Raw genomic sequence first — 57,671 nt, forward strand, 5'->3', positions numbered from 1 at the left:
TCCGCAACAGGCCGGAAACGGAGATTAACTGTTGCTTAAGGGACTATCGGGTGCTGCAGCGCAAAAACACATACGCAAAATGACGTAGGTGCGGGGGTCAAAGAGGCAGGCCAGAGAAGGAAGGGCATCCCCACAGCAGGGATGCCCTATCTCGATACCGGAAATTATCCGTCGATCGCCAAGGTGACGGATGTCGGGCCATAGGAGAGGCTCGCCTTGTGGCCGGAGACGGTGACCTTGCCGAAGGTGCCGGTCACGGCACCCGCCTTGAGGATTTCGATCTTCGTTCCGGGCGTCGGGACAAAACCGTCGGCAAGCGTTACATCGAGCTCGCCGGCCAGCACCGCCTTACCATGGACGATCAGCGTACCCTCGCCGTTCGCGCCGAGCCTCTGCTTCATCACAGCCGTGGCAAGCTGCTGATAGTCGCCGCCGACGGTCACGGGCTTGTCCTCCGCAAGAACGAGCGAACCGCGGCCAACCGTCAGGTCACCGGTACCAAAGGCCGAGGGCGATAGGGCCACCAGTGCGCCCTCCTCGATCACTGCGCCGCCGGCATAGCTGTTGGCGCCCGAAAGCCCGAGGATGCCTTCGCCGCGCTTGACCAGCCTGCCCTTGCCGGTGATGTCGTTCCGCCAGGTATCGATCGCATTGAAACCGCCCTTTGCCGCGTCCATCGTCACGGTCACGTCCTGTTCGAACGCGCCGTAACCGTCGGCGGCGGCAAAAAGGTTGAGACGGCCGTAACCTTCCGCATCGTCGAGCAGCGGGTAGCCGGAGGCGATCTCCGTCGTCTTCAGCACGTCGCGGCGCTGCTCGCCGTCCAGATAGGGCAGACGCGTTTCGAGAAGCGCTTCGGCGCCCTGCGGCACGCGCGCCGGCTGATCGGTCGCATGGATCGTCGGCAGGCCGTAGCTCAGGCGCTGCAGCACGTAAGCGCGATTGGCGTCATGATCGGCAAAACGGTCTGCGGCCAGCGGTGCCGCATGGGCGGCAACCTCGAGCGCGCCCGCATCCGCAACGCCTGATTTGGCGACGAGCCATGCCTGCGCTTGGGCGTAAGCATCGCTCTTCAGCGCCGCATTGTCGGCCTTGTTCAGATTATAGACGACCGTGGCGGTGCCGAGCATCCGGCCGCCCATCACGTCGAGAGGAGAATGCATGCCGGCGAGGATGCGGTCTTCACCCAGTTCGCTGGCGCGCGTGACCATTTCCTGAAAGCGTTGCGGCACGAGATAGGCCATGGCGAGTGCATCCCGCCAGGCTTCCGCCGTATGCCCGCTGGGGAAACCGCCGTCTTCGACCGGCTTACCGCTCTTGGCGGGCTCCAGCGTCGGGACGACCGATACGTCCTGGCTCCAGCGGTAGGGACGGCCATATTTGAAATAGCGCTTGGCAGGCTCCGTCGAGCCGTCACCGCTTGCGGCAATGATGAAGTCGATTGCAAGGCCCATGTCGGGGTTGGCATCGGTCTTGTTTTCCGTGTCCGGCTTGCTGCCGGCACCGCGATTGTTGCCCTTGTCGTCATATTTGACCGTTGTCGCATCGGCCGCCACCTCGGTGATCGTGGTGGTCTGCTTCGAGCCGGCCTTCCAGGCATCCGTCAGCGGACCGAGGCCATCGACGATGCTGGCATTCTTGCCGCGCCGATCGTCGAGATAGGCGGCGACGGCCTGATCGGCCGTCCGCGCCCGCGTCGCATTGACGACATAGGCGATGTTGGCGTCATGGACGGCCTGGCTGACGATATGGCCGTCGGTCTTGCTCGCGGGAATACCATCCCAATCCGTCTTGGCGACCGCCGGGCAATTGTCCTTGACCGGGGCTTCGACGCCCGCATCGACGAAAGGCGTGCGCGGGGTCCAGATTTCCAGGAAGCCGGAGAGAAGATGAACGGCGGCGTTGGTGTCCGCCGTCGAGAAGCAGGCGTCACCGCGCTTGTTGGTGTTTCCGGCCTCCGCATAAGGCGCTTTCGCCGCCGCGGACTGCTCGGCGCTGGCAAGCGATGGCACGATGGAAAGAAGGCAGACGAGGGCAGCGCTCAGGCGGCAAAGGCTTAAAACAGACATGGTGATACCCGAAATGGTTGAAGGAACGCCGGGAGAGTTAGAGCTCTCATGTGACAGATCAATTGCAAAAATATTGCCATTCTGTGAACCAGCCGGTGCCCGCCTCTTGCCTTTCCCAACCATCCCGCCAAAACTGCCGGAGAGACAATGAGCCCAACCGGAATGCCGGAAAGGAAGACATGGCAGCGCGCCAACGCATCATTCCGGTGAGACGCGAATATAATCGCTGGGTCGCCAACCAGACGCTGGAAGATTACGCGCTGCGCTTCACTGCCAAAAGCGCCCGCCATTTCTCCTCGCAGCGCATCTCGCAGACAGCGATCGGCGCAATCTCCTTCCTGGCGCTGGAGGCGATCGGCGGCGCAATCACCCTCTCCTACGGCACCACCAACGCCTTTTACGCCATCATCGTCGCCTCGGCCGCCATGCTGGCGATCGGCCTGCCGATCAGCCGCTACGCCATCCGCCACGGCGTCGACATCGATCTGCTGACGCGCGGCGCGGGCTTCGGCTATATCGGCTCGACCATCACCTCGCTGATCTATGCGAGCTTCACCTTCATGCTGTTTGCGATCGAGGCATCGATCATGTCCGGGGCGCTGGAGCTCACCCTCGGCATCCCACTCTGGATCGGCTACATCATCAGCGCCCTCATGGTGATCCCGCTGGTGACGCACGGCGTGCGGCTGATCAGCAAGTTCCAGCTGATGACCCAGCCCTTCTGGATCGTGCTGAATATCCTTCCCTTCATCTTCATCGCCCTGTTGGACTGGGAAAAATTCGATCTCTGGCGCGCCTTTGCCGGCATCCGCCATGCCTCCGGTCCGCCCGGCACCATCGCCGAATTCGATCTGGTGGAGTTCGGCGCGGCCTCCGCCGTCATCCTGGCGCTGATGTCGCAGATCGGCGAACAGGCCGACTTCCTGCGCTTCCTGCCGCCGGACCCGCAGCGCAAATGGCGCCACCGCCTGGCGATCTTTCTCGCCGGGCCCGGCTGGGTCATCATCGGCGCGCCGAAGCTGCTTGCCGGCTCCTTCCTGGTCGTACTGACCTTCACCTCGGGCGTCCCCCTCGATCGCGCCGCCGACCCGGCGCAGATGTATCTGACCGCCTTCGGCTACATGGTCCCCTGGCATAATGGCGCGCTGCTGTTGATGGCCGCCTTCGTCGTCGTCTCGCAGCTGAAGATCAATGTGATGAACGCCTATGCCGGTTCGCTCGCCTGGTCGAACTTCTTCTCGCGGCTGACCCACAGCCATCCCGGCCGCGTCATCTGGCTGGTGTTCAACGTCGCAATCGCCCTGCTTTTGATGGAACTCGGCATCTACCGGCTGCTGGAGGAGACGCTCGGCATCTTCTCGATCATCGCCATGGCCTGGCTCTGCACGATCTCCGCCGATCTCTTCATCAACAAGCCGCTCGGGCTGGCTCCCCCCGGCATCGAGTTCAAGCGCGCCCACCTCTACGACATCAACCCGGTCGGCCTTGGCGCCATGACGCTGTCGGCGACGGTGTCGCTGATCGCTCATTTCGGCGCCTTCGGCGAGATCGCCGCCTCGCTCGCGCCCTATATCACCCTCGTCATCGCGCTGGTCGCCTCGCCTGTCATCGCCTGGGCAACGAAAGGCAAATTCTATCTCGCCCGCAAGCCGCGCCAGAGCTGGAAAAACCTGACGAACATCACCTGCTCGGTCTGCGAGCATCCCTTCGAGCCGGAGGACATGGCCTGGTGCCCGGCCTATGCCGCGCCGATCTGCTCGCTCTGCTGCTCGCTCGACAGCCGCTGCCACGACATGTGCAAGCCGGCCGCCCGTTTCAACGCGCAGGTCGGCACCGTCGCCAAGGCGCTGCTGCCGGAAGCCATTCTGGGGAAGCTGACGACGCGCCTTGGCCGCTACGGCATCGCCGTCGTTTTGGCATTGACCGCCATCGGAGCAATCCTGGCGATGATTGCCCATCAGGTCGCCTCCGCCTCGCCCGAGACGGGTGAGGTCGTCAATCGCACCATCCTCATCGTCTTCTTCGTCTTCTCAGTGATCTCAGGCGTCGTCTGCTGGTTCTATGTACTCGCCCATGACAGCCGCGTCGTTGCCGAGGAGGAATCCTCACGCCAGAACACGCTGCTGCTCAAGGAAATCGCCGCCCACAAGAAAACCGACGCCGCCTTGCAGAACGCCAAGGAAACCGCCGAGGCCGCCAACCGCGCCAAGAGCCGCTACGTCGTCGGGCTCAGCCATGAATTACGCACGCCGCTGAACGCCGTACTCGGCTACGCCCAGATCCTCGAACGCGACGAGACCATCCCGGCGCCGCGCCAATCCTCGATCAAGGTCATCCGCCGCAGCGCCGAACACCTCTCCGGGCTGATCGACGGCCTGCTCGATATTTCCAAGATCGAGGCCGGCCGCCTGCAGGTCTATTCCAACGAGATCAACATCCAGGATTTCCTCGACCAGATCGTCGATATGTTCCGCCCGCAGGCGCAGGCAAAGGGGCTTGCCTTCATCCATGAGCGCGCGCCGGCCGTGCCGCAATTCGTCCGCACCGACGAAAAGCGCCTGCGCCAGATCCTGGTCAACCTGCTCTCCAATGCCATCAAGTTCACCGACGAAGGCAGCGTCACCTTCGACGTCGGCTATCGCAGCCAGGTCGCGACCTTCACCGTTGCCGATACCGGCCGAGGCATCACGGAGAAAGACCTGCCCCGTATCTACGAACCCTTCCAGCGCGGTGAGGCCGAAAGCGTGCGGCCGATGCCGGGACTCGGCCTCGGCCTCACCATCACCCGGCTTTTGACCAATACGCTCGGCGGCGAGATCTCGGTTGCAAGCGTGAAGGACGAAGGCTCGACCTTCCGCGTCCGGCTGATGCTGTCCGCCGTCATGCGCGCCGTGGCCGCCGCACCGCAGGAGAAGCGCATTGTCGGTTATGACGGCCCGCGCCGCACGGTCGTCGTCGTCGACGATAACGAGGACCACCGCGAGATGATGCGCGAGATCCTGGCGCCACTCGATTTCATCGTGCTGACGGCGGCAGGCGGCGGCGAATGCCTGACGCTGATCGAGGGCATCATGCCGGACCTTTTCCTCGTCGATATTCTGATGCCCGGCATGAACGGCTGGCAGCTCGTCTCGCGTCTGCGCGAGGCCGGCCAGACGGCGCCGGTGCTGATGCTGTCGGCCAATATCGGTGATGCGGCCGTTCTCAGCGACAGTGACGACAGCCACAATGATGCGATCGGCAAGCCGGTCGACATCCGCCAGCTGCGCGACAAGCTCGCCTTGCATCTTGGCCTGACATGGATCTATGCCGATGCCGCGCCAGCCGTTCCTGTCAAGATCGAAGCGCCGGTGCTGAGCCCAGGTGCTGCCCATGTGCAGGAATTGCTGCGGCTCGGCGAGATCGGCTATATCAGAGGCATCGAAGCCAAGCTTTCGGACCTTGCCAAGGTGGAGGTAAATCAGCCATTCACGGAGGAACTTCGCGCCTATGTCGCCGCCTTCGATCTCGCCGGCTTCATGACCTTCCTGCACGACTTCGACGAAAAGGTGGAATCCATTGGCTGAGCCGGCCCTCCCCCGCGACATCGTTCTGCTCGTCGACGACTCCGCCGAAGCCCTCGGCTTCATGACCGACGCGCTCGAACAATCCGGCTTCTCCGTGCTGATCGCCACATCGGGCACGGCGGCACTTGGTATCGTCGAGCGCATCACGCCCGATCTTATCCTGCTCGACGCGGTGATGCCGGGTATGGATGGCTTCGAGACCTGCCGCCGGCTGAAGGCGAATGCCGCGGTAGCGCAGGTGCCTGTCGTCTTCATGACCGGCCTGACCGAGACCGAGCATGTCGTGCACGCGCTGGAATCCGGCGGCGTCGATTATCTCAGCAAACCGATCAACATCGATGAACTGCGCGCCCGCATCCGCGTCCATCTGCGCAACGCTCGCTCGGCCCAGAGCGCCCGCATCGCCCTGGACGCAGCCGGCCGCCATCTGCTGGCAGTCAAGGGCGACGGCGCCATCCACTGGTCAACCCCGCAAGCGACACGGCTGGTCAATGCCGCCATGGGCAGCGACGACGGCATGGAAATCGTCGTCCGCCATATCGCCGGCTGGATGCGCGACCGCGTCGCCGCGGTGCGCGACGGCATCATCTCGATCGCCCATGCCGGCCAGGCAGCGTTGCAGCTCGCCTTCCTCGGCGCAATCGGCCCTGACGAATATCTCTTCCGCCTCACCGCCGCCAGTCAGCGCAGCGACGACGAGGTGCTGCGCCAGCGCTTCTCGCTCACCCAGCGCGAATCCGAAGTGCTGCTCTGGATCGCCAAGGGCAAGGCCAACCGCGACATCGGCGAAATATTGGGACTGTCGGCGCGGACGGTGAACAAACACCTCGAACAGATTTACGTGAAGCTCGGCGTCGAGAACCGCGCCTCGGCTGCCGTGAAGGCCACGCACGTGCTGTACGAGATGTAAGAGGTGATGGAGGCTGGCTAAGCCACCCGATCTGGCACATCCCTGCCCTCGAAAAACGCCGTCACGTTCTCGACCACCTTCATGCCCATGGCCATCCGCATCTCTTCCGTGGCGCTGCCGAGATGCGGCGGCACCATGACGGTCTCCATCCGTCCCAGCGTACATCAGGTTCCGCCTCGTAGACGTCAAGCCCCGCCCCACACGGATCGTGCCGTTTTCCGGTGCCGAAGTCGGGCGCCGTAACGTGCCGTCTTCGTGGGATCGATCGATGAGCGATTGCGGTACGGTAGCCAGGCCGGAATTGAAACACCCGCCAAAAGAAAGAAGCCCGGTCGGAACCGGGCTTCGATAATCATGTCCCGTAAAGGGAAGCGAGGCTTACATGCTCTGCGGGAAGTAGCTGTACTTGCCGTCCGGACCCTTCTTCCATTCATACATGATGTAGCCAGGAATCTTCGGGTCGCCCTTTTCGTCGAACGAAATGTCGCCGAGAACGGTCGGGAACGGGCCCTTTTCCTTCATGGCCTTGGCAACGGCCTCAGGATCCAGCGAACCGGCAGCCTTGGCGGCCCCAGCGATCGTCTGCATCGCAGCGTAGGAATAGAGCGTGTAGGCTTCCGGATTGAAACCAGCGGCCTTGAACTTTTCGACGAGTTCCTTGTTCGCAGGGTTCGCCGTCGGATCGGGGCCGAAGGTGTTCAGCGTACCGGCGACGGCGTCACCAGCGATCGAGGCCAGTTCGTTCGAAACGATACCATCGCCCGAAACCAGCGTCGCCTTCAGGCCCTGGTCGGCCGCCTGGCGGATGATGAGACCGGCTTCGGTGTGCAGACCACCCCAATAGATGATCGAGACGCCGGCTTCCTTCATCTTGGCGATGAGGGCCGAGAAGTCCTTGTCGCCGACGTTGATGCCTTCGTATATGACCTCCGTGACGCCAGCGGCATTCATAGCCTTCTTGGTTTCGTCGGCAAGGCCCTGACCGTAGGGGGTCTTGTCGTGAACGACAGCGATCTTGGCGTCCTTGAAGTGATCGGCAAGATATTTGCCGGCGATGGCACCCTGCTGGTCGTCACGGCCGCAGGTGCGGAACGTGTTCCAGAGGCCCCGCTCCGTGAAGGTCGGGTTCGTCGCGGCCGGGGTGATTTCGAGGATGCCGTTTTCGGCATAGACTTCCGAAGCCGGGATCGAAACGCCCGAGTTGAAGTGGCCGATGACAAACTTGACGCCGTCAGCAGCGAACTTGTTGGCGACCGAAATGCCCTGCTTCGGGTCGGAGACGTCGTCGCCGAGCTCGATCTTGATCTGCTCGCCGTTGATGCCGCCAGCCGCGTTGATGTCGGCGGCTGCCTGTTCAGCACCCTTCTGGAGCTGAGCGCCGAACGCGGCGTTCGGGCCAGTCAGCGGACCAGCGACAGCGATGAGAACGTCGGCCCACGCGTTGCCGCTGAAGGCGACCATCGCCGTCAGAGCCACTGCCGACAGAAGAGACTTCTTCATATTATTACTCCCAATTTTTGGGCGGGTTCCGGTCCAAGGCCCAGCGCACTACCCACCATTGACTGCGCCAGGAAAGCTGTTCCACTCGGAAGGCAATTCATGCCTAGTTTCAACGGACTGTCAATGTTTGTCCTTCCACGAAAACGCGGAAGTTTTCTCGTACAGCCAGTAATAGTTGTTAACCATCTGATTGGTGCGGCGGTAGCGGAAGCCGGCCGTCGAGAACACCAGCAGCGTCACGAAGTCGAGGATATAGTAGAAGGCGTTGAGCATCGGCCCATTGAACAGGGCATGATGCAGGAACTGCATCGCCCAGGCGAGCAGAAATGTATAGACGATGACCAGCGGATAATCGCTCCAGCCCTCGGCAACCGCTTTGCCGGCGCGCCAGGCCGTCCAGAAGCCTAAGAGCAAGACGATGACACGGATTGCCACAAGGGGGCCGGCATCCGCTTCGAAGAAAAGTCCCTGCATGTCAAACTCTCCTTTCGACCTAGTGTCTTCCGCCTTCGAGATAGGCGGCGCGGACCTCGGGATTGGCAAGAAGCTCCTTGCCGGAACCGCTCATCGTCACCTTGCCGTTCACCATCACGTAGGCGCGGTGAGAAAGCCTGAGGGCGGCGAACGCGTTCTGCTCGACGAGGAAAACGGTCAGCCCCTCCGCCTCGTTGAGCTTCCTGATCGCCTCGAAGATGCCCTTGACGATCAGCGGCGCAAGACCGAGCGAGGGTTCGTCGAGAAGAAGCAGCTTCGGGCGCGCCATCAGCGCGCGGCCGATCGACAGCATCTGCTGCTCGCCGCCCGAAAGTGTTCCACCCCGCTGGGCGTGACGTTCCTTGAGACGCGGGAAGAGCGTGAAGATCTTCTCGACGTCTTCGGCGAAGTGTTTCAGATTGTCGAGGCCAGCGCCCATCTGAAGATTTTCCAGAACCGTCATACGCGGGAAGATGCGGCGGCCTTCCGGCGACTGTGCAATGCGCAGACGGGCGATTTCATGCGTCGGCATGCGGGTGATGTCGCGGCCCTCAAAGACCACCGAACCGGTGCGGGCCTGCGGGCTGCCGCAGATCGTCATCATCAGTGTCGACTTGCCGGCGCCGTTGGCGCCGATCAGGCTGACGATCTCGCCCTTGTTGACGTGGACATCGACCCCAGCCAGCGCCCGGATATTGCCGTAATAGGTTTCGACGCCATTCACCTGAAGGAGCGGTTGACCCGTCATTACTTCATCGCCCATCAGTTTGCGCCTCCTTCGAGCTGCTCGACGGCTGCGATCACCTCTTCCACTTCTTCATCCTCGACACCGAGATAGGCCGCGATGACCCGCGGATCGTTCTTCACGTGATCCGGTGTGCCATCGGAAATCTTCTGACCATATTCGAGGACGACGACGTGGTCGGAGATTTCCATGACCACAGACATGTCGTGCTCGATCAGCAGGATCGACGTCCCGGTTTCGGCGCGAATGCTCTTCAGCAGCGCGTTGAGCGTTGCCGATTCCCGTGGGTTGAGGCCGGCAGCCGGTTCATCCAGGCAAAGCAGCTCCGGGCCGGTGCACATGGCGCGGGCGATTTCGAGACGCCGCTGGGCGCCGTAGGGCAGATCGCCGGCGGGGTCGTCGGCGCGGTCGATCAGGTCGGCCTTCTCAAGCCAGAAACGGGCAAGCTCGATCGCCTCTGCCGCTTCCCGCCTATAGGGGCCGACACCGATAAGGCCGAGGATCGTATAACCCGATGCCTTCATCAGCTTGTTGTGCTGGGCAACCAGCAGGTTTTCGAGAACGGTCAGGCCGGAGAACAGCCGGATGTTCTGGAAGGTACGCGCGACCTTGGCTTCCCTGGTGATGCGAAAGTCCGGCAGGCGCTCCAGCAGGTATTGCTTGCCGCTCTTCTGGTTGAACGTGATCATGCCCATCGTCGGCTTGTAGAAGCCGGTGATGCAGTTGAAGACGGTGGTCTTGCCGGCGCCGTTCGGCCCGATCAGCGCGGTGATATCGCCACGCTTGGCTTCGAAGGAGAAGTCGTTGATGGCCATCAGGCCGCCGAACTTCATCGACAGGTGTTCGACCTTGAGAAGAGTGTCGTCAGACATCGTATTCGTCGTTACGGGGCTCATCAACCATGGCCCTCCTTGATGAAGCTTCCGGATATCGCCTTGCGCTCTCTGAGGAAGGCTGTCGGCTCACGCGAGCCGACGAAGCCGCGCGGCTTGAACAGCATGACGACGACCATAGCGAGGCCGAAGATCAACATGCGGTATAGTTCCGGCGTAAAATCTGGTCCGAAGATGAGTTTTAGGAAGCTCATCTCGCGCAGCAACTCGGTGCCGCCGACCATGACGATGGCGGCGATCGCGATGCCGGTCAACGACCCCATGCCGCCAAGGACAACAATGGCGAGAATGACGGCCGATTCCAGGAAGACGAAGGATTCCGGCGAGACGAAGCCCTGGCGGGCGGCGAAGAACGAGCCGGCAAAACCGGCAAACATCGCGCCCGTCGCAAAGGCGGTGAGCTTGGTCGTCACCGTGTTGATGCCGAGCGAACGGCAGGCGATCTCATCTTCGCGCAAAGCTTCCCAGGCGCGTCCGATCGGCATGCGCCGCAGCCGGATGGTGACATAGGCCGTCAGCATGCAGAGCGCCAGGATCAAATAGAACAGGAAGATCTTGTAATAGGCCGAGGAGATCGGCAGGTTAAAGAGCTTCGCAAAGCCGCCGGCCGTCGCATCGAAGGGAATGCCGAAGAGTGTTGCCTTCGGGATACTTGAGATACCGAAGGTGCCCTTCGTCACTTCAGTCCAGTTGATGAGGACGAGACGAATGATTTCACCGAAGGCAAGCGTCACGATAGCAAGGTAATCGCCGCGCAGGCGCAGCACCGGAAAGCCGAGAATGACGCCCCAGAGTGCGGCGAAGATGCCGGAAAGCGGCAGCAGCACCCAGAAGGACAGACCGAAATAGCTCGAAAGCAGTGCGTAGGAATAAGCGCCGACGGCATAGAAGGCGACATAGCCAAGGTCGAGCAGGCCGGCGAGACCGACGACGATGTTCAGCCCCCAGGCGAGCATCACATAGATCAGGATCTGAATGCCGAAATTGTCGACATATGTCAGCGAGCCCTGAGGGCCTTTGATCGCCACGATCACCATGGGGTAAAGCAGCAGCGCGATCAGCGCGATCTTCAGGAAATGCCGGTGGAAGAAGCTCTTCTCTGTCGAGATGTCGAGCTCGCCCTCGCGCGCCTTGCTGAGCTTGCGGCGGTCGATATTCGGCCTGATGAAAACGACCATGGCGAAGCGGCCGATGGCGGCGACCGCGACGAAGATCGCAAGCAGGCCCCAGCGCTGGACAATGATCAACTCGTTGCTGATGTTCTGGTCGGTCTTGAGGCCGACATAGAGAACGAACATACCGAACGACAGGACGGCGGCGAAAAGAGCTTCGGTAAGGCCTTTGCGGACAAGTCCGGCATCGGGCTTGCCTGCAGAATTTTCGATGTTTGCCATGACGTTATACCTTCTCGACTTCCGGCCGCCCGAGGATGCCGGTCGGCTTGAAGATCAACACGAAAGCCAGGATCGCAAAGGTCGCGACGTCCTTGTAGGCGATGGTGAAGTATGCCGACCACAGCGACTCGATAAGGCCGATAAGGAGGCCGCCGAAGACGGCGCCGGGCAACGAACCGATACCGCCGAGAACGGCTGCCGTGAAGGCCTTCACACCGGGCGTGAAGCCGTCGTTGAATGAGGCAACGCCATAATACATCAGGTACATCGTGCCGGCGACCGCTGCGAGTGCCGCACCCATAACGAAAGTGATGGAGATCGTCTGATCGACGTTGACGCCGAGCAGCGCTGCCATCTTGCGATCCTGCTCAGTGGCGCGCTGGGCGCGGCCGAGTGCCGTACGATTGACGATGTACCAGAAGATCGTCAGCAGCACTGCGGTGATCACGATGATGATGATCTGCTTCAGCGACACCGAGATGTTGCCGAACTGGTAGACCGAGCTCACCATCGGCGGGATCGGCTTGTTGCGTGGGCCCTGCGTCACCTGGATGAAGTTGGACAGCGTGATCGACATGCCGATCGCGGTAATCAGCGGCGCCAGGCGGAAGGACCCGCGCAGGGGCCGGTATGCCACGCGCTCGATCGTCCAATTCCACAAACTCGTCATCAGCATCGCAACGACAAGCATCACCAGCAGCAGAACGGCCACCGGGAGACCTGCGAAGATGGATGTGAGGACGAGGAAGACGATAAGAGCGGCGAAGCCACCGAGCATGAAGATGTCGCCATGGGCGAAATTGATCATGCCGATAATGCCGTAAACCATCGTATAGCCAATAGCCACAAGGCCATAGATGGATCCGAGCGTCAGCCCGTTTAAGAGCTGCTGGACGAAATACTCCATATGTCGTTTTCCCCTGGATGCGAGCGAAACATGCTGCATCTCTTTTTGGTTCTTCGGTTCCCCGTTTCAGGGAACCTCATAGGCCGAATGCATAGCGGTTTCGTCGAAAATGTGAAGACAAAAAGGGGTTACTCCGACAGATTCTTGCGGAAACAGGGTTAACTGGCGCATTTTGAACCAAAATCCACAGAAAAACGGCAGAGCGGGGCCTATTTTTAGCCAGAAACCGCCACTGGGTTAACCATCCGGAGATATCGCCGTCGATTTCCTGCACTGCTTGCTGCGTAAGCTATTCCACAGAATTGGAAGATGGAGCAAATTCAGACCCCAAGGCAGCCCCTTTGACGAATGCCATTTCACCAGCGATGCCGCATCTTCGTCTGACAAGGCTGAAAACTTATGGTAGCATCATCAGGCTGCGTATTGAGGGATGCGGAGCACGACGGGGAACACCATATTAACTTGCGTATCTGGTTGTGACAGGGATGGTTTGCGGACGAGCGACAGCGGGGTGCTCGCCGCGTGGCGAACGGCAAAAGGACAATGCTGAGGACATTTGAAAAGGCGGCGCTCGAAGCCGGCAAGGCCATCATCACGGTCTTGCGCGAAGGCTTCCCTGTCGCCATGAAGGCGGATGCAAGTCCGGTCACGGTCGCCGACGAGGAGGCCGAACGCATTATCCTCGCTCATCTCGCCAGAGATTATCCTGAAATACCCGTCGTGGCGGAAGAATCGGTCGCCGCCGGCAAGGTGCCCGACATTGCCGGCCGAGGCTTCTTCCTGGTCGACCCTCTCGACGGCACCCGTGAATTCGTCGACGGACGACAGGAATTCACCGTCAACATCGCCTATATCGAGAACGGCGCCCCGGTGGCCGGCATCGTCTATGCGCCGGCGCTGGGGCTTGCCTTCTCGGGAGAACGCGGCCACGCCGAAAGGCTCGTCGTCATGGACGATTTCACGGTTGGCGCACGGAGCGCAATCACGGTGCGCGAACAGCCGGACGACAGGCTGGCGCTTGCAAGCCTTCGCCACAACAGCCCGGAGACCGGGAGCTTCCTCGCCGACCACGCGATCTTCAAATGCACCAATATCGGTTCCTCTCTGAAGTTCTGCCTGCTCGCCGAAGGCAAGGCCGACGTCTATCCGCGTTTCACCCGCACGATGGAATGGGACACCGCGGCTGGCGATGCGGTGCTGCGCGCCGCTGGCGGTTCGACTGTGACGCTGGACGGAACGCCGCTGACCTACGGCAAGACAGGAACGGCGGCCGATTTCGACTTCGCCAACCCGAACTTCATCTCCTGGGGTGGCAGGAAACGCGTCCTCGAACCGGCGTAACCACCCGCGGATATCACTGAATACCGACAGGCGACGCAATCCTCTGCCTCGCCGCCACGCGTTGAGGCCTGCCGCGACAATCCGCGATCTCCGACAAGCGCCCCCTGAGCGGGCTGTCTTTGCCCGCCAAATAACCTCCCCCTACGTGTCTGGAAGCGTGTCCATTTCGAGCTGTCGAGTGATTCGCGCGATCGGGTCTCACCAACTGATTCTGGCCGTGAACGCGTCGTCTGCATCTTTTCCAGACGATGTCCCTCCACCAATCCCGCCTTGATTCTGTCACATTTTGACACGGCTTCCAGAATGATCGATATCTTCATCAGAAAAATTTCGCCTCGTGTTCCGTTAAGAAATACGCTCAAGAGACCCGGGTCACGTGCCGAAACGGCGCGTCGCCAGCCCCGGCGAACCCTCGCCAAAGTCCTAAAAACCTTGACGAAATTCCAATTATTAACGAAATATCATGAGCTTGCCTCAACTTAACGCAAATGCGAAAGATTTGCTGCGATGCGATATTTCTCTGGACACCATTACACAATTGTCGCATTTTTCCGTTTTAGTAGGGTTACCAAGACCTAAGTGCAGCCCTGGTGACAGGGTTAACCATTGATCGCCTATTGCCGCCGCGCCCCCTCGAAGACAACAGAGTACGATCCTTGAGCATCACGGAATTAAACAACAGCATTTCGACAGAGTCCTTCCGGCCGAGCCGCCGTCAGCAGCCGAGCCTGAAGATCCAGACCCCTGTTATCCATAGCGATGCGCCGCAGGCGCCGTTGATGGATCTGGTCCTGAAGCGGGCGTTCGACATCGTATCGTCGTTGAGCGCCCTCCTCGTCCTCGCCCCTTTCCTCCTGTTCGTCGCCCTGCTGATCAAGATCGACAGCCCAGGGCCGGTGCTCTTCAAGCAGACCCGCTGGGGCAAGAACTGCAAGGCCATCAAGGTCTATAAGTTCCGTTCCATGCGCACCGACCTCTGCGACGTCTCCGGCGTTGCCCAGACGGTGATGAACGATCCGCGCGTCACTCGCGTCGGCGCCATTCTGCGCCGCACGAATGTCGATGAGTTGCCGCAGCTGCTGAACGTGCTGCTGGGCCACATGTCGGTCGTCGGTCCGCGTTGCCATGCAATCGGCATGCGCGCCGGCGGCGTGCTCTACGAAGAGCTCGTACCGGAATACCATCAGCGCCATGCGATGCGCCCCGGCATGACGGGTCTTGCTCAGATGCGCGGCCTGCGCGGTCCAACCGATCGTCCGGCCAAGGCGCGCGCCCGCATCGCCAGCGATCTCTACTACGTCGGGAATTTTTCGATCTTGATGGACATGCGCATCATTTTCGGAACCGTCGTGTCGGAGCTGACCCGCGGAAAAGGCTTCTAAAGCGCGTCGCGATCTTTCAGATTCGCTCCTCGCGCTTTAGTCTTTGTTTTTGCGCATGTCGCACAAAAAGCGATGCACACTTTGCGCGACAGGCCTCCCAGCTTTAGCTTTGTGAGAAAGGGCCGGCTGCCTCAGAGCAGCCGGTACCGGAATGCTCTGGCGACCGCCTGCATGCGGCTGACCGAATCGAGCTTGCGCATCGCGCTCTTCAGATAACCCACCACCGTATGCGACGAGAGATCGAGAATGATCGCGATCTCGTTGCTGCTCTTGCCGGCCGCCGACTACAGCGCCGCGCGTCTTTTTAGACGCGCAAAGGACGCTGTAGCACTTTGAATTACTGCCTAATCCCTTAAATCGATTCCGATTTAAGGAATCAGGCAGCGTCGCAGGCATTCGATTTCGCGCCGGGTGAGCGTCTCCAACGGACCATCCTCCACGCCGCTGCTACGCGAAACCTTGTCCAGAAGCTCCACGGAGCGGTAGAGCAGCGCCATCGCCTGCTCTCGCGTGGGCATAGGACAGCCGCCTGAGAAGGCGAAGATGTATTGTTTCAGGTCAGCGTCGTGCAGCGTGAAGGCGAAGGTATTCTTCAGCCCGTGCATCTGAAAGAGCACGTTGGGTTTGCGGTTTTCCTGATTGGCGGCGCTGCCCGCAAACGACCCCTCCTCGCAGAAGATCGGCACAATTGTCCGCTTCATCGCGGTCACCAGTCTGCTGCAATAGAAGAGATCGGCAGCCTCGTAAAAGCCGACAAGGCTTTGCGGCCAATTGCTGATCAACCGGTTTTCGGTGAAAGCTGTGCGATCGCCCCGCGGGAAAGCCGAGACCAGATAGAAATCGAAGCCCGCAACCTTCGCCATCGCGTCGAGCCGTTCCTTGCCGTCGTCGGCCGAAACCCCAGTGCCATCGGCCTGCGAAGGCGAAAATGCAGCATCCTCAGCGCAGTCGCCGACTGCGCGCTCACGTCTTTTCAACTTCATATCCTCGAATGGCCAGCTTCGGCTCGGCCTTGCTGCCGGCGGCGAAAACTTCGCGCCGGGGCATCAGCAAAGACGGTTTCTGCCCGCATCCCGAGGATACGAAGCATCAAAAACGCGAACTGGACTGATACAGCGGGAAGAACGGAGACGAAGTCTTGCGCTCATTCTTATGTTGCAGCTCTGATAAAATCGTCCCGGGAAATCAGCTAATATTTATTCCGCATGGCTCCCATGCAGGGCGCTACAAATTGACGTGGCGGCAGGCAGCCGCCCCCATCATCGGCCAGGGCGGGCGTCTAAATTTGTTATCAAAGTCTTACGATGGGTTTAGGCAATTTTTAAATGTGGCAGGCTAGAGTGGGGCTCGTGGTCTTGCGTTGTGTAGAGAGTCCAATGACCGAAATGATACGTCCCCGAGTAAAATATGTCATCGGCCCCGATGGCAGCCCCCTGACGATCGCGGATCTTCCGCCGCCCAATACGCGGCGCTGGGTGATTCGCCGGAAGGCAGAGGTTGTCGCGGCTGTCCGCGGTGGCTTGTTGAGCTTGGAAGAGGCCTGCGAGCGTTACACGCTCACGGTCGAAGAATTCCTGTCCTGGCAGTCGTCGATCAACAGCCACGGTCTTGCCGGCCTGCGCACCACGCGCATTCAGCAATATCGTCACTGATCACACCCCAGCATCGACGACATTTATTTCGGGCCGGACGCATCTCCCATGAGGGAATGAAGAAGGCCCGAAATCATTGACGAGGCCGCGTAGCACCAGAGGCCGGGCTGCGTGAAGGCATCCGCCAGCCCCGTCGTCTTCGCCGCCGCAATGACGATCGCGACAAGCAGCACATCCATCATCGACCACTTGGACAGATGCGGTACGACGCGACGATAGAACAGGCTGCCGGCCCCACCCCCGGCGGCCGTCGCTTCTGCGGTGATCCCCATCGCCTCCACGGTGATGCCGATCATCTTCAGAAACGGGAGCAGGATCGAAACCAGGGCGACGATTGCCGCCAGCAGCCCGTCCCCGCCTTGCCAAAGCGAGACGATGATTTCGATGAGCGACGGCGTTTCGTCGAAGAAATACAGCGTCTCGAAACGGACCAGCGGCAAGACGAGGCCGAGCGCCAGGAAGAACGGCGCAGCCACGAGAAGCACGGGGCGAGCCATCGAAAGCGCACTCATTGCCCTGAACCTCTCATCGATCCGACATTTTGCATGAACACTCTGTCTCCTGCCTGTATTGCCTCCACGGCTTGGCACGACCGCGCCGCCATGTCACGGTCCGCTACGACAATATCGGTTATGAGGAAAGACAATGGACATTCGAAGTGAGGAAGGCGTCTCCGGCGGCCGCTATGCGGCCGAGGTCGAAGGGCACGAGGCGGAGATGACCTATTCACGCACATCGCCTAAGCTGGTCATCATCGATCACACGGGCGTTCCCGATTCGCTGCGCGGTAAAGGTGTCGGCCAGGCGCTGGCGCTCCACGCCGTGGAGGCAGCCCGGACCGGCGGCTGGAAGATCATCCCGCTCTGCCCATTCTTCAAGGCGCAGGCGCAACGCCATCCGGAATGGAAGGATGTCGTGAATTAATGCATGTCGCCCAAAAGCGCACAGCGGGTTTGGGACAAGGACATGCATAAAATAAATCGTCCCTGCGGGGGACGAATCTCGTTTCCGGTGGGAGCGACGCCATAAGGCAAACACCAAAAGCCATGTATAACGGACAGCGCGCCCATTATACATGGCTTCTCAGTGGCGATCCCAGGGCGCCGAAGCCGGCACCCAGCCGTTTCTGTTACGCCCTTGCTCTGGCGCCGCCGTCACGCTCTTCCAGCGCTGTGGCCCTTGCATATTCCGCTTGCATCTCCTCGAGCGCCATTTCCAACGTCTCTTCCTGCATCTTCAGTTCCTTGATCGAAACCTGCAGGTTGTCGGCCCGCTGACGCGCGGCCTTGGCGAAGGTCGGATAAGCAAAGTGATTCGGGTCGGAAATACCGGACTTCTTTTCCTCGACGACGATCTGGCTCTCCAGATCCTTCGTCATCCGTTCGAATTCGGACATCATCATCTGCAACTGCTGCAACTGACGTCGTTTTTCGTTCACCTGAAATTCCTTCAGGCGAACGAGACTTTCTCGCGACTTCATACGCATTACTCCCGTGATGCGAGACCCCGGCTCAACTTGAAACCGCCCTGCGCGCCGCTTTGACACGGTTTGCTAAAAAATTTCCCGCGATATTAACAAATACCTACCGCTGGTAACCTTTCGTTTACGGGCATCGTTAATGATAGGCCCGATGATTTAAGGGTCGGTAAATTTCGCAGCATGAAGTTCGAACCTTTTCATTGGCGAGTCGGATGAATCACTTAGCGCTATTTCTTAATGTGAAAGTTGAGGAGGGCCCTTTTGAGATTCCTATTGGAAAACAGAGAAATGGAAAAATTGTTTAATAAATTCGATACTCCTTGCCAGAGTGAATTAGAATTTGTTAACCATTTCGTGGCAGCTTTCAAATCACGTAGCGTGTTCGGTATCGTGTAGGGGGCCAGACCACCTTTCGGCGGCGGTAAAGGGGATAATTATGCGGGTACTTCTAATTGAGGATGACAGCGCGACGGCGCAGAGCATCGAGTTGATGCTGAAATCAGAGAGTTTTAATGTTTATACCACCGATCTCGGTGAAGAAGGCGTCGATCTGGGCAAGCTGTATGATTATGATATCATCCTTCTCGATCTAAACCTGCCCGACATGTCCGGATATGAAGTGCTTCGCACTCTCCGGCTGTCCAAGGTCAAGACGCCCATCCTTATTCTGTCGGGCATGGCCGGCATCGAAGACAAGGTTCGCGGCCTCGGTTTCGGCGCTGACGACTACATGACCACGCCGTTCCACAAGGACGAGCTCGTCGCACGCATCCACGCCATCGTCCGCCGCTCCAAGGGCCACGCCCAGTCAGTCATCATGACCGGCGAGCTGATCGTCAACCTCGATGCCAAGACTGTCGAAGTCGGCGGCCAGCGCGTCCACCTGACGGGCAAGGAATATCAGATGCTGGAGCTGCTTTCGCTCCGCAAGGGCACCACCCTCACCAAGGAAATGTTCCTGAACCACCTCTACGGCGGCATGGACGAGCCGGAACTGAAGATCATCGACGTCTTCATCTGCAAGCTTCGCAAGAAGCTTGCCAACGCCGCGGGCGGCGCCAACTACATCGAGACTGTCTGGGGCCGTGGTTACGTTCTTCGCGAGCCGGATGGTGCCGAATACGCCGAAACCGCCTGATATTTTTTTCCGATCCCCTTATCGGATAAACGAATATCCCGCCTTTTCGGCGGGATTTTTCGTTTCTGCCTGCGCAATAAGAATCCGCCCTCACCTCAGGCCGAATCGGCCTGAAATCCTCTGTTCTTTCGATCTAGGAAATAGCGTGCGGCGGCCGAAACCGCTTGCACACGGCATCATGCTCCAGTGATGCCGATATCGGCGGAAAGAGATCTGCCCGTCAGGCGGCGATCGCGCGATTTCCGAAAACGGCGGTCAGGATCTTGCGATCGAACGGCTTCAGCAGGAAGTCGGTGGCACCGGCCCGTTTGCCTGCCATGAGTTTCTTCAGATCCGCCTCGACGACGCAGTAATAGATCTTGACCTCTTTGCCGCCCTCCATGGCACGGATGGCAGCGATGAGGTCGAGGGCGCCTTCCATGCCTGAATCGACGATCAGATATTCCGGCAGCTCCGCCTGGCAGCGCTGCAGCGCCTCGCCGGCGTTGGAGGCCTCGCTGACGAGAAAGTCGAGTTCGGAGAGAATGCGCTTGCCGACCTTGCGGACGATGTCCGAATTATCGGTGATCATGAACCTTTGCATGGCCGCTCCTTTGCCCCCGCATTCGTCGCAGCAAGAGGCCTCTTACAACCCTGGAGAATAGGTCCATCAGGCTAACGAATCGTTACCGGACGGAGCGCCGACGCAGGTCCGCGCTCCGAAATCAGGCTGCCGCGGTCACTGCCGTGAACACCAGTTCGTCGGCGCTGGCGCTGTGATCAAGCGTCATTCCGCACTCCTGTGCCAGAAGCACGGTGTAATAGGGCTGGATCGAATGGGCATCGATCGCTTCCTCGATAGTGCCGGTCGATATCTCGACGAACTTCGGCGGCAGGCGCATCAGTTTGCCTTTGGATGTGAGCTTGAACTTCGCATCGAACTCGGGATTTTCGAGCGTTACCTCGAGCACGCCGCCGCGCGGAATGGCGGAATAGGCAACGAGGAAGAGGTTGAGCAGCAGCTTGACACGGTTCTTGGCGACGATGGCGCGCGGTCCGTTCCAGATCACCTCGGTCTTCTTTTCGGCGACGGCGAAATCCTTGGCAGCACGCTCGGCCTCGCCGGTGTCGATCGAGGCGCCGACGGAACCCGACGCGCCGAAGGCGAGACGTGCGAATTTCAGGCGGACGGAAGCATTGAGCGCGCTGGTGCGGATCAGGTCCATCGCATCGGCATCGGCGCCGCCTTCATCCAGGAGCTCCAGCCCGTTATTGATCGCGCCGACCGGCGAGATGACATCGTGGCAAACGCGGCTGCAAAGAAGCGCGGCCAGATCCGGGCCGGACAGGGTGAGATTGGGGTTCTTGGACATCATTGTCTCCTGATGGGCGGCAATTTCATTGCGCCCGGAATATGCTTCATCAAAATTGCGCGAAGTTTGCGATCGTACTCGGTGCCATAATGACACCATATTTGGTAAACCGATTGTTAAGATCATCGGCGCAAAATGCACCAATCGCCGCGAGCGGTTGCCCGCTCTCAGCCAAACGACGAACGGATGACACCATGCGCCCTCGATTTCCGCACCGATTCATCGGCTTCTGCAGGTTACTTTCGGCCCTCATCTTCTCCTCGCTGATGACTGCCGGGCCGGCCGCCGCCCAGGACAACGGCCAGTACACGATGCAGGAAATCGTCGACGCCGGCCACTCCTTCTTCGGCTCTGCCAGCGGCGGACTTGCCAAGGTCGTAGAGAGTGCCTTCCAGAAATACGGCCTGCCGAACGGCTATATCCTCGGACAGGAAGGCGGCGGCGCCTTCATCGCCGGCCTTACCTATGGCGAAGGCCAGCTGAACACCAAGAACGCCGGCGAACATAATCTCTACTGGCAGGGCCCCTCGCTCGGCCTCGATTACGGCGGCCAGGGCTCACGCGTGATGATGCTGGTCTACGACCTGCCCTCCGTCAACGGCATCTATGCCCGCTTCGGCGGCGTCAGCGGCTCGGCCTATGTGATCGCCGGCTTCGGCATGACGCTGCTCAAGAACAACGACGTGCTGGTCGTGCCGATCCGCACCGGCGTCGGTGCTCGCCTCGGCGTCAATGTCGGCTATCTCAAAATCACCCAGGCGCCGACCTGGAACCCCTTCTGAGGCCGCAAAGCCGCTGGAATCGGCGGCCGTCCCCACCGGCGGCCTTGCCATGCGCGTCACGCGTGCTTAATCATCGCGGCTGACCTCGTATCAACCTTCTTACCGATGGCCGCGCCGTGATCGAATATGCTCTCTTGTTCGGATTGGGCTTCCTGACCGCGGCCTTCCTCGTCTTTCTGGTCTCGCCCGCCGTTCACCGCCGCATCGTCTGGTATACCGAGAACCGGCTGAAAGCGACGATGCCGCTGAGCCCGCAGGAGGTCCGCGCCCAGAAAGACATGGTGCGCGCGCTCTATGCCGCCGAAAACGCCCGCACCACCCAGGACCTTCTGCGTGAGCGCGAGAAATCCTTGTCGTTCCAGCTTCGCCACGACGCCCTCGCCGTCGATGCCGGCAGGCTTGCCGCCGAGATCGGCGAATTGCAGGCCCAGATCGGCGAGATGCATGTCGAGGCGGCCGACCAGCGCTCGCATCTGCGCAAGGACGAGAACTATATCAGCCAGTTGAAGACCAATCTGCATATTGCCGAGCAGTCCGCTGCCAACAAGGAGAGCGAACTGGCGACGATGCGGACGCGGCTGAGCAAGCTCGGTGAACAGGCCGATGGGCTGAGAATAGACCTGGCCGCGCGCGAGACCGAGGCGGAGAGCCTGAAATTCCGCGTCAACGCGCTGCGTGACGAACGGGACACGCTGCGCCAGGACGTCAGCTTGCTGCAAAAGCGCGCCAAGGATGCCGAACAGAAACTGACGCAGCAGCAGCATATGGTGATCCGCCTGGAAGATAAGGCCGCGCGCGAGAGCGCTTCCGCCATCGAAAAGGAAAACCTGGTCGCTCGCCGCCAGCAGGAGATCGCCAGGTTGAAGGAGCAGTTGAAGGCCGCCAACGCCGAGATCCGCAAGGTCAACCGGGTGCTGCGCGACGCCGGCCTTGCCGGGATGGCCACGGAGCTGCCGGCGGAAATGACGGAAGACACGACCACATCCACGCTCGACACCGCCATCGTCACGGCTGAGATGGGCGAGGATGTCCGTAAACGCAGCGCCGCCCTGGCCGAGCGCCTGCAAAAGGCAAAGGCCGTAGCCGGACGCGATGGTGCGATCCGCGAGGAGATCGCCTCGATCGCCGCCAATATGGTGGCGTTGACCGCACTGAACGAGGGTCCCTCCTCGCCGATCCGCGCGCTGCTCGTCGAAGGTGCGGAAAAGAGTCCCAACGATCGTGTCAACCTTGCCGACAGGGCAGCCGCGATCCTCGCCGATCCCCCGAGCGTCCGATAGGACGCGCGGCGCGCATCATGTTTGACCATCATGTTTGAATTGACGCAGAACCCTGAAATCAATCCGATTGAAGAGGATATGTTTAGACCCGGCCCATCGCCGAGGCCATGGAAAACAGCGCGATCCCCGTCGCCGTCGCGGCATTGAGGCTGTCGAGTTCCTCCGCCTGTGGAATGCGCGCGCTCTGGAACCGCGCAAGCAGCGCCTCCGGCAACCCCTCGCCCTCGGTACCGACGACAAGCGCCATGCGCGTCGAGCCCGGAATGGCGCGGATATCGGTCTTGCCGTGCGGTGAAAGCGTCCAGATGGCAAAGCCCCGTTCGGCGAGCGCCACGAGTACATCGAGCGCCTTGCCGCCGCGACGGTGCGGAACGCTCAGCACCGAACCGACCGAGACACGCAGCGCCTTGCGGTAGAGTGGATCACAGGAGGTTTCGTCGAGCAGCACCGCATCCGCCCGGAAGGCGGCCGCATTGCGGAACATCGAGCCAGCATTGTCGTGATTGGAAATGCCGCAGCCGACCAGCACCAACGCCCGTTCCGGCAGCGCGTCGAGAAGTGCCGCCTCCCCGCGGTCCTGTCGCCGGCCGAGCGCGAGAACGCCGCGATGCAGATGGAAACCGACGACGCCGTCGAGCACATCAGGCCCGGCGACATAGACCGGCACATCGACCGGAAACCGCTCCAGGATGGGCAGCACGCCCTCGACGCGGTTGCGCAGCAGCAGGATCTTCTCGGCGAAAAAGCCGCGGCCTGCCGCATGCGCCTCGGCGAGCATGCGCAGCACGACCGTGCCTTCGGCGATGAAGCGGTTCTCTCGGCCCGTTAGGTCACGCTCGCGGATCTCGCTGAATTCAGCGACGCGCGGATCGTCGGCGCTGTCGATGTCGATCGGGACGGCGGCCATGCTGGCCTCAATTGCCCGTAACAGTGACGTAGGCGACGCTGCGGCCGGTCCTGAGATCGTAGACCAGCGCCTTGTTCTTGCCCTCGACCGTTTCGCCGTAGAACAGGATCTGCCCGGCTGAAAACGAAGTGGACTGCACCTTGAAGCCGAGCGGCAGGGAAACGGTTGCCACAAGCGGCGCATCCGAAGGCACGCCGGAGGCGGTAACAGCGGACGCCGTCTCCTTGGGCTCGCTGTTCATCACCTTGTAGACAACCGCGCCGAAGACCGCCATAAGGCTCACGAACATGATGGCGCCGGAAACGATCTGCAGGCGGACCATCTTGCGCCGGACACTTTCCATCGCCGGATCAAGGGGCTTCTCTTCCTGGTCGTCTGGCTCGATTGCTGTCATCTGTGCGTCCCGTTCTAAAAAATACGTCGGAGAAGAAGCGTCTTGAGCGACCCCTTTAAACAAGCAGCCGGCAATAGAAAAGTCCTGACCGCCGATGAAACTGCCGAAGGCCGGTTGGACGCCTGGCTGACGGCGCAGGTCGGCGAGGAATTTTCGCGCAGCCGCATCAAGGCGCTGATCAAGGACGGCCAGGTTTTTCTGCGCGGCGAACCCGTCACCGACCCGCAGCGCAAGGTGCGCACCGGCGACAGTTTCGAACTCACGCTGCCCGAGCCGGAAGACCCGACGCCGCAGGGCGAGGACATCCCGCTTGATATCCTCCATGAGGACGACGACGTCATCGTCATCTCCAAGCCTTCCGGTCTCGTCGTCCATCCCGGCGCCGGCAACTGGACGGGGACGCTGGTCAACGCGCTGATCCACCATTGCAGCGATACGCTCTCCGGCATCGGCGGCGTGCGCCGCCCCGGCATCGTCCACCGTCTAGATAAGGACACGACAGGCGTCATGGTCGTCGCCAAGAACGACATTGCCCATCGCCACCTGTCGCTGCAATTTGCCGACCATGGCCGCACCATGCCGCTGGAGCGGGCCTATCAGGCAGTCGTCTGGGGCCGGCCCCGCACGCTGTCGGGCATGGTCGACGCGCCGCTTGGCCGCGCCACCGGCGACCGCACGCGCCGCGCCGTCAAACGCCCCGACAGTCAGGACGCCGACGAGGCGATCACGCATTACCAGGTGATCGAGCGCTTCCATGAGAAACCGGACGCAACCGCGTTCGCCTCGCTGGTCGAGTGCCGCCTCGAAACCGGCCGCACCCACCAGATCCGTGTCCACATGGCCCATATCGGCCATCCGCTGCTCGGCGATACGGTTTACGGCGCCGGCTTCAAGACCAAGGCCAATCTCCTGCCCGAAGAGATCCGCAAGGTCGTCAATGGATTCGGCCGCCAGGCGCTGCATGCCTTCATGCTGCAGTTCGAGCATCCGCGCACCGGTGAAATCATGCATTTCGAGGTGCCGCTGCCGGATGATATGGTCGAACTGGTCGACGCGTTGCGGCGATAAAGCCGGGCTCCGAATGCCGCCTGCCCAACTCACACCTGCGTGAGCGGCACCTTGAACCGCCGTTTCGCCACACTTATCTGTATATTGACTTAGTGCGGGCTCGCAGTAGAGCCGCACGTCCCGGTTTGCCTTTTTTAACGCGAGGATGCGTTTCCATCGGGAACCGGAATTCACTTTAGGAGGGTGCACTATGGCCCGAAATACCTTGCCGTCCATTACCGCCGGTGAAGCCGGTCTCAATCGTTACCTCGACGAAATCCGCAAGTTCCCGATGCTGGAGCCGCAACAGGAATACATGCTCGCCAAGCGTTATGCCGAGCATGGTGACCGCGATGCCGCCCATAAGCTCGTCACCAGCCATCTTCGCCTCGTCGCGAAGATCGCGATGGGGTATCGCGGCTACGGCCTGCCGATCGGCGAAGTCGTCTCCGAAGGCAATGTCGGCCTGATGCAGGCTGTCAAGAAGTTCGATGCCGAGCGCGGCTTCCGCCTTGCCACCTACGCCATGTGGTGGATCAAGGCCTCGATCCAGGAATATATCCTGCGTTCGTGGTCGCTGGTGAAGATGGGCACGACCGCCAACCAGAAGCGCCTGTTCTTCAACCTGCGCCGGCTGAAAGGCCGCATCCAGGCAATCGATGACGGCGACCTGAAGCCGGAGCACGTCTCGGAGATCGCCACCAAGCTGAACGTCTCGGAGGAAGAGGTCATTTCGATGAACCGCCGCCTCTCCGGCGACGCCTCGCTGAACGCGCCGATCAAGGCAGCCGAAGGTGACGGCGGCCAATGGCAGGATTGGCTGGTGGATGACCATGACAGCCAGGAAGACGTACTGATTGAACAGGATGAGCTCGACACCCGCCGGCGCATGCTGGCGAAAGCGATGAGCGTGCTGAACGAGCGCGAACGCCGCATCTTCGAGGCTCGCCGTCTCGCCGAGGATCCAGTGACCCTGGAAGACCTTTCGACTGAATTCGACATCAGTCGCGAACGCGTTCGCCAGATCGAGGTCCGCGCCTTCGAAAAGGTGCAGGACGCCGTCCGCAAGGAAGCCCTGGAACGCGCCAAGGCCGTCCGGGTCGTCGAAGCCACGGCATAAACCTGTCGCATGACACAATTGAAGAAGGCGGGTCCTTGCGGCCCGCCTTTTCTTTTTCATTCATCTTTATCCGCAGCCTCGGCACCGCCGCGCCAAGATCGGGAAACCGTCACTGGCTCGTCGACACGTCTCCGAGCGCAGTCCATTCCTTGATCGCGGTATTGAAGGCGTCCGTTCCCGTACCGCCCTTTTCCATCGTCAGCAGCGCGCGGCGGCCGTTGCGGTAGGTGATCGGAATATCGATCCAGTTGCGGGTCGACATCAGGTCGAGATTGGCCTTGCGCGCATCGGGGTAGTCGTTGAGTGCGATCATGTGGAAATCGTCGGTGATCTTGGCCGGAACCGCGATCAGCGCGTCACCGCGATCCTGCTCCGTGCGCTTCATCGAGATGCGCTGGACGCTGTCGATGCTGCCGCCTTCGAAATTCGGCGGCACCGAGAAGACGATCTCGACAAGATGGCTTGCCGGCAGCGACGGATCGGAATTGCGCTTGAAGGTGACGAGAGCCGAGAGATTGCGCTCGGGAACCGTGACATTGCCCTGTACCGTCGCCTCCTGCCGGCCATCCTGGCCAGCCTCGTGCTGCACGCTCCAGACGACCGATCCCTCGATCGCCGTCGGCGAGCTCTGGCCGATGCGCTCCTCATAGAGGAACATCTTTTGCGACGAACCGACGGGCGCGGTCTGCGGCGGCGATGCCACCGCGCCGTTCGGCGTCCGCGTGTCGGCGGGTGTCGCATCGCCCTGCGCGCTGGCAGGCGGCGTATCGGCTGCCGCGACATTCTGTTCGGCGACCGACTTTCCTTCCGCGGTCGGCGTTCCCGGCACAGTCGCCGGGCCACTGTCAACCTCGGTTCCATCGGTCAGCAGCCGCTGGGTGAATTTCGAATTGGCCGCAGCGCCGTCATTGTTCACCGACGCTACCTGCGGGTTCGGCTGCGCCGGCGCCGCTGGAGTATTCTGCGCTCCTGGTGTGGTTGGCTGGGCTGGCGTCACCGCGCCCGGCTGGGCAGGCGTCGCCGAGCCATCCGGCGGCGTTGCCGCCTCGTTCCTGGTCGCCTGCGACGGTGCCGAGCTAACGAGCCCGTCGACCATCGCCACCAACGCCTCCCTGTTCGTCCAGCCGGCATAGGCGCCGCCACCGATCAGGATGAGTGCGAAGATGAGCGTGATCACGGTGCCGATGCCGAAGCGGCGGCGCTTCGGCTCCATACGGAAGCTCTTGCCCTGCAGCTTGGAGGCAACAATCTGATCGATATCCATCGACGGATTGGCGTCATCGTCGTCAGCGGCGACAGAGCCGCGGCGGTCGTAGCCGCGCAGCGCCTTCGCCTCTCGCCAGTCCTCGCTCGGCGCACCGCTAGCAGGCGCCGGCTTGCCGTTGTGCACTTCGGCGAAGATATCGACATCGTCGAAATGAGAGGCAACCGGCGTCTTCTTATTGTTGCCGGCCTCGATCGGCGGCAGATCGTCGAAGGCGGCCGTCTCCCAGGAAAAACTTTCCTTGGCGGCCGGCATGACGGCGGCGGGTGCCACTTTTTCGAGGCTCGATATCACCTCCTCGAAGGCGCGCGCCGAGGCATCGGCGGTAATCGGCGCCGGCGCCGTCTCCGAATATTGCCGGAGTTCCTCTTCCGCCCATTCGGTCTCCGCATCCTTGGGCGCCGGAGCCGGCGTTTCGGCAACGGGCTCGGTCCAGACGGGGTCGAAATGCGCCGCAGCTTCGGCCTGCAACGGCTCCTCGCGGCTGTGCTCGACGAACTCCTGCGGACGATCGAAATCGGCGACCGGCTCCACCAGGCGGTTGGATGCGTGGTCTATGCCGCGGGTGATCGGCTGCAACGGCTCGTCGGGCTCGTAAGCCTCCTCGGCCTCCGGCTCCTCGCTTTCCACCGCCGCAGGTTCGTCCGCGATCTCGTCGGCTTCCAGGGGATGCTGCTCGTCGACACGGTCTTCGTCGGCTTGTTCGTCGCGATGCTCGGAGGCTGGCGCTTCCCAACCGTCATGTTCGGTCGGTACGTCTTCGGCAGCGACGTCGCGCGCCTCGCCGGCATGCCATTCCTCGGCCGGCGCTTCCTCCTCCTGAGAGGGATGCCAGTATGTCTCGGCCGGACCGGCTGTCTCCGGCGAAACCGGTGTCTCGGCGGCAACAGGGGTTTCCGCGGGAATGGATGTTTCCGGCGAAACGAGTGTTTCCTGGGAAAGAGGCTCCTCGGCAGCGACCTCGTCCTCCTCCGGCGCGGCGACTTCCACCTGATCGGGCTCGCCGGTGGCCTCGTCCGCCTGCGGTTCCGCATAGGCTTCGTAGGCCGGCTCCTCGACAGCAGTCTCCGGCGCCGACGCTGGTTCGCTTTCGTGGGGAACCGCTTGTTCTTCGAAGGATTCCGAAGCGGTAACGGCCGCAACCGGCTCATCGAGCGGCATCGCCTCGGAGTGTTCGCCTTCCACCTCGCGGATGGCAGCCTCGAGCTTTTCGAGCTGGCGTTGCAGCATGGCTTCCGGCGGACGCGGTTTCATGTTCTCGAGCTGCCGCTGCACTGCGCCGCGGGCACGTTCGTAGACTTTCACCCGCATCTCGGGGGTATTTTCAGCCAAGCCGTCAACGGCCCGCCGAATGACTGCAATAAAATCCGCCATCAGTACTTTCTCAAGAAGTCCGGTACCCTACCGAACCATCCTCCACAGTGACCCGTGAGCTTAATCCTCAAACGGATCGGTCACAAGTATCGTATCATCCCGCTCCGGGCTGGTGGACAAGAGCGCGACGGGTGCCCCGATCAGCTCTTCGACCTGGCGAACATATTTGATCGCCTGTGCCGGCAGATCCGCCCAACTGCGGGCGCCGACGGTCGATTCCTTCCATCCCTCCAGGGTGACGTAGATCGGTTCCACCCTAGCTTGCGCTCCCTGGCTTGCGGGAAGATGATCAATCTGTTGGCCGTCGAGCATGTAGCCGACGCAGATCTTCAATTCCTCGAGACCGTCGAGCACGTCGAGCTTGGTGAGCGCGATGCCCGTGATGCCGTTGGTGGCGACCGACTGGCGTACGAGTGCCGCGTCGAACCAGCCGCAGCGGCGCTTACGCCCCGTCACAGTACCGAACTCATGTCCCTTCTCGCCCAGGAACTGGCCAATTTCGTCGGTGAGCTCGGTCGGGAACGGGCCTTCGCCGACGCGCGTCGTATAGGCCTTGGTGATGCCGAGGATATAACCGAGCGAGCCCGGTCCCATGCCGGAACCGGCTGCCGCCTGGCCGGCCACCGTGTTTGAGGAGGTCACGAAGGGATAGGTGCCGTGATCGATATCGAGCAGGCTGCCCTGCGCGCCTTCAAAGAGGATGCGAGCACCCTTGCGGCGCTCCTTGTCGAGGAAGAGCCAGACCGTATCACGGAAAGGCAGTACCCGATCAGCGATCGAGGTCAGTTCGTCCATGATCGCCTGGTGGCTGACTTCGGCAACGCCAAGACCGCGGCGAAGCGCATTGTGATGCGTCAGAATACGGTCGACCTTGCCGGAAAGACTATCGAGATCGGCAAGATCCATGACGCGGATGGCGCGGCGGCCGACCTTGTCTTCATAGGCCGGGCCAATGCCGCGGCGCGTCGTGCCGATCTTGGTGCCGCTGTTCGACGCCGCATCCTCGCGCATCGCGTCGAGCTCGCGGTGCAGCGACAGGATGAGCGTCGCATTGTCTGCAATGCGCAGATTGTCAGGCGTAACCGTCACGCCTTGCGCCTCCAGCCGGCCGATCTCGGCGATTAGCGCATGCGGATCGACGACGACACCGTTGCCGATGACGGCCATCTTGCCCGGGCGCACGACGCCGGACGGCAGCAGCGAGAGCTTATAGCTCGTGCCGTCGATGACGAGCGTATGGCCGGCATTGTGTCCGCCCTGATAGCGCACAACGATATCCGCACGCTCCGAAAGCCAGTCGACAATCTTGCCCTTGCCTTCGTCACCCCATTGCGAACCGACCACGACTACGTTCGTCATCCAACTCTTCCTGTTACCGGCGCGGAACCGCGCACCTGCTCAAACCCGCGCATCTATAAAGCTTTGTTTTTTGGAAAGCGACCCTGTTGTCACAGCAGATTGGGCTTTTTACGTGACAAATCAGCAGCCGACAGGCTATTTCCCGTCACAAAACGCCGCTCGGCGATCGCGGAAAGACGGGAAGAACGCTCTTGCAAGCCACGGCCTATATCTGCCTCGTTATCGCCACCCTCTGCTGGGGCGGCAACTCCGTCGCCGGCAAACTCGCGCTCGGGCATATCAGCCCGATGATGCTGACCTTCCTGCGCTGGTTCCTCGCCGTGGCGATGATCGCCGTGATTTCAGTACCGCAACTGCGGAAGGACTGGCCGGTAGTCAGGAAGAACCTGCCGCTGCTCCTCTTCTACGGCGTCATCGGCTACACCCTTTTCAACGCCATGCTTTATTCGGCCGTGCAATATACGACGGCGATCAACGTCGCCATCGAGCAGGCCGGCATCCCGATGCTGATCTTCCTGCTGAATTTCATGTTCTTCCGTACCGGCATCTCGCTGGCGCAATGTCTCGGCTTCGGGATGACGCTGATCGGCGTCGCTCTGACCGCCGCACATGGCGACCTCGCAACGCTGCTGCAACTCAGCCTCAACCGCGGCGACGGGCTGATGCTGATCGCCATTGCCGCCTATTCGGTCTACACGATCTTCCTGCGCTGGAAGCCCCCACTCGACTGGCGCACCCTGATGGCGGTCCCGGCGCTCGGCGCCATGCTGACCTCGCTGCCGCTGCTCCTCTGGGAAACCGGCCGGGGTGCCGCGCAGTGGCCGGACCAGGCCGGCTGGGTCATCACTCTCTACACGGCGATCTTCCCCTCGCTGGTGGCGCAGATCCTCTATATCAAGGGCGTCGTGGCAATCGGCGCCAACCGCGCCGGCCTCTTCATCAATCTCGTGCCGGTGTTCGGAACGCTGCTTTCCGTCGCCCTGATCGGCGAGAGACTGCAGTCCTTCCATGTGATCGCACTGGTACTGACCTTGGGCGGCATCGCGATCGCCGAAAGGGGCCGTCCGAAAGCTTCGTCGCCGACCGTGCCCGCCTCACCCGTGGATTAAAACCTTTTCCTGGTCAGGAAAGGCTTTAACCAAGCTCCAGCGTCGTCACGCCGAAGACGTGCTTCAGCGGGATGGCCGGCGCCGGTCCGCGATACATGCGTGTCGTCTCGAATACCGGTTGAAGGCCGATGCCTTCGGCAAGCGCGACCGCCTCGCGGTTCTCTGCGGGAATGTCGATGAAGACCGCAGCCCCTTTCGCCTCGGGGATCAATTCGGCAAGCAGCGCCGCGGCGCTGTCGGCATCGTTGGCAAAGAGCGGGCCGATCTTGTAGCCCTCGTAGCAGCGGCGGATCGTGCCGTAACCGCGGATCTTGTGGCTCTTGCGCACCACCGCCGAACGACGGCCCTTGCGGGCGGTGCACCAGGCAGCGAGAAAGGCATCCCGCGGCTGCGGAAAGATCGCCGAATCATATCGCTGCAGGCCTTCGAGGCGTGAATCCAGCACCGGTTGCGCGACAAGCGTCGAGACAGGCAAGGAAGTAGCGACACCGCCATAGCGAATGGTGGAATAGGCGGGTTCGAAGCCGGCCTTGCGGTAGTTGTCCTGCTGTGCGGCGACGCCGTCGAGACCTATCGTGCGGTCTCCCGCGCTGGCAATGCCCGCCGCCCAGATCGCCTTGCCATAACCCTTGCCACGAAAATCGGGATGGACGATGTAGAGGCCCAGGAAGGCGAAAATATCGCCATATTTGACGACCGAGATCGAGCCGACGGGGACTTCACCGATGGATCCGACGAAAAATCCCGACGGATCAGCCTCGTTGAATGCAAGCGAATCGTCGAGACCAGGGTTCCAGCCTTCCTGACGCGCCCATTCGAGCACGAGTTCCAGTTCGCCGGGCCGCATCGAACGAACGGCAAATTCCGAATTCATGCAACTTTCCCAGATTGAATGTCCCGCAAGTCCATCCCGGCAACGGCAAAGCAATTGTCAGGCCCCAGCTGCCGATTGCACCTGCGAACGATGGAGAGCCGCGCTCATGGACTTGACGACGCGTATAATCATTTTTCGATGCAATACAGAAAGCTTCGTTTCCGCATTACCATGAAACAATGCCGTTGCAAGCTCAAGAAAATTACTTGGGCCTCAATTATCTTCCAGCCGATGCGAATAAAAAGCCGCGCCGAAAAGATGCCGCCCTGCCAATTTGAAAGACGAGAGAAGCATCCGTCCGAAATCACTTCCGCGACGCGGCAAAAAACCGGGAGCGACGACAGTCGCCCGCGGAAGGATCACCGGCCGTTCAACTGCCCATCGCGGCCTTCTGCTTTTCGATTCGGCTCGTCATCGATGAGAAAAGACGGTCTGTCTCGGCCGCCGGTGCGGGATAACCGAACGCATAACCCTGCAGGCCGTCGCAGCCGAGCTGCGCCAGCACCACGGCATGCGCCTCGGTCTCGATACCCTCGGCGATCACCTCGACATCGAGTGCCTTGGCGATTTCCACGATAGAACCCACCACGCGCCGCTGCTCCGCGGAGCTGACGACCTCGGTGACGAGCTGCCGGTCGATCTTCAGCCGCTTCGGCCGCAGCTTGACGAGACCGATCAGCGAGGCATGGCCCGATCCGAAGTCGTCGATCTCGATGTCGATGCCCATCTGTTTGATATCGCCGATATGAGCGAGCAGTTTTTCGTCGCTGTCGTCGAGGAAAATCGTCTCGACCAGTTCGAAGACGATCACGCCGGGCGGGATATCGAGTTTCCTCAGCTTGTCGAGCAACGCCGGATCGGCAAGGCGCGACGCCGAGATATTGACGGCGATGCGCGGAACCGCAAGGCCGTGCAACAGCCAGAACAGCCGGTCTTCGAGAACGCTTTTGAGGATCGCCGCGTCGATCTCCGCCGCAAGTCCGTGCTCGTCGGCGACCTTCAGGAATATGCCGGGAGCGAGCACGCCCTTCTCGGGATGTTTCCAGCGCGCCAGCGCCTCGAAGCCGATGACTTCCCGCGTCCGGGCGTCGAGCTGCACCTGATAATAGGGAAGGATCTGGCCGCGCTCCAGCCCGAGCTTCAGCTCTTCGGCGAGGCGACGCTTGGAGCGCAAATCCTCCTGCAATTGCCGTGTGAAGAATTCGACGCGGTTGCGCCCAAGCTTCTTGGCCTGGTAGAGCGCCAGGTCGGATTCGGCAAACAGGTTGCGCGCCCGCCGATCACCGCTCCAGGAAACGCCGATCGAGGCGCCGGATTGCAGCATCTCCTGGCCGAAGCGGATCTTCTTCCGCAGCCGGCGCTGGACATCCTCGGTGATCTGCTTCAGCTCAGTGAGATCGGTGAAATTGACCAGCACGATGACGAATTCATCGCCGCCGACACGGGCAACCATGCCATTCGCAGGAATGGCGGCAGTGATGCGAAGGGCCGCGGCCCTGAGCACGGCATCGCCTGCCGCATGACCGTGGCTGTCGTTGATCTGCTTGAACTGGTCGAGGTCGAGATGCAGCACGCCAAGCGTCGTGATGCTTTTGTCGGCCGGCAGTTCCGCCAGCCGCTTGTCGAGAAGGCGCCGGTTCGGCAAGCCGGTGAGATAGTCGTGATCGGCGACATGCTCGATGCGCGCATTGCTTTCTTCCAGCGCCAGCGCCCTCGCCTCGGCCACGACCTTCTGCCGCGCAAGTTCCGCGTTGAGCAGGACGTCGGCCGTCACATCCCATTCGGCGCCGATGAAGGAGGGCTCCCCTTCCGCATCCACGTAGAAATGTGCGCGCGAGCGCAGATGGCGGATCTCACCGCTCGGCAGCACGATCCGGAATTGCGAGTTATAGGCGCCGCGCATCGCGATCGCCTGCTCGAAGTCGCGTTCGGCCCGCTCGCGATCATCGGGATGGATGGCATTCGACCAAAGCGAAGCGGGCACCAGCCGGCAGGTCTCGCCGGTCTCGTAGAGACGATGCATCTGCGCATCCCACAAGATCCCGTCCTGCTCGATGCTATGCTCCCAGACACCGATCCGGGATGCATCGAGAGCGAGTTCGAGCCGACGCAGAAGATCCTGAAACTCGTGTTCGGATCGTGTGGCTTTTTTCTCTGGCAACGCGGTCCCAGCCTTAGAAGCTTGCATAACGGCAATATGGTCTCAAGCCGGCATTAATGAAGCCTTGTCCCGATGACCGAACTAGTGACTAGGTGAACCGTTCGTTACGACCTTCCCCTTTTGGATCAAAGGACTTGCAGTCTGCGGCACCTTTAAGATCAGTGGTTGTGCCGCGGCGGGTTTTTTGCGATCTGGCGGAATTCGGTCGCTCCCTCCAGCACCGCGCCGTCCGACAATTGCGTAACCGAGCGGCGGTAGATCTGCTGCCATGGCGTCGCATCCGCCGGCACTGGCGGGATGCCATCGCCCTTGCGCCGTTCGATCTCGGCGTCCTCGACCAACATGTCGCAGCGCCCGTGATTGAAGTCGATGCGGATGATATCGCCGGTACGAAGCCAGGCAAGGCCGCCGCCGGCGGCGCTTTCCGGAGAGGCGTTGAGGATCGATGGACTGTCCGCCGTGCCCGATTGGCGGCCGTCGCCGATCGTCGGCAGGCTGCGGATGCCGCGCTTCAGAAGATGATCCGGCGGCTGCATGTTGACGACCTCAGCCGAACCCGGCCAGCCGATCGGCCCGGCGCCTCGGATGACGAGGATGGTATTTTCGTCGATGTTGAGTTCGGGGTCGTTGATGCGCTTATGATAGTCCTCGGAACCGTCGAAGACCACCGCCTTGCCCTCGAACACGCCTTCGCGCCCGGGCTCCTCAAGATAGCGCCTCCGGAAATCCTCCGAAACCACGCTCATCTTCATGATCGCGAAATCGAAGAGATTGCCCTTGAGAACCAGGAATCCCGCCCGCTCCTTCAGCGGCTTAGCGAACGGCGTGATGACCTCGCGGTCGCGCGCTTCCTTGCCCTCCAGGTTCTCGGCCATCGTCCTGCCCGTCACCGTGCGACAGTTGCCGTCGAGCTTTCCGGCCTGCAGCAGTTCCCACATGATCGCCGGCGTGCCGCCGGCGCGATGAAAGCGCTCGCCGAGATAGGCGCCCGCCGGCTGGACATTGGCAAGCAGCGGGATATCGAAACCGTGCACCTGCCAGTCGTCGGGATAGAGTTCGACGCCGGCGTGCTTCGCCATCGCGGCCAGATGCGGCTGCGCGTTGGTCGAACCGCCGATCGCCGAATTGGTGCGGATCGCATTCAGGAAAGCCTCGCGCGTCAGGATGTCCGACGGCTTCAGATCCTCGAAGACGATTTCGACGGCGCGCCGCCCGGTGCGGTAGGCCATCTGGCCGCGCTCGCGGTAGGCGGCCGGAATCGCTCCGCAGCCGGTCAGCGAAAGGCCGAGCGCCTCGGCCAGCGCATTCATCGTCGAAGCGGTGCCCATCGTATTGCAGTGGCCGACGGAAGGCGCAGAATCGAGCGCTGCCTGCAGGAACTCTTCCCGATCGATCTCGCCTGCCGCATATTTCCGCCGCATCCGCCATATCACCGTGCCGGAGCCCGCCAGCTCGCCCTCATGCCAACCGTCGAGCATCGGGCCGCCGGAGAGCACGATCGCCGGGATATCGACCGTCGAAGCCGCCATGATCGCCGAAGGCGTGGTCTTGTCGCAGCCGGTGGTCAGCACGACGCCGTCGAGCGGATAGCCGTAGAGGATTTCGACGAGGCCGAGATAGGCGAGATTGCGGTCGAGTGCGGCTGTCGGGCGCTTGCAATTCTCGAAGATCGGATGTGTCGGAAACTCGATCGGGATACCCCCGGCATCGCGAATGCCGTCGCGCACGCGCTTGGCAAGCTCAATATGCACCCTGTTGCAGGGCGTAAGATCGCTGCCGCTCTGGGCAATCCCGATGATCGGCTTGCCGGAGCGCAGCTCTTCCGGCGTGATGCCGTAATTCATGAAGCGCTCGAGATAGAGCGCTGCCATGTCGATATGATCGGGATTGTCGAACCAGTCCTGCGAACGCAGGTGCCGCTTTGGCGAATGGCTGTCCATCACTTCTTTCCTCCCGGCCGGGCATTCTTCTCTTCGAGATGGAGGAGCAGGCCGCTGTGATCCTTTTCGCCATTGCCATTGGCGACGAATTCGCTGAATTCGGCATGTACCGCCGCAGTCAGCGGTAGCGTCAACGACAGGGTCTTGGCCGTCTCCATGGCGGCGTTCAGATCCTTGAGCTGGTTGCTGGACGAACCGCCTGGCGTAAACTGCCGCTCGACCATGCGCTTGCCGTGCAGCTCAAGGATACGGCTCTCGGCAAAGCCGCCGCGAATGGCGTCCCGAAAGGCTGCCTGCGAGCCGCCGCCCGCTTCGATCAGCATCATCGCTTCGGCGACGGCGCCGATCGTTACCGCGACGATCTGCTGGTTGGCAAGCTTGGCAAGCTGACCCGCCCCGCTGGGACCGACGCGGGTCACGCGCCCCATCGGCGCAAAGACATCTGCAAGCCCGTCGACCACGTCCTTGTCGCCGCCCGCCATGATCGCGAGCGTACCCGCTTCCGCGCCGACGACGCCGCCAGATACCGGCGAATCGACATGATGGATGTCGCGGTCGGCAAGCCTCGCCGAATGGTCGCGGGCGAAATGCGGGGCGATCGAACTCATGTCGATGACGGTTGTGCCAGGCGTCATCGCATCGACCGCTCCGCGGTCGAACAACACGTCCTTCACCGCCTCGGCGTTGGTGAGCATGGTGATGACGACGTCGGCGCCGGAAACGGCATCCGCCGGTGTTTTCGCGCAGACCGCACCGTCTCCCGCAAGCGGTTCGGCCTTGCCGGAATCGCGATTCCAGACGGTGACGGCAAAGCCCGCGCCAAGCAGCCGGCGAGCCATCGGTGCGCCCATCAGGCCGGTGCCGAGAAAGGCGATCCGCCTGCCGTCATGACCGTCTCTCGAATTCGTCATTCAGTCCTCCCAACTGTTGTCCGTCTTTGATAGTCCCCTCGCCCATCGTTGCAAACCGTTTTGACGGACGTAACGCATTTTTGTCACATGCCCTGGAGGGGGTTGTCGGAAGGCCGCGCGCACTCCCTGAAAACGATACGGGCGAGAACCGAAGTTCCCGCCCGATTTACTCGACAAAGGAAGGTTGAATTCCGTTTATTCCGCGGCGAGCCGGATAACCTCCGCCTCTTCTTCCTTGTGTTCGTCCGGCTTGTGCTGGATGAGCGGACGGTTGCCCGTCAGCCGCCGCAACAGCACATAGAACACCGGCGTCATGAAGATGCCGAAGAAGGTCACGCCGATCATGCCCGAGAAGACCGCGACACCCATGGCCGCGCGCATTTCCGCGCCGGCGCCGGTGGAGACGACGAGCGGCACGACACCCATGATGAAGGCAAGCGAGGTCATGAGGATCGGGCGAAGGCGAAGGCGGCTGGCCTCGATCGCAGCCTCCCGCGGTGTCCTTCCCTCGAATTCCAGTTCGCGGGCGAATTCCACGATAAGGATGGCGTTCTTCGCCGATAGACCGACAAGCACCACAAGACCGATCTGGGTGAAGATGTTGTTGTCTCCACCGGTGAGCCAGACGCCGGTCAGCGCGGCCAGCACGCCCATCGGCACAATCATGATGATCGCAAGCGGCAGCGTCAGGCTTTCATACTGGGCGGCCAGCACCAGGAAGACGAGCAACAGTGCCAGGGGGAAGACAACGATGCTCGAATTGCCGGCCAGGATCTGCTGATAGGTCAGATCCGTCCATTCGAAATCGATGCCCGCAGGCAGGGTCTCGTGAAGGATCTTCTCGATTGCCGCTTGCGCCTGACCCGACGAGAAGCCCGGTGCCGGACCGCCGTTGATATCAGCGGCGAGGAAGCCATTGTAGCGGTTCGCGCGCTCCGGACCGGTGCTCGGTTCCACCTTCAAGAGGGCCGAAAGCGGGATCATCTCACCCGATGCCGACCGGACCTTCAACTGGCCGATATCTTCCGGCTGGGCACGGAATTTCGCATCGGCTTGCACACGGACGCTGTAGGTGCGGCCGAAGGCGTTGAAGTCGTTCACATAGAGCGAACCGAGATAGATCTGCAGCGTCTGGAAGACGTCGGTGACGGAAACCCCGAGCTGCTCGGCCTTGGCACGGTCGAGATCGGCATAGAGCTGCGGCACGTTGATCTGGAAGCTGGAGAACAGTCCGGCGAGCTCAGGCGCCTGATAGGCTTTTGCAAGGACGGCCTTGGTCGCCTCGTCAAGCGCCTGGTTACCGAGGCCGGCACGATCCTCGATCTGCAACTTGAAACCGCCCGTCGTGCCGAGACCATTGACCGGCGGCGGCGGGAACATGGCGATGAAGGCATCCTGGATGACGCCGAACTTCTGGTTCAGCGCCATGGCGATTGCGCCGCCCGAGAGATCAGGCGTCTTGCGCTCTTCGAAGTCCTTCAGCGTCACGAAGACGATGCCGGCATTCGAGGAGTTGGTGAAGCCGTTGATCGACAGGCCCGGGAAGGCAATCGCATTGGCAACGCCCGGCTGCGCCAGCGCGATGTCGGTCATGCGCTTGATGACGTCTTCCGTGCGGTCGAGGCTTGCGGCATCCGGCAACTGGGCAAAGCCGATCAGATACTGCTTGTCCTGTGACGGCACGAAGCCGCCGGGGACCGTGCTGAACAGGCTGTAGGTCGCACCGACCAACGCCAGATAGATCACCATAACGATGCTCTTACGCGACAACAGCCCGCCAACGCCCTTGCCGTAGGCATTCGAGCCCGCGCCGAAGACACGGTTGAAGCCGCGGAAGAACCAACCGAAGATGGCGTCCATGAACCGCGTCAGCCAGTCCTTCGGCTGATCATGGCCCTTCAGGAGAAGGGCTGCCAGCGCCGGAGACAGGGTGAGTGAGTTGAAGGCCGAGATAACGGTCGAGATTGCGATCGTGAGCGCGAACTGGCGGTAGAACTGACCCGACAGACCGGAGATGAAAGCGAGCGGCACGAAGACCGCGACGAGGACCAGCGCGATCGCGACGATCGGACCGGAGACTTCCTTCATCGCCTTGTAGGTGGCAGCCCGCGGCGACAGGCCATGCTCGATATTGCGCTCGACGTTTTCGACCACCACGATCGCGTCGTCGACGACGATGCCGATCGCAAGCACCAGCCCGAACAGACTGAGCGCGTTGATCGAGAAGCCGCAGACATACATGACCGCGAAAGTGCCGATGATCGATACGGGAACCGCGATCAGCGGGATGATCGAAGCGCGCCACGTCTGCAGGAACAGGATGACGACGAGAACAACGAGCGCAATGGCCTCGAGCAGAGTGTCGATGACCTTCTCGATCGAGGCACGCACGAATTTCGTCGTATCGTAGACGATCTCGTATTTGACGCCCTCAGGCATGGCGAGCTGCAGCTGATCCATGGTCGCGTTCACATTGTCCGCGATTTCGATCGCGTTCGAACCCGGCGCCTGCAGGACAGCAACGGCGACGGCCGGCTTGCCGTCGAGCAGCGAACGCAGGGTGTAGTCCGCAGCACCGAGCTCGATGCGGGCGACATCGCGAAGACGGGTGATCTCGCCATTGGCGCCCGTCTTGACGATGATGCTGCCGAACTCCTCGGGAGTGCGCAGGCGGCCTTGGGCATTGACGTTGAGCTGCAGGTCCACACCCGGCTGGCTCGGCGATGCGCCGATGATACCGGCGGCGGCCTGGATGTTCTGGGAACTGATCGCGCTGCTAATGTCGCTGGCGGCAAGATTGTGCTCGGCGGCCTTCTGCGGGTCGATCCAGACACGCATGGAATAGTCGCCGGCGCCGAAGACCTGCACCTGCCCGACGCCTGCAATGCGGGCGAGCCGATCCTTGACGTTCAGGGTCGCGTAATTGCGAAGATAGGTGATGTCGTGATTGTTCCCGTCGGAGACGAGATTGACGACCATGATGAAGTTGGGTGAGCTCTTGACTGTAGTGATGCCGAGCGAACGGACTTCCGCCGGCAGGCGCGGTTCGGCCTGTGAAACGCGGTTCTGCACGAGCTGCTGCGCTTTGTCGGGGTCGGTGCCGAGCTTGAAGGTAACGGTGACGTTGAGCACGCCGTCCGATGTCGCCTGGCTGGCCATATAGAGCATGCCTTCGACGCCGTTGATCTGCTCTTCGAGCGGCGTGGCCACCGTTTCGGCGATGACGCTTGGGTTGGCGCCGGGATAGGTAGCGCGCACGACGATCGACGGCGGCACGACCTCCGGATATTCGGAAATCGGCAGCGCGCGCAGGCCGATCAGGCCGGCAACCAGGATGAGGACCGAAAGAACGCCGGCAAAGACCGGGCGGTCGACAAAGAATCTGGAGATGTTCATATCAAAGCCCTCTCCGGGGTGAACATGGATGCAAAGTCCCTCTCCGGCGGTTTGGGAGCCGCCGGCGGGTCGTATCATTTCGAGTATTGGCCCTCCCCCTCAGGGGAAGGCGAAAGTCTTTACTGCGCGGTCGCGACCTTCTCTTCCATCTGAGGCACGACGACTGCGCCTGGACGGATGCGCTGCAGACCGTTGACGACGATCTTCTCGCCGACGTTCAGGCCGCCATCGACCACCCGCTGACCGTCAGCCACTGTGCCGAGCTGGACCTGCCGATAGGCGACCTTGTTCTCGCCATCGACGACGAAGACGAACTTCTTGTCCTGGTCCGTGCCGACGGCGCGGTCACTGATGACGATCTTGTTCTCGGCCTTCGGCTGGCCCATGCGCACCCGCACGAACTGGCCGGGGATGAGACGCCCGCCCGGATTATCGAAGACGGCGCGAACGCCGATCGTGCCGCTTGATGCATCGACCTCGTTGTCGATCAGTTGCAGCTTGCCCTTGATCGGGGTGCCGCTGTCGGTCAGCGTGCCGACTTCGACCGGGATCTGCTCGACGGCAGGCAGGGCGCTGTCCGTCTGCGGAAGCTGGGCAAGCGCCCGCGTCACCATCTCTTCGCTGGCATTGAAGCTCGCATAGATCGGATCGACCGAAACGAGCGTCGTCAGCGCCGGCGAGGCCGACCCGGCCGCAACAAGGTTACCGGCGGTCACCTCGATCTTGCCGATGCGGCCGGACACCGGAGCCCGCACCTGAGTGTAATCGAGATCGAGCTGAGCCGACTGCAGCGCGGCCTGCGCCGAACGCAGCCCCGCCTGAGCCTCGGCCAGCGCGCTCTGGCGCTGATCGAGATCACTCTGGGAGATGGTGCGGTTGTCGGAAAGCCTGCGGCCGCGATCGAGCTCGGTCTGCGCCAGGCTGACTTTGGCTTCGGCCGAAGCGACCTGGCCTTGCGCCTGCGCCACGCTCGCCTGGTAGGGAGCCGGATCGATGGTGAAGAGCAGGTCGCCCTGCTTGACCAACGCCCCTTCGCGGAAGGCCACCGAAAGGATGGCGCCGGCGACACGGGAACGCACCTGCACCCGGTCGACCGCTTCGAGACGGCCGGAGAAACTTTCCCAGGCCGTCACGTCGCGCGCCGCGACGACGGCAACCGTCACCGGCACAGCGGGAGCCTGCTCGGGGGCGGAAGCAGCCGTAGCGGTCGTGCTCATCGGCAATTCGAAAAACAATGCAGCGCCGGAAATGGACGCAATAAGGGCTATGCCGGCGCCCATCAGGGCCCAGCGCTTACTTCTGGACGTCATCAGTACTCTCCTTGCGGCTCTAAGCCGCCGAAATATCAGGTCTTCTTCAATGCAATTGCGGTTGGACGCTTACCTCCCGAAGGAAGCTTCCGAAATGGCGGCTGACGTTTTCCTGCCAGTCCGGCACTCCCTCGGATTTCCCACCATAAATCGAGGGCCAGCCCGTCCCGGCGGGAAGGACATGCTGGCGCACACCGACGCCGGCCTGTTTCAGGCGGACACCGTAACCAATCGTTTCGTCGTGCAGAGGATCATCCTCCGCGGTAAATATCAGCGCCGGCGCGACGCCTGAAATACGCGAACAGAGGCAAGGCGCCGCATAAGGGTGGCAACCGCCGCCGCTCAGATAGTGGCTCCAACCTTCCGTCCAGCGCTGGCGCATGCCGATGGCTTCAGCCTTGCGGATCGAGGACGTGCCCATGAAGGGATCGAGCAGCGGCGAAATCAGAACCTGGCCGTCGAGCGCGTCCGGCATCTGGTCGCGCGCCTTCAGCGCCACGCCGGCGGCAACATTGCCGCCCGCCTCCTCGCCGGCGACGAAGAGCAGCGACTTGCGGTCGCCGAGACCGGCGCGTTTGTTGGCGAGATAGGTGAAAACGGAGAAGGAGACTTCCAGCGCCTTTGGAAACAGATTGCCGGAAAGGCTGCTGTAATCGGCGGCAACGACGATGGCGCCGGCCTTGGCGAGGCTCATCGCCACCGGTCGGTCGACGTGTTTGTCGCTATCCAGAAACGCGCCGCCATGCAGGTAAAGCACGATCGGCGGACCCTTGCCGTAATCGGCGCCCTGGTAGATGCGTGCGGAAACGGGGCCGATGGCCACCTTATCCAGCATCATATCTTTCCATTCCACCGTCATGCTTCCGGTCTCTTCTGTATCGGCGACAAACAGACAACGTCCACCGCTTGCATTTTGCAAAAAAAAGATATTGTTATTCCAACCAAGGAATAAGAAGCTATAACGCGATAACACTGTTCCAGATCTCGAACAATGGTGCAACGCAAACTGCGGATTTGAAACCGATGGATCAGCTCTCGGCAATGCGCGTCTTCATTCGTGTTGTGGAGACGGGCAATTTCACCCGCGCCGCCGACATGCTCGCCATGCCCAAGGCGACGGTGACCAATCTCATCCAGGGCCTGGAAGCGCATCTGCGCACCAAGCTTTTGAATCGGACCACGCGCCGGGTCATGGTGACCACTGACGGCGCGCTTTATTACGAACGCGCCGCCCAGATCATTTCGGAACTGGAGGAGCTCGATGGCAGCCTCTCCAACTCGCAGAGCTTGCCGAGCGGACGGCTGCGTGTCGAGATGGCCGGCGCTTTCGCCGATTGGATCGTCGTTCCGGCACTTTGCGATTTCTATCAGCGTTATCCGGACATCCGCATCGACCTCGGTGTCGGCGACCGCACGGTCGATTATCTTGCAGAAAATGTCGATTGCGCGCTACGCGCCGGCACGCCGACCGACCAGTCGCTGATTGCGCGGCGCGTCTCCGAAGTCGAGATGATCACCTGCGCTTCTCCGGACTACATCCAGAAATTCGGCATTCCCGAGCGGCCCGAGGATCTGGAGGCGGAACATTACACCGTCAACTATTTTCGCGCCCAGAACAACCGGACGCTGCCTTTCGAATTCCGCCGGCACAACGAGGTGATCGAGACCAGTCCGCGTTACATCGCCTCGGTCAACGATAGCCGCACCTATCTGACGGCTGCGCTGACGGGCCTCGGCATCGCGCAGGTGCCGATCTTCATGGCGCGCGAGCCGATGGCACGGGGCGAACTCGTCCGCGTGCTGCCGGACTGGCGCCGCGATCCGCTGCCGCTCTATGTCGTCTATCCGCCGAACCGCCACCTCAGCAACAAGGTTCGCGTCTTCGTCGACTGGCTGGTGAAACTTCTGGTCGAGGCGAGACTGAACGACGGTTGAGCGCCAAGACAAATACGGCCCGGAAGGCGGGGGAAACCTTCGACGGGCCGCAATCTGCAACTTTGAACATCAAGCCTGTCGCACCGTAGCAAGGGCGCGGCAGGCGCTGGAGGTTCGCAAAGACAGCGGCAGGGAATTCCGCTCTCTCGCGATAGAGCAGATATACGCACTCCCCGCAGGATTATAAGGGAAAATTCCGCAATCGCGTTCACATATTTGCGATGACGGCTCGGCTCCCATGTTTCCGCGCGATCGTCCCGCGCGCGGTGGCGGACCGGGTGTCAATTCCCGACGGCCGGCTTCAGCAAGTCCTCGAGACCGATGCGGCGGAACAATTCCGCCCGGACACGGTCGGCGACGCCGTTGACGATCTCCGCGCCGTCCTCGGACGGATCGATATGGACGCGGAATGGCCGGGTGCCAAACGGCTTGCCGACGACATCGACGATGGCCGCGGCAACCGCGCCGGCATCGGCGTCCGCAGGTTCGAGCGCTGCCAGGCCCTGCAGCGCCTGTTCCGGCACGCCCTTGTAGGGTCCTTCATTGTATTCGGCGGCGCGGGCCGTATCATCAGGCGAGCCGGAATGGGCGAAATGGTTGGTGCCCTGATGACGATGACTTGCTTGCTCATGATCGTATTCCTTCCGATTGGGGTTGGTTGGCAAATGGAAAGCTCTGAACGAGCGGCGGCCATAAAGCCGCCGGCTTCGTCAGATCACGCCGCCATTGGCGCGTAGCGTCTGGCCGTTGACCCAGCCGCCGTCCGGGCCGGCGAGGAAGGCAACGGCAGATGCGATGTCTTCCGGTGTGCCGAGGCGTTCCAGCGGGTTCATTTTCGCCGTCCGGGCGATGAGTTCGTCCGACTTGCCGTTGAGGAAAAGCTCGGTGGCGACAGGGCCGGGCGCGACGGCGTTGACGGTGATGTTGCGGCCGCGCATCTCCTTGGCCATGATCGCCGTCAGCGTTTCCACGGCTGCCTTGGTAGCGGCATAGACGCCGTAGGTTTCGAGCTTCAGGCCGACGACGGAGGTCGAGAAGTTGACGACCCGGCCGCCGTCGCGCAGACGCTTGGCTGCCTCGCGCAGCGTATTGAAGGTGCCCTTCAGATTGACGCCGATCTGGCGGTCGAAATTGGCGTCGTCGGCCTCGGCAAGCGCAGAGAGCATCATGATCCCGGCATTGTTGACGAGCACATCGACGCCGCCGAAAGCGGTTTCCGCAGCATCGAACATGCGGCGGACGGCTTCGGCATCGCTGACATCGGCTTTCGCCGTCAGCGCCTTGCCGCCGGCCTGCTCGATCTTCTTTGCCAGTTCCTCGGCCGGAGCGGCATTGCCGGAGTAATTGATGACGATGGTGAAACCGTCCTTGGCGAGACGCTCGGCGACCACTGCGCCGATGCCGCGGGACGAGCCGGTCACCAATGCAACCTTGTTTTCGTTGGAAGCCATTGTCCTTCTCCTTCATTTCTGCGCCGCAGCGCGTTTTCGATGAGAAGAGGATGCGCCTTTTCCTTTTGCGGATAATCTGGCATTATTCCGCATCACTATCCGGAAATGACGAACAAACAGATGGACAGATTTGACGCCATGCGCGTGTTTTGCCGTGTCGTGGAACGCAGCAGCTTCACGCTTGCCGCCGAGGACACCGGCCTGCCGCGCTCGACCGTCACCGGTGCGGTAAAGGGGCTGGAAGCCCGCCTCGGCGTGCGCCTGCTCCAGCGCACGACGCGCCACGTCAGTCCGACGCTTGATGGCGAAGCCTATTACCAACGCTGCCTGTCGATCCTTGCCGATATCGAAGAAGCCGAAGGCGCCTTCGCCGGCGCCAGGCCGAAGGGCATGCTGCGTGTCGACGTGCACGGCACGCTCGCCCGCCATTTCGTGCTGCCGAGCCTGCCGTCCTTCCTGGAGACCTATCCGGAGATCGAATTCTACATGAGCGAGGGCGATCGGCTGGTCGATCTTGTGCGTGAGGGCATTGATTGCGTGCTGCGCGTCGGCACGCCTGGAGATAGCGACATGGTCGCCCGGCGCGTCGCCCTGCTCGATGAGGTGACGCTCGCCTCACCTGCCTACATTGCCCGCCACGGCCTGCCGCAACATCCCGACCGGCTTGCCGGCCATCGCATGGTCGGCTTCCACTCCAGCGGCACCGGCAGCCTGCTGCCGCTCGAATTCATCGTCGACGGCACGGTGCGTGACATCACCATTCCCGCCACCGTCGCGGTCAACGCCGCCGAAAGCTATATTTCAGCGGCGAGGATGGGCCTCGGCATGATCCAGATCCCGCGCTATCACGCCGAAGAAGACCTTGCCGCGGGAACGCTGGTCCAGATACTGCAGGATTTTCCGCTGACCCCGACACCGGTTTCCCTGCTCTACCCCCGCAACCGCCAGCTTTCGCCCCGCGTGCGCGTCTTCATCGACTGGCTGGTGAAGGTCTTCGCTCGACAAAATTCCGAAAACGCGCTTCACTAAAATTCATCTCACTAAAATGCATATTGCTAATGTGAGCGCCCTCGGAGAACGGTCATGGCACTCAGTGATATCACCGTCTACCAGACGGAAGACGGCTTCGTCGTCGAGTTCGGCGGCGAAGGCGAAGACAGCATTGCCGTGACGCTGCGGAGCACGCCTGAGTTGACGTCGGAAAACGCTGTCTTGCGGGCCAAAGCCCTGCTTGCCGCCGCAATCGAACCTACCCATAGCGACGGCGCGCGCCGCAAGGATCCCGCTTTGCTCGAAGAAGAGCTGGAAGAGGGTCTGGAAGATTCCTTCCCGGCGAGCGACCCGGTCTCGGTCACATCACCCTCGATCCCGATGCGCGATCCGAATGCCGGCCGCTGATGTCTGTGGCCGAAAAACATGAAGCGGTTTCGGGATGACGGCGAGCGCGCTGAATGTTATCTGCGTCGATCATGACCGATGGTGGAACGATATCAGGTGCGATCGGCGCCGGCACCCTCAACGGCGAAAGCCTCAGGAAGTTTTTCGAGCGCGATGCGATCGCCGTCTCACGCGACCTGCTCGGCTGCCATCTGACCGTGGACGGCGTCGGCGGACGCATCACCGAGACCGAAGCCTATTTTCCCGATGACGAGGCCTCGCACAGCTACCGCGGCCCGACCAAGCGCAACGGCGCCATGTATGGCAAGCCGGGCAACGTCTATATCTACCGCATCTACGGCATGTACTGGTGCCTGAATTTCGTCTGCCATCCGGGCTCGGCTGCACTCATCCGCGCCCTGGAGCCGGAAACGGGAATCCCTCAGATGATGGAGCGGCGCGGCACCGATACGCTGACGTCGCTCTGCAGCGGTCCCGGCAAGCTCTGCCAGGCGCTCGGCATCGACATCGCGATCAATGACAGGCTGCTTGATCGCGCGCCCTATGCGATCGCTCCGTCAGCACCTGTGCCGATCGTCTCGGGAAAACGCATCGGCATCACGAAAAATGCCGAAGCACCATGGCGCTTCGGCATTCAGGGATCGCGTTTTCTCAGCAAGCCGTTTCGCTAAAGTAATTCCAAGAAAAGTGCGAAGCGGTTTTTCGTCCGGAATTGCACGAATCTCGAGTTCATTCCATGACGTCGCTGTGGTCGACGGCGGGTGCTGCCTTCGGTTTGCGCAGCAAGAGCACCAGCGGAATGACTGCAAGCGACATCAGCATCAGCAGCTTGAAATCGTCCATATAGGCGATGATCGTCGCTTGCAGCGTGATGATCTCGTTGAGCGAGGCGCGGCCGGCCGCCGTCACCGGGCTGAGCCCCTGCGCAGCCACCGCATTAAAGGCGTGGTTGAACGGCGTCACATAGGCCGCGATCGATTCATGATTGCTCTGCGTGTTCTCGACGATCAGCGCCGAGACGATCGAGATGCCGACCGCCGAGCCGATGTTTCGCGACAGGTTGTAGAGACCGGTGCCGTCGCCGCGCATATGGGCGGGCAGCGTGGAAAAGGCGATCGTCGTCAGCGGCACGAACAGAAAGCCGAGGCCGGCGCCCTGGATGAAGCCGACCGAGACGATCGTCCATTGCGAAACGTCGGGTGTCCAGCCGGTCATGTCGTACATCGCCCATGCCGTGAGCCCCAAGCCGAGCGCCAGCAACGCGCGCGTATCGACCTTGCCGACCATCCGCCCGACGATGAACATGCAGAGCATAGTGCCGAGCCCGCGCGGCCCCATGACGATGCCGGCGGTGATGACGGGATAGCCCATCAGCGTCTGCAGATAGGGCGTCATCAGCGCCAGTGAGGCGAGATAGGTAATGCCGACCACGAAGATGAAGATCATGCTGATCGAGAAGTTCTGGTCGAGGAACAGCTTCGGGTTCACGAAGGATTTCTCCGCCGTCAGCGTATGGACGATCAGCAGATAGAAGGCTGAGGCGCAGATCAACGCCTCGAGCATGATCTCACCGGAAGAGAACCAGTCGAGCTGCTCGCCGCGGTCGAGGAAGAGCTGCAGCGCGGCGATGCCGAGGCTCATCATCCCGAAACCGAACCAGTCCAGTTTGGCCAGCAGATCCCTCTTGGTCTCGGTGACGAAGACGACGATGCCCATGAAGGCCAGCGCCCCGATCGGCACGTTGATATAAAACACCCAGCGCCAGCTGATATTGTCGGTCAGCCAGCCGCCGATGACAGGCCCAAGCACCGGCCCGACCATGACCGAGACGCCGAAAAGGGCCATCGCCGAGCCGCGCTCCTCGACCGTATAGATGTCGAGGAGGATGCCCTGGGAAAGCGGCACCAGCGACGCGCCGAACAGGCCTTGCAACAGGCGGAAGGCGACGATCTGGTTCAGCGATTGCGCCAGGCCGCAGAGAACGGAGGCGGCCACAAAGCCGGCAATGGCGACGAGCAGCACGCGTTTGCGGCCGAACTTGGCGGCGAGGAAGCCCGACGGCGGCGTCATGATTGCCGCCGCGACGATATAGGAGGTCAGCACCCAGTTGATCTGGTCGGCAGAGGCCGACACGCTGCCCTGGATATAGGGCAGCGCCACGTTGGCGATCGTCGTGTCCAGCGCCTGCATGATGACGGCGAGAATGACGCAGGCCGTGATCGCACCGCGATTGGCAATCGGCGTCGCCGGAGAAGCGGAAGCGTTACTCATGATCCTTGCCCTGAGGCCGGCCCAGAAGCTTGTTGACGAAATCAGGCAGGCCGCGGGCATGACCGGTCTCGACATCGACCACCGTGCTCATGCCGACGCGCAGCGGCGGCTTGCCGTCGGCGTCCTCGATGCTGACGCGCATCGGAATGCGCTGCACGACCTTCACCCAGTTGCCCGTAGTGTTCTGCGCCGGCAGCAGCGAGAAGCTGGAGCCGGAGGCCGGGCTGATGCTCTCGACCTTGCCCTTCCATGTCACGCCGGGATAGGTGTCGACATAGATCTCGGCCGTCTGGCCGGGCTTGACATAGGTAAGCTCGGTTTCCTTCGGGCTGGCGGCGATCCACAGATGGTCGGTGGCAACAAGCGAGAAGGCCTGTTGCGAAGCCTGCAGGTAGGAGCCCACCTGCAGCGCGTTGACATTGGTGACGATGCCGTCGAACGGCGCCTTGACGACACTGTGGTCGAGTTCGCGCTGGGCATTGTCGACCTGCGACTTGGCCTGCAGGTAGAGCGGGTTTTCCTCGGCCGGCTGGTCGGCATTGCCGCCGAGCTGGGCGAGTGTCGTTGCAGCTTCCGCCTTGGCGACGGCAACCTTCTGCTGCGCGGCTTCCAGATTGTGCTTGGCTTCGTCATAGGCCGACTGCGTCGCGCTGCCGTTGTTGACGAGGTTCTGCTGCCGGTCAAACTGATCCTGATAATAGGGCAGATCGGCTTGCGCTTGCGTGATCTCGGCAAGCGACTGCTGATAGCTGGCCTTGAGATTCATGATCTGGTTGCGCTGCGCGCCGAGCTGCGCCTTGGCGCCATCAAGCGCGATCTTGAAAGAATCCGACCGCAGGCTGAACAGCACCTGTCCCGCCTTGACCGCCTCGTTCTCATGGACGTTGATCTGGTCGACGATACCCGAGACATCGGTGGTAAGCCCGACCATGTCGGCCTGGATATAGGCGTTGTCGGTCGACATCACCTGGCCGCCATTGACGTAATAATAACCGCCGACGACGAGCGCCACCGGCAGCAGGGCAAACAGGATCGGCCGCGTGAGACTGCGCCGGCGGCGGACCTTGTTGCCGCCAGGCGCAGCCACGGCGGCAGCCGGCGCTGATTTGGATGAAGGCGCTTCGGCTACCGTTTCCTGCTGTTTCGCTTCGTTGTCTTCGACAGGAGTCTCGGTCTTGGCATTGGCGTCGGCAACGACGCGGAGAGGGGATTGATCAGCCATCGTTCGTCTCATTCTTGTCAACCGGGCTCCGGCATGCCTGAACCAGGTTCGTCTTCATTACGGATAGGATGTGGAAAAGCTGCTCGCGCTGCTCGGCCGAAACACCTTGCAGCGCTTCCGCGCGGGTGGTGTCGCCGAGCTCGCGCATTTCGGCAAGCAGCGGGTGCGCCTCGTCGTGCATATAAAGCAACCAGATACGCCGGTCGGTTGGGTGCTGGCGGCGCTCGATCAGCCCGCGTTCGGCGAGCTTGTCGAGAATGCGCACCAGCGTGATCGGCTCGACTTCGAGGATTTCGGCAAGGCCGCCCTGATGGATACCTTCGTTATTCGAGAGATAGGCAAGCGTCTGCCATTGCGACCGGGTCAGCCCAAGGCACTTCGCGCGCTGCTCAAACCGCTTGCGCAGCAGCCGTGCGACGTCGTGGAGAAGGAAACCGAGGGTCGGAGTGGCGTTCATGAAAACCTGTGACCGTTATTTATAAGCATCCTTATAATATCGGTAGATATATTGAGCATGTGTACTGCGCAAGCGAGTGGACGGCAGATTCAGCAATGGCGGCTAAAATGCCGCAGACCGGGTCAAGCATAGCCTGCAATTTCTCCTTTCACCGGTAACAAGCACCAGCCAGTAGCCGCAGCACAGCTCCGCCCTAACTGCGGCAGGAACAGCCTCCGCCGGAGGCGCGCATTGGGGAGCCTCGATGGCGTTCTTCGAAAGCATGCTGACGCTGCTGCTGGTGGCGATCGTCTTTCTGCAATTCTCCAGGAAGTTCCGGATCCCCTATCCGACAATGCTGGCGATCGCCGGCGTCATCGTCGCGGCCGTGCCCTGGGCGCCCGAGGTTTCAATCGATCCCGAGCTTGCGCTGGCGCTGCTGATCGCGCCCGTGCTTTTCGACGCCGCCTATGATCTGCCGCCGCGAACATTGCGACGCAACTGGCTGCCGCTGTTCTCGCTCGCTGCCATCGCCGTGATTCTGACGGCCGGAGCCGTCGCCACCGTCAGCGTGACGATGGCCGGCCTGCCGCTTGCCGCAGCCGTCGCACTCGGCGCCATCGTCGCGCCGCCGGATGCGGCCGCCGCGACCGCCATGCTCGACCGCTTCACCCTGCCGCGCCAGACCTATGTGATCCTGAAGGGTGAAAGCCTCCTGAACGACGCCGTCGCGCTGCTGATCTTCAGCGCCGCGGTGGCAGCCGCCGCAAGCCCCACCTTCTTCGCCGGCGCCCTGGCGGAGCTGGCGCTGGCCGTACCTGGCGGCCTCATCCTCGGTTATCTCCTGGGCCGTCTCTACATGGTTGTCGGCCTGAGGCTCGCCGGTACGCTCGGCGGCACCTTGCTGGAATTCGTCGCCACTTTCGGCACGTGGATCATCGCCGAGCGGCTGCACCTTTCGGCAATTCTGGCGATCGTCGTCTATGCGATGGTGATCGCCCGCTACATGCCCGAGCGGCAGACGGCCCGCCACCGCATTCACTCCTATTCGGTCTGGGAAGCCGCGGTCTTTCTGCTCAACGTGCTCGCTTTCCTGCTGATGGGCCTGCAGGCCCGCCAGATCGTCCTCGACCTCGATCCCGGCCGCCTGGATTTCGCGATCTCCTTCGCCGCCATGGTCTTCGTCACCGTCATCGTCGTCCGCCTGGCCTGGGTGCTCTTCTATAACCGCGTCATCAACTTTCTCGCCGCGCGCGGGCGCACAACACAAGCCGTTCCGACCTTCGCCACCAGCCTGCTTGCCGGCTGGTGCGGCATGCGCGGCCTCGTCACGCTGGCGACCGCGCTCGCTTTGCCGATCGATTTTCCCGATCGCGATATCATCCTGCTCAGCGCGCTCGCCGTTGTTCTCGGCACGCTCATCGTCCAGGGCCTGACGCTCGGGCCGCTGATCCGTTTCCTCAAATTCGACCCGGATACCTCCCTGGACCGCGACCTCGCCAGAGCCCGCGTCACGTTGATCGATGCGGCCCTTGCCGAACTCGCCGGGGGCGAGGACAAATCCACCCGCATCCTGCGCGACGTCTACACCTCCGAGCGCGAAATCGCCGCTGACGGGAAACACCCGCGCGAGGTCAGCAGGCTCGACAAGCAGCGCCGCAACGTCATCGTCGCGAAACGCCGCAGATTGGCAGCGATGCGCCGCGCTGGCGAGATCGACGATGATGTCTTTCACATGCTGGAACAGGAGCTCGACTGGGCCGAACTCGCCGCCCTGCCGCCCGGCAGAGACGAAATCGTCGAGAGCTGATACCCTCCGTGACGTTTTGATGGATTCCGGAATCGTTACCAATTGGCATTTGCAATTTTTCGCCGCTGCCGTTTATAGTCCAATTCCATAGGGTTACGATTTTTCCGATGTGCATTGCGTGCCGGCCTTCCTTTTCCAAGGGATTGAACGCCGGGGAGATCACGGGGGCAGAGACCCTCGGTCAAAGCAGCAAGACATGAACAGCATCACTTCATCTTAGGTTTGGCGGCAGTGAAATCGACCGTCGAGATTGGAGGACCGGTATGACTTACGCGCTTCGACAGATGGTGGTGCTTGGCTGTATCGCCGCATTCATGCCCCTCCCCGTGCTGGCCCAGAGCGCCCCGCCAGCGCCACCCGTGACCGTCGCCAAGCCGGTCGTTCGCGATGTCGTAGACAGCGACGAATTTATCGGCCGGTTCGAGCCGGTCGACGAAGTCTCCGTTCGCTCGCGCGTCGGTGGTTACCTTCAGGAAATCCATTTCCAGGACGGCGCATTGGTCAAGCAGGGCGACCTGCTCTTCGTCATCGACCAGCGGCCGTTCGTAACCGCGCTCAATCAGGCAAAGGCGACACTCGAATCGGCGCAATCCACCCTGGTCTTTGCCGATGCGCAGTATAAGCGCACGCAATCACTAACTTCGAGCGGTAGCCAGTCGGCGCAGACGCTGGATGATCGCCGCCGCGAATTCGATTCGGCGGAAGCCAATGTCCGCGGCGCGCAGGCCGCAGCCGATCGCGCGTCTCTCGACATGGAATATACCGAGATCAAGGCGCCGCTCAGCGGCCGCATTGACCGCCGGCTGATCTCGGCCGGCAACCTCGTGCAGACCGATCAGACCGTGCTCACCACGATCGTTTCTCTCGACCCGATCGATTTCTATTTCGACGTCGACGAGCGCCGCCTGCTGAATTTCGCCGACACGGCGCGCAAACTGGGCAAGGATCTCCAGCAGGGTGGCGGCGGCCTGGATGTCTCCGTCACGATCTCGGATCCCACCGCCAAGCCATTCAAGGGAAAGCTCGATTTTGCCGAGAATCGGGTCGACAATGAGAGTGGCACCATTCGTCTGCGTGCCCGCTTCCCCAACCCCGATCTCGTCCTTCAGCCCGGCCTCTTCGGTCGCATACAGGTCGAAGCCTCCAACACCTACCAGGCCATTCTCGTCCCCGACGAGGCAATCGGCTCGGACCAGAATGAGCGCGTCGTTTATGTCGTCGCCGAAGACGGCACGGTGTCGACCAAGCCCGTAAGGCCCGGACCGCGCCTCTACGGCTACCGCGTCATACGCGAGGGCCTCGACGGCACCGAGACGATCATCGTCAACGGCCTGATGCGCGCCCGGCCGGGTGCAAAGATCACGCCTCAGATGACCGAACTGCCGCCGGAGCGGCAGGACACTGCGCCCGAAACCGCCGGCGCGGAGAGCGGACAATGAGATTTGCTCATTTTTTCGTAGACCGGCCGATCTTTGCGGCGGTCATCTCGATCCTTTTTCTCGTCGTCGGCAGCATTGCCTATACGCAATTGCCGGTATCGCAGTATCCCGAGATAGCGCCGCCGACCATCGTCGTGCGCACCTCTTATCCGGGTGCCGACCCGCAGACGATCGCCGATACCGTTTCGACGCCGCTTGAACAACAGATCAACGGCGTCGAAGACATGCTTTATATGTCTTCTTACTCCAGCGCCGACGGCGCCATGTCGCTGACGATCACCTTCAAGCTCGGCACGGATCTCGACAAGGTCCAGGTGCTCGTCCAGAACCGCGTTTCCATCGCACTTCCCCGTCTTCCCGAGGAAGTCCAGCGGCTTGGCGTGACCACTGACAAAAGCTCGCCGGATCTGATGATGGTGGTGCACCTGCTTTCGCCATCGCACCGCTATGACCAGCTTTACGTCTCGAATTACGCCCGCAACCGCATCCGCGACGTTCTCGTGCGCCTTGACGGCGTCGGCGACGTGCAGATCTTTGGCGAGCGCCAGTATTCGATGCGAATCTGGCTGGACCCGGAAAAGCTCTCCGCCTACGGGATGACATCCGATGACGTCGTGGCCGCGCTGAGAGATCAGAACGTCCAGGTGTCGGGCGGCAAGATCGGGGCCCCGCCCGTCACCGGCAAGAATGCGTTCGAATATACGGTGCGAACGGATGGACGCTTCTCCGACGTGCGCGAATTCCGATATGTCATTGTCAAATCGACGACATCGGGCCGGCTCGTGCAGTTGCAGGATGTCGCCCGGATAGAACTCGGCGCACAGGATTACGTCACCAACAGTTATCTCAACAACGATCCCGCAGTTGCTCTCGGCATCTTCGCCCGGCCGGGAACCAACGCCCTGGACACCGCCCATCAAGTCCAGACGCTGATGAAGGACATATCCCAGAATTTCCCGCCGGGTCTGGAATATCGCATCGTCTACGACACGACCGAATTCATCTCGGATTCGATCACCGAGGTCTATCGAACCATCGCCGAAGCGGCCATCCTGGTGGCAATTGTCGTTCTCGTCTTCCTGCAATCTTGGCGCACCGCGATTATTCCGATCATTGCCATCCCGGTATCGCTGATCGGCACCTTCGCCGTTCTGCTGGCCTTCGGCTTCTCGCTCAACATGCTCACCCTGTTCGGCCTCGTGCTGGCAATCGGTATCGTCGTCGACGATGCGATCGTGGTGGTGGAAAATGTCGAGCGCAATCTGGCGCGCGGGATGACGCCGAAACAGGCGTCGCATGTCACGATGGACGAAGTCGGAACCGCCGTCGTCGCCATCTCGCTGGTGCTGATCGCCGTGTTCGTGCCGACAGCCTTCATTCCAGGCATCTCAGGACAATTCTACAGGCAGTTCGCGGTGACGATCTCCGTCACCACTGCAATTTCCGCATTGAATTCGCTGACGCTTTCGCCCGCGCTGGCAGGCATCTTGCTGAAAACCCATGACCATGAAACCAAGCGTACGAATGTCGCGTCCCGTCTGGGAAGAGGGCTTGCAGACGGCTTCAATCATGGATTCGATCGACTGAGTTCCGGCTATTCATGGACCGTTCGGCATCTGGTCAGCAGCTGGATTGGGTTGACAGCCGCGATGGTCACCTTCGTCTGCCTGCTCGGAGCGACCTGGTACATGGGCACGAAAGTTCCCGCGGGCTTTATCCCGACCATGGACCAGGGTTACGCCATCATCGTCATCCAGCTGCCGGACGGCGCCTCGCTTGCGCGTACCGATGCCGTCGTCAGACAGGTCGGCGATATCGCCCGCACCGTGCCCGGCGTCGGCAATGCCGTGCAATTTGCCGGCTTCAGCGGGGCGACGTTCACCAATGCCTCAAATGCCGGCGTCGTCTTCGTCCCGTTCAAATCCTTTGCCGAACGTGAAGAAGGCGGCGAGAACGCCAACAAGATCATCGGCGAGCTTTACGGAAAGCTGCAAAGCATCCAGGAAGCCTTCATCATTGCCATTCCACCGCCATCCGTGCGTGGCGTCGGCAATTCCGGCGGCTTCAAGATGCAGATATCCGATCTCGAAAACGCCGATATGACCCGCGTGCTCGGCCTCGCCCGGCAGATGATGGGTGCGGCGGCAACGACCGAGGGGCTGACCGGCGTCTTTACGACATTCTCCGATGCCAGCCCGCAATACTTCCTGGCGATCGACCGCGACAAGGCGCGTTTCCTGAATGTGCCGATCCCCAACATTTTCAACGCCCTTTCCATCAATCTCGGCGTCGCCTATGTGAACGATTTCAATGCGTTCGGTCGCGTCTACCAAGTTCGCGCCCAGGCCGACCGGCAATACCGCATGGACCGGGATGACATCCTTGCCCTGAAGGTCCGCTCGGCCACCGGCGCGCTGGTTCCGCTCGGAACCCTGATGGACATCCAGGATGCCAGCGGCCCTGCCCTTGTCCAGCGCTACAACATGTATGTCTCGGTGCCGCTTCAGGGCAATCCGACGCCAGGCACGTCGACGGGCGATGCCATCGCCAAGATGGAGGCCTTAGCGGCAAAGATCCTGCCGCAGGGGACGACCTTCGAATGGACCGAACTCGCCTATCAGGAGACCCACACAGGTAACACCGCCATCTACATCTTCGCCCTGTCCGTCGTCTTCGTCTTCCTGGCGCTGGCGGCACAATATGAAAGCTGGATTTTGCCTCTAGCGATCATTCTCATCGTCCCGCTTGCGGTGCTCGCGGCGCTGATCGGGGTCTCGCTGCGGGGAATGGACAACAACGTCCTGACGCAGATCGGCCTGATCGTCCTGATCGGTCTTGCGGCCAAGAACGCCATTCTGATCGTCGAGTTCGCCAGGCAAGCGGAAGATGAGGGCAAGTCGCCGGTGGAGGCGGCCATCGAGGCCAGCCATCTTCGCCTGCGCCCAATCCTGATGACCGCGTTCGCCTTCATCTTCGGTGTTCTGCCGCTTGCCATCGCCACCGGCCCCGGCGCGGAAATGCGCCAGTCGCTCGGCACCGCCGTCTTCTCGGGCATGCTCGGCGTGACGATCTTCGGCCTGTTCCTGACGCCGGTCTTCTACGTCGTGCTACGCGGCTGGCGCCGTAAACGGCCGGCCACTGTAGAACCAGCGAAGACAGAGCCGGTCGAGGAAGGGGTCGTCTGAGACGATCCTAGAGCCTTTCCGGGTTAGATTGCAGCATTCTGCCGGAGCAGGTTTTCGTCAGGGCAGAGGCGATTGGCGACGGGCATACCCCAAGGTACGTCCGAGCCGATCGCCTTTGATCCTGGCGGAAAGATGCCCGGCCCTTCGGGTTGGCTGAAACGGGCCGGCTGATCGACCGGCCGGCTTGGCCGTAGAGCTTGGCTACGACGCGCGCCGGCCGGTCGACCATCCGACTCCGTTTGAGCCAACAGAATGCTTCAATCTAAACCGGAAAGGCTCTAGCGGCTGAGGAAACGGAAGTCAGGTCGAAAACAGATGCACTCGGCCTTGCCACAAGCGAGCGACGGTGAGTTTGCCGCTGCGATAGGCGCGCGTATCGATATTGAGCCGCTTCGGCCGTATGGCGGGTTCATCGTTCGGCGTATGACCGTGAACGACGAGTTTCGGCAACGGCACCCGGCTTTCGAGAAACCGCTGGCGGATGATGACCAGA

Annotated in this window: 46 protein-coding genes and 3 pseudogenes (1 of these 49 running past the window's edge); 19 read left to right on the plus strand and 30 right to left on the minus strand. The window is 61.6% G+C overall.

Features of this window, described 5'->3' with window-relative positions; all coding sequences use genetic code 11:
* Positions 1–164 precede the first annotated feature (164 nt).
* A complete protein-coding gene (locus FY112_RS22545) occupies positions 165–2,069 on the minus strand; it encodes a phosphatase PAP2 family protein (RefSeq protein ID WP_151519326.1) in 1,905 nt (634 codons plus the stop codon).
* A gap of 179 nt (positions 2,070–2,248) precedes the next feature.
* On the opposite strand from FY112_RS22545, the gene FY112_RS22550 reads away from it, so the two are divergent.
* Entirely contained in the window at positions 2,249–5,635 is a 3,387-nt protein-coding gene (locus tag FY112_RS22550; RefSeq protein ID WP_151519327.1) for an ATP-binding protein, read from the plus strand.
* Positions 5,628–6,545 (plus strand): DNA-binding response regulator, encoded by a 918-nt coding sequence (locus tag FY112_RS22555; RefSeq protein ID WP_017961753.1) that lies wholly within the window; start codon positions 5,628–5,630, stop codon positions 6,543–6,545. The genes FY112_RS22550 and FY112_RS22555 overlap by 8 nt, the downstream gene beginning before the upstream one ends.
* A gap of 17 nt (positions 6,546–6,562) precedes the next feature.
* Here FY112_RS22555 and FY112_RS22560 read toward each other — a convergent pair.
* The 7 genes and pseudogenes from FY112_RS22560 to FY112_RS22590 all read right to left on the minus strand — a co-directional run.
* Positions 6,563–6,744, minus strand: a pseudogene (locus FY112_RS22560) (D-glycerate dehydrogenase); the annotation flags it as partial.
* A gap of 179 nt (positions 6,745–6,923) precedes the next feature.
* Entirely contained in the window at positions 6,924–8,045 is a 1,122-nt protein-coding gene (locus tag FY112_RS22565) for a branched-chain amino acid ABC transporter substrate-binding protein (protein WP_131619555.1), read from the minus strand.
* Between the two features lie 120 nt (positions 8,046–8,165).
* A complete protein-coding gene (locus FY112_RS22570) occupies positions 8,166–8,519 on the minus strand; it encodes a DUF6867 family protein (protein ID WP_017961754.1) in 354 nt (117 codons plus the stop codon).
* A gap of 19 nt (positions 8,520–8,538) precedes the next feature.
* A complete protein-coding gene (locus FY112_RS22575) occupies positions 8,539–9,282 on the minus strand; it encodes an ABC transporter ATP-binding protein (protein ID WP_003542336.1) in 744 nt (247 codons plus the stop codon).
* Positions 9,282–10,160: an ABC transporter ATP-binding protein gene (locus FY112_RS22580; RefSeq protein ID WP_003542337.1), complete on the minus strand. Its 879-nt coding sequence runs from the start codon at positions 10,158–10,160 to the stop codon at positions 9,282–9,284. The genes FY112_RS22575 and FY112_RS22580 overlap by 1 nt, the downstream gene beginning before the upstream one ends.
* On the minus strand, positions 10,160–11,551 hold the full coding sequence (gene livM, locus FY112_RS22585) for a high-affinity branched-chain amino acid ABC transporter permease LivM (RefSeq protein WP_131707808.1): 1,392 nt from the start codon (positions 11,549–11,551) through the stop codon (positions 10,160–10,162). The genes FY112_RS22580 and livM overlap by 1 nt, the downstream gene beginning before the upstream one ends.
* 4 nt (positions 11,552–11,555) lie before the next feature.
* Entirely contained in the window at positions 11,556–12,458 is a 903-nt protein-coding gene (locus FY112_RS22590; protein ID WP_003542342.1) for a branched-chain amino acid ABC transporter permease, read from the minus strand.
* Between the two features lie 543 nt (positions 12,459–13,001).
* Between FY112_RS22590 and cysQ the strand changes: the two genes are divergently transcribed.
* Both cysQ and FY112_RS22610 read left to right on the plus strand, forming a co-directional pair.
* Positions 13,002–13,799, plus strand: a complete 798-nt coding sequence (gene cysQ, locus FY112_RS22600; protein WP_017961757.1) for a 3'(2'),5'-bisphosphate nucleotidase CysQ — start codon at positions 13,002–13,004, stop codon at positions 13,797–13,799.
* A 656-nt stretch (positions 13,800–14,455) separates the two neighbouring features.
* On the plus strand, positions 14,456–15,181 hold the full coding sequence (locus tag FY112_RS22610; protein ID WP_065281033.1) for a sugar transferase: 726 nt from the start codon (positions 14,456–14,458) through the stop codon (positions 15,179–15,181).
* Positions 15,182–15,312: 131 nt separating this feature from the next.
* Here FY112_RS22610 and FY112_RS22615 read toward each other — a convergent pair.
* Positions 15,313–16,158, minus strand: a pseudogene (locus FY112_RS22615) (LuxR C-terminal-related transcriptional regulator).
* Positions 16,159–16,557: 399 nt separating this feature from the next.
* Here FY112_RS22615 and FY112_RS22620 point away from each other — a divergent pair.
* The gene (locus tag FY112_RS22620) at positions 16,558–16,833 is read left to right on the plus strand and encodes a DUF1153 domain-containing protein (protein WP_007533628.1); all 276 of its coding nucleotides are present in this window, start codon (positions 16,558–16,560) and stop codon (positions 16,831–16,833) included.
* 23 nt (positions 16,834–16,856) lie between these two features.
* Here the strand turns inward: FY112_RS22620 and FY112_RS22625 are convergent, their stop codons facing one another.
* Positions 16,857–17,423, minus strand: coding sequence for a paraquat-inducible protein A (locus tag FY112_RS22625; RefSeq protein WP_017961758.1), 567 nt, complete (start codon positions 17,421–17,423; stop codon positions 16,857–16,859).
* 55 nt (positions 17,424–17,478) lie between these two features.
* Between FY112_RS22625 and FY112_RS22630 the strand changes: the two genes are divergently transcribed.
* On the plus strand, positions 17,479–17,757 hold the full coding sequence (locus FY112_RS22630) for a GNAT family N-acetyltransferase (RefSeq protein ID WP_017961759.1): 279 nt from the start codon (positions 17,479–17,481) through the stop codon (positions 17,755–17,757).
* A gap of 205 nt (positions 17,758–17,962) precedes the next feature.
* On the opposite strand, the gene FY112_RS22635 is transcribed toward FY112_RS22630, so the two are convergent.
* Positions 17,963–18,313: a hypothetical protein gene (locus FY112_RS22635; RefSeq protein WP_003542353.1), complete on the minus strand. Its 351-nt coding sequence runs from the start codon at positions 18,311–18,313 to the stop codon at positions 17,963–17,965.
* Positions 18,314–18,749: 436 nt separating this feature from the next.
* Between FY112_RS22635 and ctrA the strand changes: the two genes are divergently transcribed.
* Positions 18,750–19,451, plus strand: coding sequence for a cell cycle two-component system response regulator CtrA (gene ctrA / locus FY112_RS22640; RefSeq protein ID WP_151519328.1), 702 nt, complete (start codon positions 18,750–18,752; stop codon positions 19,449–19,451).
* 220 nt (positions 19,452–19,671) lie between these two features.
* Here ctrA and FY112_RS22645 read toward each other — a convergent pair whose 3' ends face one another.
* Together FY112_RS22645 and FY112_RS22650 are read right to left on the minus strand one after the other, a co-directional pair.
* On the minus strand, positions 19,672–20,034 hold the full coding sequence (locus FY112_RS22645; protein ID WP_003542364.1) for a response regulator: 363 nt from the start codon (positions 20,032–20,034) through the stop codon (positions 19,672–19,674).
* Between the two features lie 121 nt (positions 20,035–20,155).
* The gene (locus FY112_RS22650; protein WP_026158831.1) at positions 20,156–20,803 is read right to left on the minus strand and encodes a histidine phosphotransferase family protein; all 648 of its coding nucleotides are present in this window, start codon (positions 20,801–20,803) and stop codon (positions 20,156–20,158) included.
* 194 nt (positions 20,804–20,997) lie between these two features.
* Here FY112_RS22650 and FY112_RS22655 point away from each other — a divergent pair, with 194 nt between their 5' ends.
* Together FY112_RS22655 and FY112_RS22660 are read left to right on the plus strand one after the other, a co-directional pair.
* Positions 20,998–21,585, plus strand: coding sequence for an EipA family protein (locus FY112_RS22655; RefSeq protein ID WP_017961761.1), 588 nt, complete (start codon positions 20,998–21,000; stop codon positions 21,583–21,585).
* A 116-nt stretch (positions 21,586–21,701) separates the two neighbouring features.
* Entirely contained in the window at positions 21,702–22,865 is a 1,164-nt protein-coding gene (locus tag FY112_RS22660) for a hypothetical protein (RefSeq protein WP_151519329.1), read from the plus strand.
* Between the two features lie 82 nt (positions 22,866–22,947).
* Here the strand turns inward: FY112_RS22660 and FY112_RS22665 are convergent, their stop codons facing one another.
* Both FY112_RS22665 and FY112_RS22670 read right to left on the minus strand, forming a co-directional pair.
* On the minus strand, positions 22,948–23,772 hold the full coding sequence (locus FY112_RS22665) for an RNA methyltransferase (protein WP_151519330.1): 825 nt from the start codon (positions 23,770–23,772) through the stop codon (positions 22,948–22,950).
* Positions 23,773–23,779: 7 nt separating this feature from the next.
* A complete protein-coding gene (locus FY112_RS22670; protein WP_151519331.1) occupies positions 23,780–24,166 on the minus strand; it encodes a hypothetical protein in 387 nt (128 codons plus the stop codon).
* A gap of 42 nt (positions 24,167–24,208) precedes the next feature.
* On the opposite strand from FY112_RS22670, the gene FY112_RS22675 reads away from it, so the two are divergent.
* Together FY112_RS22675 and rpoH are read left to right on the plus strand one after the other, a co-directional pair.
* On the plus strand, positions 24,209–25,234 hold the full coding sequence (locus FY112_RS22675) for an RluA family pseudouridine synthase (protein WP_131619548.1): 1,026 nt from the start codon (positions 24,209–24,211) through the stop codon (positions 25,232–25,234).
* Between the two features lie 190 nt (positions 25,235–25,424).
* Positions 25,425–26,333, plus strand: coding sequence for an RNA polymerase sigma factor RpoH (gene rpoH / locus FY112_RS22680; RefSeq protein WP_003542378.1), 909 nt, complete (start codon positions 25,425–25,427; stop codon positions 26,331–26,333).
* Positions 26,334–26,442: 109 nt separating this feature from the next.
* On the opposite strand, the gene FY112_RS22685 is transcribed toward rpoH, so the two are convergent.
* Positions 26,443–28,971 carry a hypothetical protein gene (locus tag FY112_RS22685; protein ID WP_131619547.1) on the minus strand — a complete coding sequence of 843 codons (2,529 nt, stop codon included), beginning with the start codon at positions 28,969–28,971 and terminating at the stop codon, positions 26,443–26,445.
* Between the two features lie 60 nt (positions 28,972–29,031).
* Positions 29,032–30,330, minus strand: a complete 1,299-nt coding sequence (locus FY112_RS22690; protein WP_025395709.1) for an adenylosuccinate synthase — start codon at positions 30,328–30,330, stop codon at positions 29,032–29,034.
* 191 nt (positions 30,331–30,521) lie between these two features.
* On the opposite strand from FY112_RS22690, the gene FY112_RS22695 reads away from it, so the two are divergent.
* Positions 30,522–31,439 carry a DMT family transporter gene (locus tag FY112_RS22695; RefSeq protein ID WP_017961769.1) on the plus strand — a complete coding sequence of 306 codons (918 nt, stop codon included), beginning with the start codon at positions 30,522–30,524 and terminating at the stop codon, positions 31,437–31,439.
* 25 nt (positions 31,440–31,464) lie between these two features.
* Here FY112_RS22695 and FY112_RS22700 read toward each other — a convergent pair whose 3' ends face one another.
* The 7 genes from FY112_RS22700 to FY112_RS22730 all read right to left on the minus strand — a co-directional run bounded on the left by FY112_RS22700 (position 31,465) and on the right by FY112_RS22730 (position 42,890).
* Positions 31,465–32,313, minus strand: a complete 849-nt coding sequence (locus FY112_RS22700) for a GNAT family N-acetyltransferase (protein WP_131619546.1) — start codon at positions 32,311–32,313, stop codon at positions 31,465–31,467.
* 370 nt (positions 32,314–32,683) lie between these two features.
* The gene (locus FY112_RS22705; protein ID WP_131619545.1) at positions 32,684–34,501 is read right to left on the minus strand and encodes a GGDEF domain-containing phosphodiesterase; all 1,818 of its coding nucleotides are present in this window, start codon (positions 34,499–34,501) and stop codon (positions 32,684–32,686) included.
* Positions 34,502–34,632: 131 nt separating this feature from the next.
* Positions 34,633–36,414: an IlvD/Edd family dehydratase gene (locus tag FY112_RS22710; protein ID WP_151519332.1), complete on the minus strand. Its 1,782-nt coding sequence runs from the start codon at positions 36,412–36,414 to the stop codon at positions 34,633–34,635.
* The gene (locus FY112_RS22715) at positions 36,414–37,325 is read right to left on the minus strand and encodes an NAD(P)-dependent oxidoreductase (protein ID WP_131619543.1); all 912 of its coding nucleotides are present in this window, start codon (positions 37,323–37,325) and stop codon (positions 36,414–36,416) included. The genes FY112_RS22710 and FY112_RS22715 overlap by 1 nt, the downstream gene beginning before the upstream one ends.
* A 195-nt stretch (positions 37,326–37,520) precedes the next feature.
* Positions 37,521–40,721: a multidrug efflux RND transporter permease subunit gene (locus FY112_RS22720; RefSeq protein ID WP_151519333.1), complete on the minus strand. Its 3,201-nt coding sequence runs from the start codon at positions 40,719–40,721 to the stop codon at positions 37,521–37,523.
* Between the two features lie 119 nt (positions 40,722–40,840).
* A complete protein-coding gene (locus FY112_RS22725) occupies positions 40,841–42,031 on the minus strand; it encodes an efflux RND transporter periplasmic adaptor subunit (protein ID WP_151519334.1) in 1,191 nt (396 codons plus the stop codon).
* A 46-nt stretch (positions 42,032–42,077) separates the two neighbouring features.
* Positions 42,078–42,890, minus strand: a complete 813-nt coding sequence (locus tag FY112_RS22730) for an alpha/beta hydrolase (protein ID WP_026158832.1) — start codon at positions 42,888–42,890, stop codon at positions 42,078–42,080.
* Between the two features lie 164 nt (positions 42,891–43,054).
* Here FY112_RS22730 and FY112_RS22735 point away from each other — a divergent pair, with 164 nt between their 5' ends.
* Positions 43,055–43,966: a LysR family transcriptional regulator gene (locus tag FY112_RS22735; protein WP_151519335.1), complete on the plus strand. Its 912-nt coding sequence runs from the start codon at positions 43,055–43,057 to the stop codon at positions 43,964–43,966.
* 281 nt (positions 43,967–44,247) lie between these two features.
* On the opposite strand, the pseudogene FY112_RS22740 reads toward FY112_RS22735, so the two are convergent.
* Positions 44,248–44,574 (minus strand): annotated as a pseudogene (locus FY112_RS22740) (oxidoreductase); the annotation flags it as partial.
* Between the two features lie 102 nt (positions 44,575–44,676).
* On the minus strand, positions 44,677–45,417 hold the full coding sequence (locus FY112_RS22745; RefSeq protein WP_151519336.1) for an SDR family oxidoreductase: 741 nt from the start codon (positions 45,415–45,417) through the stop codon (positions 44,677–44,679).
* A 120-nt stretch (positions 45,418–45,537) separates the two neighbouring features.
* Here FY112_RS22745 and FY112_RS22750 point away from each other — a divergent pair, with 120 nt between their 5' ends.
* From FY112_RS22750 to FY112_RS22760, 3 genes are read left to right on the plus strand one after another with little or no spacing between them, the layout of a single operon-like run.
* A complete protein-coding gene (locus FY112_RS22750; RefSeq protein ID WP_151519337.1) occupies positions 45,538–46,446 on the plus strand; it encodes a LysR family transcriptional regulator in 909 nt (302 codons plus the stop codon).
* Positions 46,447–46,500: 54 nt separating this feature from the next.
* Positions 46,501–46,815 (plus strand): hypothetical protein, encoded by a 315-nt coding sequence (locus tag FY112_RS22755; protein WP_151519338.1) that lies wholly within the window; start codon positions 46,501–46,503, stop codon positions 46,813–46,815.
* 53 nt (positions 46,816–46,868) lie between these two features.
* Positions 46,869–47,486: a DNA-3-methyladenine glycosylase gene (locus tag FY112_RS22760; protein ID WP_151519339.1), complete on the plus strand. Its 618-nt coding sequence runs from the start codon at positions 46,869–46,871 to the stop codon at positions 47,484–47,486.
* 58 nt (positions 47,487–47,544) lie between these two features.
* Here the strand turns inward: FY112_RS22760 and FY112_RS22765 are convergent, their stop codons facing one another.
* Genes FY112_RS22765 through FY112_RS22775 form a run of 3 tightly spaced genes read right to left on the minus strand, consistent with a single transcriptional unit; the run spans position 47,545 to position 50,765 of the window.
* On the minus strand, positions 47,545–49,086 hold the full coding sequence (locus FY112_RS22765) for a DHA2 family efflux MFS transporter permease subunit (RefSeq protein WP_151519340.1): 1,542 nt from the start codon (positions 49,084–49,086) through the stop codon (positions 47,545–47,547).
* Positions 49,079–50,308 carry an HlyD family secretion protein gene (locus tag FY112_RS22770; protein WP_151519341.1) on the minus strand — a complete coding sequence of 410 codons (1,230 nt, stop codon included), beginning with the start codon at positions 50,306–50,308 and terminating at the stop codon, positions 49,079–49,081. Before FY112_RS22770 ends, FY112_RS22765 begins: the two co-directional genes overlap by 8 nt.
* The gene (locus FY112_RS22775) at positions 50,301–50,765 is read right to left on the minus strand and encodes a MarR family transcriptional regulator (RefSeq protein ID WP_151519342.1); all 465 of its coding nucleotides are present in this window, start codon (positions 50,763–50,765) and stop codon (positions 50,301–50,303) included. Before FY112_RS22775 ends, FY112_RS22770 begins: the two co-directional genes overlap by 8 nt.
* A gap of 244 nt (positions 50,766–51,009) precedes the next feature.
* Here FY112_RS22775 and FY112_RS22780 point away from each other — a divergent pair, with 244 nt between their 5' ends.
* The 3 genes from FY112_RS22780 to FY112_RS22790 all read left to right on the plus strand — a co-directional run bounded on the left by FY112_RS22780 (position 51,010) and on the right by FY112_RS22790 (position 57,178).
* Entirely contained in the window at positions 51,010–52,554 is a 1,545-nt protein-coding gene (locus FY112_RS22780) for a cation:proton antiporter (protein WP_151519343.1), read from the plus strand.
* A 263-nt stretch (positions 52,555–52,817) separates the two neighbouring features.
* The gene (locus tag FY112_RS22785) at positions 52,818–53,993 is read left to right on the plus strand and encodes a MexE family multidrug efflux RND transporter periplasmic adaptor subunit (protein WP_027663830.1); all 1,176 of its coding nucleotides are present in this window, start codon (positions 52,818–52,820) and stop codon (positions 53,991–53,993) included.
* On the plus strand, positions 53,990–57,178 hold the full coding sequence (locus tag FY112_RS22790) for a multidrug efflux RND transporter permease subunit (protein WP_151519344.1): 3,189 nt from the start codon (positions 53,990–53,992) through the stop codon (positions 57,176–57,178). Before FY112_RS22785 ends, FY112_RS22790 begins: the two co-directional genes overlap by 4 nt.
* A 300-nt stretch (positions 57,179–57,478) precedes the next feature.
* On the opposite strand, the gene FY112_RS22805 is transcribed toward FY112_RS22790, so the two are convergent.
* Positions 57,479–57,671, minus strand: the final stretch of a protein-coding gene (locus tag FY112_RS22805) for a metallophosphoesterase family protein (RefSeq protein WP_181018266.1). The gene runs 584 nt beyond the window's last position; only the last 193 of its 777 coding nucleotides appear in the window; its start codon lies off the right edge, out of view — the gene reads right to left on this strand; the stop codon is at positions 57,479–57,481.

It is taken from the genome of Rhizobium sp. PEPV16, assembly GCF_008919455.1.
In the GTDB taxonomy this organism is placed as follows: Bacteria; Pseudomonadota; Alphaproteobacteria; order Rhizobiales; family Rhizobiaceae; genus Rhizobium; species Rhizobium leguminosarum_Q.

Coding starts and splice junctions, on each gene's coding strand:
- FY112_RS22730 (WP_026158832.1), bottom strand. CDS start 42,890: ATGACGGTGGAATGGAAAGATATGATGCTGGATAAGGTGGCCATCGGC.
- FY112_RS22665 (WP_151519330.1), bottom strand. CDS start 23,772: ATGGCCGCCGTCCCGATCGACATCGACAGCGCCGACGATCCGCGCGTC.
- FY112_RS22570 (WP_017961754.1), bottom strand. CDS start 8,519: ATGCAGGGACTTTTCTTCGAAGCGGATGCCGGCCCCCTTGTGGCAATC.
- FY112_RS22765 (WP_151519340.1), bottom strand. CDS start 49,086: ATGAGTAACGCTTCCGCTTCTCCGGCGACGCCGATTGCCAATCGCGGT.
- FY112_RS22770 (WP_151519341.1), bottom strand. CDS start 50,308: ATGGCTGATCAATCCCCTCTCCGCGTCGTTGCCGACGCCAATGCCAAG.
- FY112_RS22580 (WP_003542337.1), bottom strand. CDS start 10,160: ATGAGCCCCGTAACGACGAATACGATGTCTGACGACACTCTTCTCAAG.
- FY112_RS22760 (WP_151519339.1), top strand. CDS start 46,869: ATGTTATCTGCGTCGATCATGACCGATGGTGGAACGATATCAGGTGCG.
- FY112_RS22725 (WP_151519334.1), bottom strand. CDS start 42,031: ATGACGTCCAGAAGTAAGCGCTGGGCCCTGATGGGCGCCGGCATAGCC.
- FY112_RS22735 (WP_151519335.1), top strand. CDS start 43,055: ATGGATCAGCTCTCGGCAATGCGCGTCTTCATTCGTGTTGTGGAGACG.
- FY112_RS22755 (WP_151519338.1), top strand. CDS start 46,501: ATGGCACTCAGTGATATCACCGTCTACCAGACGGAAGACGGCTTCGTC.
- rpoH (WP_003542378.1), top strand. CDS start 25,425: ATGGCCCGAAATACCTTGCCGTCCATTACCGCCGGTGAAGCCGGTCTC.
- FY112_RS22715 (WP_131619543.1), bottom strand. CDS start 37,325: ATGACGAATTCGAGAGACGGTCATGACGGCAGGCGGATCGCCTTTCTC.
- FY112_RS22780 (WP_151519343.1), top strand. CDS start 51,010: ATGGCGTTCTTCGAAAGCATGCTGACGCTGCTGCTGGTGGCGATCGTC.
- FY112_RS22545 (WP_151519326.1), bottom strand. CDS start 2,069: ATGTCTGTTTTAAGCCTTTGCCGCCTGAGCGCTGCCCTCGTCTGCCTT.
- FY112_RS22785 (WP_027663830.1), top strand. CDS start 52,818: ATGACTTACGCGCTTCGACAGATGGTGGTGCTTGGCTGTATCGCCGCA.
- FY112_RS22590 (WP_003542342.1), bottom strand. CDS start 12,458: ATGGAGTATTTCGTCCAGCAGCTCTTAAACGGGCTGACGCTCGGATCC.
- FY112_RS22745 (WP_151519336.1), bottom strand. CDS start 45,417: ATGGCTTCCAACGAAAACAAGGTTGCATTGGTGACCGGCTCGTCCCGC.
- FY112_RS22575 (WP_003542336.1), bottom strand. CDS start 9,282: ATGGGCGATGAAGTAATGACGGGTCAACCGCTCCTTCAGGTGAATGGC.
- FY112_RS22690 (WP_025395709.1), bottom strand. CDS start 30,330: ATGACGAACGTAGTCGTGGTCGGTTCGCAATGGGGTGACGAAGGCAAG.
- FY112_RS22705 (WP_131619545.1), bottom strand. CDS start 34,501: ATGCAAGCTTCTAAGGCTGGGACCGCGTTGCCAGAGAAAAAAGCCACA.
- FY112_RS22650 (WP_026158831.1), bottom strand. CDS start 20,803: ATGTCCAAGAACCCCAATCTCACCCTGTCCGGCCCGGATCTGGCCGCG.
- FY112_RS22685 (WP_131619547.1), bottom strand. CDS start 28,971: ATGGCGGATTTTATTGCAGTCATTCGGCGGGCCGTTGACGGCTTGGCT.
- FY112_RS22720 (WP_151519333.1), bottom strand. CDS start 40,721: ATGAACATCTCCAGATTCTTTGTCGACCGCCCGGTCTTTGCCGGCGTT.
- FY112_RS22565 (WP_131619555.1), bottom strand. CDS start 8,045: ATGAAGAAGTCTCTTCTGTCGGCAGTGGCTCTGACGGCGATGGTCGCC.
- livM (WP_131707808.1), bottom strand. CDS start 11,551: ATGGCAAACATCGAAAATTCTGCAGGCAAGCCCGATGCCGGACTTGTC.
- FY112_RS22645 (WP_003542364.1), bottom strand. CDS start 20,034: ATGCAAAGGTTCATGATCACCGATAATTCGGACATCGTCCGCAAGGTC.
- FY112_RS22620 (WP_007533628.1), top strand. CDS start 16,558: ATGACCGAAATGATACGTCCCCGAGTAAAATATGTCATCGGCCCCGAT.
- cysQ (WP_017961757.1), top strand. CDS start 13,002: ATGCTGAGGACATTTGAAAAGGCGGCGCTCGAAGCCGGCAAGGCCATC.
- ctrA (WP_151519328.1), top strand. CDS start 18,750: ATGCGGGTACTTCTAATTGAGGATGACAGCGCGACGGCGCAGAGCATC.
- FY112_RS22670 (WP_151519331.1), bottom strand. CDS start 24,166: ATGACAGCAATCGAGCCAGACGACCAGGAAGAGAAGCCCCTTGATCCG.
- FY112_RS22775 (WP_151519342.1), bottom strand. CDS start 50,765: ATGAACGCCACTCCGACCCTCGGTTTCCTTCTCCACGACGTCGCACGG.
- FY112_RS22700 (WP_131619546.1), bottom strand. CDS start 32,313: ATGAATTCGGAATTTGCCGTTCGTTCGATGCGGCCCGGCGAACTGGAA.
- FY112_RS22630 (WP_017961759.1), top strand. CDS start 17,479: ATGGACATTCGAAGTGAGGAAGGCGTCTCCGGCGGCCGCTATGCGGCC.
- FY112_RS22635 (WP_003542353.1), bottom strand. CDS start 18,313: ATGAAGTCGCGAGAAAGTCTCGTTCGCCTGAAGGAATTTCAGGTGAAC.
- FY112_RS22655 (WP_017961761.1), top strand. CDS start 20,998: ATGCGCCCTCGATTTCCGCACCGATTCATCGGCTTCTGCAGGTTACTT.
- FY112_RS22550 (WP_151519327.1), top strand. CDS start 2,249: ATGGCAGCGCGCCAACGCATCATTCCGGTGAGACGCGAATATAATCGC.
- FY112_RS22750 (WP_151519337.1), top strand. CDS start 45,538: ATGGACAGATTTGACGCCATGCGCGTGTTTTGCCGTGTCGTGGAACGC.
- FY112_RS22790 (WP_151519344.1), top strand. CDS start 53,990: ATGAGATTTGCTCATTTTTTCGTAGACCGGCCGATCTTTGCGGCGGTC.
- FY112_RS22710 (WP_151519332.1), bottom strand. CDS start 36,414: ATGGACAGCCATTCGCCAAAGCGGCACCTGCGTTCGCAGGACTGGTTC.